We start from the raw sequence: 57,671 nt of genomic DNA on the forward strand, positions 1-57,671 counted from the left end.
ATCCTCCAGTTTGTTTTTTATAACAGTATACTGGAGGAAGGAGTGATTGGATAGATACCTTGTTATTGGGCAGTTACAAAAGTCCTCTCATTCTGCATTTTTGATGTATCGGAGTAAAATATTCCTGCATAGTAAAAAGCCTCAAAATCATAGATTTTGAAGCTTTCTAGCAACTATTTTAGCTTTAGGGCAAGCAACGTGTGAAGTAATATCACACTTGTCTGTCTTATCTGTTATTTTCCATATATTCGGCCGATAAGTACTAAAAAAGATAGGAAACTAACACACCACTACTCTTAAACTTTTACAGCCGCAACTGATTTTCTACAAAAAATACATCATAAAAAGAGCGATGTGAGACTAAACTTATGCCCAATCCCATTCACTCTTCGACTTATAAAATACAATTTTTCCTAAGTTCACTTATCACGGACGGAACAAGGTCCAATCCCATAGGTCTTAATGTTTCCCAACACGAATACGGTTGATTGCTCGTTGGAGTGCAACTGCAGCCCGTTTTTCCATATCAATATTCCGAGCGTTCTGAGCTTCTTCTAATTCACGCTCCGCTCTCAATTTGGCCCGTTCTGCTCGACTAATATCAATGTCTCGTTCCCTCTCAGCAGAATCAGAGACAATTGTTATCAAATCTTTGTTGATTTCGATGATACCACCATTGACTGCAATCCAATCCACGTGGTTATCATCATCAACACGTCGTACTTTCATCTCATCAATTTCTAAAACAGCAATCAATTCTAAGTGACCTGGATAAATCCCCAATTCTCCCTCTTTGGTCTTAACCAAAACAAAGGCTGCATGGTGATCATATTTTATTCCATCTGGTGTCACTACTTGAACAGTCATATGTGCCATATGCCACCTCTAGTATTTCATTTTAGCAGCTTTAGCGACTACATCCTCAATTGAACCAACATTTCGGAAAGCATCTTCAGGCAAATGATCATGTTTACCATCTAAAATTTCCTTAAAACCTTTAACGGTTTCTGCAACAGGAACGTAGGAACCTGGCATACCTGTAAATTGTTCAGCAACGTTAAAGTTTTGAGACAAGAAGAATTGAATCCGACGTGCACGACCAACTAAAGTCTTTTCCTCATCAGACAATTCATCCATACCGAGAATGGCAATAATATCTTGCAATTCTTGGTAACGTTGAAGAACACGTTTTACTTCCATCGCTACAGCATAGTGCTCCTCACCTACAACTTCAGGAGCCAAGGCACGAGAAGATGATGCTAATGGATCAACCGCTGGATAAATACCTAATTGAGTCAACTTACGCTCCAAGTTGGTTGTAGAATCCAAATGGGCAAACGCTGTTGCTGGAGCAGGGTCAGTATAGTCATCCGCAGGAACATAAATCGCCTGAATAGAAGTTACAGAACCCTTCTTAGTTGAAGTAATCCGTTCTTGCAATTGTCCCATCTCAGTAGCAAGGGTTGGCTGATAACCAACGGCTGAAGGCATACGACCCAAGAGGGCTGACACTTCTGAACCTGCTTGAGTGAAACGGAAAATATTATCAATAAATAAGAGAACGTCTTGACCTTCAACATCACGGAAATATTCAGCTATCGTCAAACCAGTAAGGGCAACACGCATACGTGCACCTGGTGGCTCATTCATCTGACCAAAGACCATGGCTGTTTTTTCAATAACACCAGACTCTTTCATTTCCCAGTAAAGGTCGTTCCCTTCACGAGTACGCTCACCAACACCAGTAAATACAGAAATACCACCATGTTCTTGAGCGATGTTATGAATCAATTCTTGGATAAGAACTGTCTTACCAACACCGGCACCACCGAAAAGTCCAACTTTACCACCTTTAAGATAAGGAGCTAAAAGGTCAATAACTTTAATACCTGTTTCCAAAATTTCATTTGAAGTCGATAATTCATCAAAAGAAGGAGCCTTTTTGTGAATCGGTTCACGATCAAAATCTGACGGAAACGGTTCCTCAAGGTCAATTGTATCCCCTAAAACGTTAAAGACACGACCCAGCGTCTCTTTACCAACAGGAACTGAAATCGGACGACCTGTGTCAAGCACTTCCATTCCACGAGTCAATCCGTCAGTTGATTCCATAGCAATTGTCCGAACAACCCCGTCACCAAGCTCCAGTGCAACTTCTAGCACAACTTTTTGTTTAGAATCATCATTTTTATATACAACAAGTGCATTGTTAATCTCAGGAAGTTTATCTTCTGCTGCAAACGCGACGTCTACAACAGGACCAACAACCTGAGTAATTTTACCTGAACTCATTCTATTTCCTCTTTTCCTAACCTACTCAAGAGCTGATGCGCCGGCAACAATCTCAGTGATTTCCTGAGTAATAGCAGCCTGACGCGCCCTATTGTATTGAATTGTTAAATCCGAAATAACATTCTTCGCATTATCTGTCGCAGTCTGCATCGCAGTCATACCAGCAGCATTTTCAGCAGTCTTAGCATCCAAAAGCGCCCCGTAAATGGTTGATTCTGCGTATTGAGTCAACAATTGGTCCAATATCATTTCACGATTTGGTTCCAATTCAAATGTCGCCGTATAGCCATCTACTTCATTATGGTCTAAATCTTCAACAGGAAGCATTTGCTGTACACGTACTTGGCTAGTCAAACTATTTACATGATGATTGTAACAAACATAAAGTTCATCAAACAGCTCATTTTTATACATTTCTACAGATTTAGAAATGATTTTTTGGACTTCTTCAAAGCTAGGATTATCAGCAATTCCACGCAATTCAAACACAGGGTTGATACCACGTGCGCGGAAAAAATCAGCACCCATCCCCCCAATAGCAATAATCTCAAACTCTCCATTTGACTGATGGTCCTGATTAATCATTTCCATAACAGCTTTTAAAATACTAGAATTATAAGAACCTTTTAAGCCACTATCTGAGGTGATGACAATATAACCCACTTTTTGAATAGGACGTCGAATGAGCATCGGATTACTAGTATCTGATGTCATTAGTTCACCACGTAACAAATCCGTCGTAATCGCCCGAACTTTACTAGCATAAATCTGAAATGATTTCGACAACTGCTCTGATTTCGCCAACTTTGATGCAGAAACCATCTGCATGGCACCTGTGATTTGACTGGTTTTCTTGGTTGATGCTATTCTTAATTTGATTTCATTAAGAGAACCTGCCATCCTATACTCCTTTATTTAAAGATTGATTGGTCTTTGAATGTTTGAATAGCAGTATTCAACTCATCCGTATCTGGAAGATCTTTCGTTGTACGAATGACATCCAAAAGATTATCATAGTGCAAATCAAAGTATGCATACAACTCTTCTTCAAATGCTAAAATATCATCAATCGGAACTGAATCCAAATATCCATTTGTCAAAGCATACAAAATCAAAACCTGTTTTTCAACTGGAAGTGGTTTGTGCAATGGTTGTTTCAAAACTTCCACTGTACGTCGACCACGATTGAGTTTTGCTTGTGTTGCTGCATCCAAATCAGACCCAAATTGCGTAAATGCTTCCAATTCACGATAAGAAGCCAAATCGATACGAAGGGTACCAGCAACCTTTTTCATGGCCTTAATTTGGGCGGAACCACCAACACGTGATACAGAAGATCCGGGATCAATCGCTGGACGAATACCAGAGTTAAACAAATCGTCTTTTAAGAAAATTTGTCCATCTGTAATGGAAATCACGTTGGTTGCAATATAAGCAGAGATATCACCAGCTTGTGTTTCAATAAATGGCAAGGCTGTAATGGAACCTCCGCCCAATTCATCAGAAACTTTTGCGGAACGTTCCAATAAACGACTGTGCAAGTAGAATACATCCCCTGGATATGCTTCACGACCTGGAGGACGGCGAAGCAAGAGAGACAATTCTCGATATGCTACCGCTTGTTTTGATAAATCATCGTAGACAATCAAAACATGTTTGCCTTCATACATAAATTCTTCCGCCATTGCAACCCCAGCATAAGGTGCTAAGAAAAGTAATGGGGATGGTTGTGAAGCAGATGCTGTCACAACTATAGTATAATCTAACGCGCCATATTGACGAAGTGTTTCTACTTGAGTACGAACTGTAGATTCTTTTTGACCGATTGCTACATAGATACAAATCATATCTTGACCTTTTTGGTTCAAGATAGCATCAATAGCTACAGAAGTTTTACCTGTTTGACGGTCACCGATAATCAATTCACGTTGTCCACGACCAATTGGTACCAAGGCATCAATCGCTTTCAGACCAGTTTGAAGGGGTTCATTTACTGATTTACGCTGCATAACACCTGGTGCTGGGTATTCAATCGGACGAGTTTTGCTTGTGCGAATTTCGCCCAATCCATCGACTGGTTGCCCCAAAGGATTAATGACACGACCAATCAATCCAGACCCAACTGGTACTTCCATGATTTTTCCTGTACGACGAACAACTGAACCCTCACGAATATCTGTAAATCCGCCAAGAATAATGATACCGACGTCATTTGTCTCCAAGTTCTGAGCCATACCAATGGTGCCATTTTCAAAGATTAACAGCTCTCCACTCATGGCATTATCAAGACCTTGCGCACGTGCAATACCATCACCAATGTAGGTAACTACACCAGTCTCTGTATAATCAAAGTTAGGTTGAAACTCTTCGATTTGTTGTTTTAGTAAAGCGCTAATTTCTTGTGCATTTATCAAAAGAACACCACTTTCTATAGTTTTTTTCTAACATCCTTTAATTGTGTACGAACACTTGCGTCAATTACTTTATGGTTAATTGTCAAAACAAAACCACCTAATAATGAAGCATCCAGTTCTTCAACAATATTATGAACACGCAAACCAAACCGTTCCTCGACTAATTGACGTAAACGAGATTTTTGTTGTTCCGTTAATGGATAAACTGATGCAATATGTGTATCAAACTCATTTTTTAATTTACTGATTTGAAGTTGAGCGCGTTCAAGAGTTTCCAGAAGTAAATCTGCATGTCCATCTCGAATCACATCTTCAATTAAATCATTGATTTGCCAATAACTAGATTGACGAACAGTGCGTACAAAAGCTGCTTTTTCTTCTCTTGAAACTGTAGCCGACAATAAGAGACGGTTCAATTTACTATCATGAATGATAGTTATCAACTCAGAAATCTGATCATACATGTTCCAAATTTCTGAACTGTCACTGACTTTTTCAACAAATGATAGAGCATACTTTTGCACGAGGGCATTTTCTCTAGCGTTCATCTACTTGACTCCTAATTTGTCCAAATACCGATCAATCAAATTGCTGTGTGCCTGTTGATCCAAATCTTCAAAAATAATTTTTCCTGCAATATCGACTGCCAAATTAGCAACTTGAACGCGAAGTGTTTCTTGAACCTCACGTTTTTCAGATTCAATTTCCATTTGTGCTTTTGTTTTCAAGCCTTGCACTTCAACTTCAGCCTGTTCAAGAATTCGCTTTTTCTCCAATTTAGCACGCTCTACTGCGTCTTGAATGATTTTTTGTCCTTCAATACGACCTTGCACTAATTCATCTTCTCGTTGTTTCACAAGGGCAGTTGCAACTGCTAATTTTTCTTCAGCCGCATCAATATCACCTGCAATCTTCTTTTCACGTTCTTCAAAAATTCCAGTAATTTTATTCCAAGCGAATACACGAATTAAAATAATTAAAACTGCAAAAGATGCTGTAGCGAGGATAAAATTTCCTAGTACAGTACTTGACTGCATTGTAATTTGTGTCGTCATTATTTATCCCTCTATTACTCACTCTCTCCATTTATTTTCTTATTCAGATACATAGATACCAACATAACAAATACATAACTCTGTAAGCATGAAATAAATACAGAGAAACCTGTCCAAACAATGTTTAGAACAAAGGCTATTGGGTATGCAAATGCATTTTGTTGAGATAATTGTAGAAGAAGAGAAACAAGCACTTCACCGGCATAAATATTACCATATAAACGAAGAGCAAGCGACACAAGATTGGTCACTTCTTCCAAAATATTCATTGGAGCCATTGCCCAAGGTGTAACAAAAGCTTTAAAGTATTCTTTAAAGCCACGACGGCGAATCCCTTCAAAATGACAAAAAAGTATTGCTATACCAGCAAGACCAAAGTCGTAAGCCATATTAGCCGTTGGAGAAGTCCACAAATTTTGTCCCTCTGGTGTTTCCAACTTCGTCATTAATCCCAAATTATTGGCAAGCAAAAGAAAAGTGAAAACTGTAAAGAAAAACAAAGAATAGCGCTTTGCTTCCTCATCACCAAGGTTTCCTTTTGTAAAGTTGATCGTTAGTTCGTAAACATATTCCAAAACATTTTGTTTTCCTTTTGGCTTAAGTTCCATCCGACGACTAGCCCAAAACACAAGTAAGAAAATAACCGAAATGATAATGACTGAAACCAATACCATGGTCAGGTCAAAGGTTACGGGACCAAGGGTAAGGGTTGGACTTAAAGTTTCTTCCAATTGAGGTTCCCCCCTTTTCTATTTCTCTATTTTCTACTATTTCAAGACGAATGTCATAGCCAAAGTGACGAAGAAAGTTCCCTCGATAAAGGCAACACCCAAGAAAACACCAGACATCAATTTACTTTGCATTTCTGGTTGACGTGCAGACGAACTAATATAAGAAGATACCAAAAGTCCCTCACCGATACTTACACCAAGACAGGCCAAACCAAGGGCCAATGCGCCTAAATTCATAACGAATTCTCCTTTTAAAATTTAATACCATGTAAGGATACTCCTAAAACACCTATTTGTCAAGAAAATATCGCTGTTGGAAGCGTTTAATTCGCATTTTTAAAAGAAAAAGAAAAGACTTTTCATCTTTTCTACCTATTTAATAGTTTCATCTTTAATAGTTTCATCCATATGATCAGATTCTTCAATAAATCGTTTAGCCATTTTTTCTCGATTGATTTGATCCATATCGAGTGTGATGGCATCATCTGATACAAGGTCTGTGTCTGCAAAGAATTCAATATGATTTGCTAAATTCTTCAGTTCAACAGGCGCTTCTCCTCCAAACTCACCATCCAAATTAATCATCAGTCTGTTAGTAGATTGAAGGTTTTCTATTGTCAAACTCTTAGTCTTAATGTACTCAATTAATTTACTGCCGATATGTTTTCCACCATCTAAAACCTGACGAATTAAATGCAAAATTTCAAATAAGTTGCCTGTTTTAACCATCAATAGTGTAAAATTACCATCATCTAATTTTGCATCTGGAACAATTTGTTCAAACCCCCCAATTGAGTTGGTAAGGGCTACAAAAATTAAGGATACAGATCCTTCAAATACCCCTTGATCATGCTTCACTCTAACTGGTGTAAATTGGACTCTTGGTAACAACTCGGCCCCTTTTACCACATATGCCAAATAGCCAAACATAGTCTTAAGCTGACTTGGAACGCTATAAGTAAGCTCAGTTAAGGTTCCAGCAGCTGCAATATTTATAAAATAATGCTCTTGTTGAGTACCATTTTTTTTATTTTTTGCTAAGCCAATGTCCATTAAAATGGTCTGCTTCTTGCCAATTATCTTTGCTGCCTCGACTGGATTTCCTCTTGGAATTTTTAATGCACGCGCGTAGTCATTTGTTGTTCCTGTAGGAATAATAGCCATTTTAGGCCTTTTTTCGAGTGGAGCAATGCCATTAACCACTTCATTGATAGTACCATCACCACCTGCAGCAATGATTAAATCAAATCCATCAAGTGCGGCTCTTTTTGCTTCATTTTTTGCAGAATCTGGCTCAGGAGTAGTTTGAAAAGCAGACGTTTCATATCCATATCCTTCAAAAATGTGCAATACTTCTGCTACATTTTTTTTCATAATTTCCTGACCCGAAGTCGGATTATAAATCAATCGCGCACGTTTTCTTTTTTTCATCGTTCATTCCTTTTAAAGGTTTTCTAGCCAAGCTTCATCTTTTATTTCAATCCCGAGTTCTTGTGCCTTGGCCAGTTTACTACCAGCATCCGTTCCTGCGACAACAAGATTTGTTTTCTTAGAAACTGAGCCAGCTACAGTCGCTCCTAAGGATTCTAATTTAGTCTTAGCCTCATTGCGTTTCATTCTTTCCAATTTGCCCGTTAATACAACTGTCATACCGGATAAGGCAGCATTTTCATCTGCTACCTGTCCAAGATAAGCTAAGTTTACCCCAACTTCCTTAAGTTCGTGTAAAAGTTGTTGAGCTCCTTGACTAGTAAAATAAGTTGTAATTGACTTTGCAATGACTTGTCCTAATCCTTCTAACGAGGAAATAGTATCTTGATCAGCTTTTGCTAACGATTCCAAATCGCCAAATTTTTCCAATAATATTTTACTTGCTTTGCTACCAACATGACGAATTCCCAACCCAAATAAGAGGCGCTCCGCTGAATTTGTTTTGGAACTTTGGATTGCTTGATATAATTTTTCAGCTGATTTTTCCTTAAACCCATCTACAGTCAGTAAATCGTTGACCGTTAATTGATAAATATCTGCAACATCATGAACTAATTGTGACAGGAACAATTTTTCAACGATAGACGTTCCCAATCCTGCAATATTCATGGCATCACGACTAGCAAAATGTTCCAACTTACTCATCAACTGACTTGGACACAAAGGATTGATACAGCGCAGGGCAACTTCATCTTCATAATGTTGTAGGATACCAGCACAACTTGGACAGATAGTTGGGATAGGCATCGGTTCTTGAATGGTACGATACTTGTCCACCACTTTCAGCACTGCTGGAATAATGTCTCCTGCTTTATATACAATAACTGTATCACCAATACGAATATCTTTTTCGGCGATATAGTCTACGTTGTGCAAGGTCGCTCGACTGACCGTCGTCCCCGCTAATTGAACAGGACTGAGGTTTGCAGTTGGAGTTACGACACCCGTACGACCAACAGTCCAATCAACCGACAAGATTTCAGTTTCCTTTTCCTCGGCTGGGAATTTATAGGCAATAGCCCATCGTGGTGCCTTGACCGTAAAACCCAACTCTTCTTGTGCAGATAAATCATTTACTTTAATGACTATGCCATCAATCTCATAGGGGAGATCATCTCGGCGCTCTGCCATTTTTTCAATAAACTCCCACACATCATCAATGGTATTTGCCAAATGATAATCGTGATTTATCGTAAAACCAAGGGTATCTAGCTTATGAAGAACCTCTGATTGACTGACTGCATCAGATGGACTCGCCTCTTGGTAAAAAAAGGTAGCAAGTCCACGTTGAGCAACGACAGCTGTATCTAATTGACGGAGGGTTCCTGCAGCGGCATTTCTAGGGTTAGCAAACTCAGCTTCTCCAGCCTCTTCACGTTGTTTGTTAACACGAGCAAAAGAAGCTTTGGGCATATAACATTCCCCTCGAACGGTAATATCAATCGCCTCGGGCAAGGTCAAAGGAATATCAGCTACACGTTTTAAATTCTCAGTAATATTTTCACCAATACTGCCATCCCCGCGTGTAGCTCCAACAACAAGTTTTCCAGCTTCATAGGTAAGGGAAATGGAAAGGCCATCAATCTTCAGCTCACAAATATAACTTGCCTGTGGAAATTCCTTGCGTACACGCTGATCAAACGTTTCTAATTCTGCACGCGAAAATGCATCCTGCAGACTAAAAAGAGGATAAACATGGCTATATTTCTCAAAACCATCTAATACTTTCCCACCCACTCGATGGGTTGGGCTATCTGGTAAAATCAGTTCTGGATGTGCTGTCTCGAGCTCAACTAACTCACGATAGAGCTTGTCATATTCGGCATCCGATACACTTGGTCGATCCAATTGATAATATTCTTTAGCATACTGATTCAGCAAGCTAACTAATTCTGTTATTCTTGTTTCCATAAGAGTATTATAACATGATTTGAAGTTGCTAAGTATATTTTGGACTTCAAATCAATCAGATTCTTTTAGATATTTTTGGGTAAAAAAGGTATAATGAGCATATATTATTTTTGGAGGTGCCCCATGGCTGTAACATATAAACGACAAGATGATTTAGAAAAAATGCTCGAAGAATTTGCTTCATTTGAAAATCTAGAAGAAATTGAGTATCCAGATCCAAAATCAAAAATAAATTCCGGAAAAAACAACTTGAAGCAGGATGATAAATAGTATGTTTGATTTCAATCAACTTCCTACCTCCGTTCTGCAGGCAGGGGCTATTTTCCTGTCTATTATCATTGAAGCCTTACCCTTTGTATTGATTGGAGCAATGATTTCTGGTTTTATCGATGTGTTTATCACCCCTGAGAAAGTACATAAACTCCTTCCCCAAAACAGGGTTCTCGCCATTCTTTTTGGCACCTTTATTGGTTTTATTTTTCCTTCCTGCGAATGTGGGATTGTTCCAATTGTCAATCGATTATTGGAGAAAAAAGTTCCCCAATACACAGCTATCCCATTCCTAGTTACTGCTCCTGTAATCAATCCCATTGTACTATTTGCAACGTATACTGCATTTGGTAATTCTATGCTTTTTGCCACGTATCGTGCCTTAGGAGCAATCCTTGTTTCAGTCGTACTGGGGATCATTCTAGGTTTCTTTGTAAAAAATCCGATACTGAAAGAAAATAAGTTAAGCCATCACCAACATGATTATTCCAATAAGACAAGCTGGCAAAAAGTCGGTTTTGCACTTATTCATGCTATTGATGAATTTTTTGATACGGGTCGCTATCTGGTTTTCGGTTGCCTTTTTGCTAGTTTGGTTCAGGTTTATATTCCAACTGCTGTCCTGACGACCATTGGTCACAATCCATTATCTGCCATTCTGCTGATGATGTTATTGGCGTTTCTTCTTTCACTTTGCTCAGAGGCAGATGCCTTCATCGCTGCATCTCTTTTATCAAGTTTTGGCTTTGCTCCGGTGATGGCCTTCTTGGTCATCGGACCAATGATTGATGTCAAAAATTTACTCATGATGAAACATTACTTTACAGGTAAATTTATTATTGGATTTATCTCGGTTATAACTCTAGTCATTCTAGGGTATAGTCTCCTACTTGGAGGTGTGGCATGATTCGATTTTTAATTCTTGCAGGCTATTTTGAGATGACCATGTATCTTTATGTCTCTGGAAAATTAAACCAATACATCAACCTACACTATAGTTACTTAGCATTTCTATCCATGGTCTTATCCTTTATATTAGCTATTGTACAATTGTATATTTGGGTAAAAGAGATAGAGACACACAGCCATCTGTCAAAGAAATCAGCCAAGTTTGCCAGTTTAGCCCTCTTATTGATACCACTTTTAGTTGCCTGGCTCTTCCCGACCGTCAGCTTGGATTCAACTACTGTCGCAGCAAAAGGCTACCATTTCCCGTTAGCTGCGGAAAATGATACGACGACTCAGACGCAAGAAGGAACGACGGTTCAGTATCTCAAACCAGACAGTTCTATTTATTTTACAAAATCTGCCTATCAGAGTCAGATGCGTGAAATTGCCAATCACTACATCGCTGAAGATCAGATTATTGTCACTAGTGAAAATTACATGGAGGTGATGGAGGCAATCTATGACTATCCTACGGAATTTTCAGGAAAAACTGTTGAGATGGTAGGTTTTGTCTATAATGATCCTGACAATGTTCATCAACAATTCATCTTTCGCTTCGGAATTATACACTGCATTGCAGACTCAGGGGTATATGGCCTGCTCTCTACTGGGTCTGATACTCCATTTTCAAATAACACCTGGGTTAAAGCCAAAGGCATAATCAGGGTTACTTACCATACCTCATTGAAACAAAATCTTCCAACATTAGAATTGCAATCTATTGTCCAGATTGAACAACCGGACTCTCCATATGTTTACCGTGTTTTCTAACAATTTCGCCTTAAAAGTGAATTTTCTGACAATTTATGCTATAATAGTTTTTATACTCAACAGATAGGAATGAAATTATGTCATCACATGTATTGTTTACTATTTTTGGTGCTAGTGGCGACCTTGCCAAACGCAAACTCTATCCTTCATTATTCCGTCTCTACAAGGCTGGACATATCAGGGAAAACTTTGCCGTTATTGGTACAGCTCGAAGACCTTGGACCAAAGAATTTTTTGAACAAACTGTTATTGAATCACTTGGAGACTTACCAGATACTCCACGCCAAGCCCATGAATTTGCCAGCCATTTCTACTATCAAAGTCATGACGTTAATGATACGGAGCATTATGTAGCATTACGTAAATTGCAGGACGACTTGTGTGAAAAATACGATACTCAGCACAACAAGGTCTTCTTCCTTTCTATGGCGCCGGAATTTTTCGGTACAATTGCCAAACATCTCAAATCTGAGCAGATTGTTGACGGACAAGGTTTTGAACGTTTGATTATTGAAAAACCATTTGGAACAAGTCTTGCAACTGCTACGAAGCTCAATGATGAGTTGGCTGCTGCATTTAATGAAGACCAAATCTATCGTATCGACCATTACTTAGGTAAAGAAATGGTGCAAAATATCTTTGCAGTTCGGTTTGCCAATATTATTTTTGAACATGTCTGGAACCGTGATTATATCGATAATGTCCAAATTACTTTTGCTGAATCAATTGGGGTTGAGGACCGTGGTGCCTACTATGATCATTCTGGTGCACTAAAAGATATGGTACAAAATCACGCACTTCAAGTTCTGTCACTTTTAGCAATGGATAAACCAGCTAGTTTCAAAGAAGAAGATGTTCGAGCTGAGAAAATTAGAGTTTTCCAACACCTTCGCCATCAAACTGATGAAGAATTGAAACAAAACTTTATTCGTGGCCAATATACTGCAGGTTCTATTGATGGGAAAGATTATGTCAGCTACCTAGATGAACCTAATATTGCCGATGGTTCACAGACTGAAACATTTGCTAGCGGTGTCTTCTTTGTCGATACAGACCGTTTCCGCGATGTCCCATTCTTCTTCCGTACAGGTAAACGACTAACCGAGAAAGGGACTCGTGTTACAATTACCTTTAAACATGCGGAAAATATTTTTGGTCAGCCTTCTGAAGCAAATGTATTGACAATCTATATTCAGCCTACTGAAGGCTTTATGTTATCCATAAATGGAAAAGAAGTTGGTCCGCACTTTGCCCTTGCTCCTGCCAAACTCAACTTCCGTCACAATGCTACTGCTCTTGGCAATTCACCTGAAGCCTATGAAAAACTCTTTTTCGATGTCTTAAATGGCGATTCCACTAATTTTAGCCATTGGGAAGAAGTAAAAGCAAGTTGGAGTCTGATTGACCGGGTCATCGATATTTGGTCAAGTAATCAGGTTCCATTGCATACCTATTCTGCTGGGACAATGGGGCCACAGGCCGCATTCGATTTACTAGATCATTACGGATGCAAGTGGGTATGGACGCCGGATGTTTGGTATCGTGAGCGTGGCCTCCTATAATAAATCATGTACAAAACTGGATTACTCCAGTTTTTTTCGGAGAAATATTTTAATGACTGAAATAAAGACAATTCTGAGCCAACTCGAGGAAGCCAGCCATGCTGGGACTCTCAAACGCTATGATGAAATTGGTGAGACAAAGCCATATTATGGTGTACCAATGGGAGCCCTCTCAAAAATCGCAAAGACTTACATGAATCAATCCGATCTCTTTGTACCGCTTTGGCAAACCGGCATTCTTGAAGCTCAATACCTAGCCATTCAAATTGTCAAAAACAAGCCAGACCAACTTGAAGCTTCTGACCTAAAAAGTAGTATTAGTAAACAAGTCTCCCACAATGTTCTAGATAAACTTGCCTCCCTTATTCTTAGTAAACGAAGGGATAGCAAAGACTGGGAAGAATACTTACTCACCCAAGACCAAGCTATTTTTCAACGACTTGGATGGTTCCTTCGGGCCAAATATTTTGCTAGAAAAACCGCTACAGACCAAGAAATTGAACAAACACTTACTTATATCGAAGAGCATTTAAAAACTACGGACCCACTTATCCAGTGGACCATGAACCAGTGCTTGGTAGAAATTGCAGTTACATATCCTGACTATCTAGAAAAAGGGAGGGCAATCGGACAGAAATTAGGAGTATATTCTGAAATGAAAGTTGCCAAAGGTTGTACTTCAGCCTATGCACCTGACTGGATTGAGGCTTTATTGCGGAAAAAATGAAAACACAAAAGTAGCTAACTTTCTCAGTTAACTACTTTTTTTCATTCTATATCAATCCTTCCAAAAGTCCACGCATGAACTCTTCAGATTTGAACTCACCGATATCATCGATTTTCTCACCGAAACCAATCAGTTTAACAGGAATATCCAACTCCTGACGGATAGCAAGGACGACACCACCTTTGGCTGTTCCGTCTAGCTTGGTCAGGACGAGACCTGTTAACGGGGTAATCTTTGCAAATTCCTTTGCCTGACTGAGAGCGTTTTGACCAGTGGAAGCATCCATGGCTAAGAGGGTTTCATGCGGTGCATCAGGAAGAGTCCGTTTGATGATGCGACCAATTTTTTCCAGCTCTGCCATGAGGTTGTCTTTATTCTGCAGGCGACCAGCTGTATCAATCATGAGAATATCTACGCCTTCTGCTACGGCACGTTGGACACCGTCAAAGACCACACTAGCTGGATCTGATTTTTCAGGTCCTGTGACTACAGGCACATCGACACGGCGCCCCCACTCGACCAGCTGGGCTACCGCCCCCGCACGGAAGGTGTCCGCCGCAACCAGCATGACTTTCTTGCCAGCTTGCTTGTATTTGTAGGCCAACTTACCAATTGAAGTCGTCTTCCCAACGCCGTTGACACCCACAAAGAGCATCACTGTCAAATCATCTTGGAAATTGATCTGCTCACTAAACTGACCATCCTTCTCATAAATATCCACCAATTTTTCAATGATGACACGACGGAGTTCCTCTGTCTTCTTGACATTTTGTAACTTGGCTTCATAGCGGAGCTCCTCAGTCAGAGTCGAAGCTACTTGCACGCCAACGTCTGACAAAATCAACAATTCTTCTAACTCCTCGAAAAATTCCTCATCCACTGAACGGAAATTAGCAAAGAATTCATTGAGCCTTGCACCAAATCCAGTTCTTGTTTTCTTCAAAGTCCGCTGGTACTTGTCTTGCTCACTTTCTTGTACTTCTTGTACAATTTCTTGAACTGGCTCTTCTTTTGGTTTTGTCTGAATAGCAGGATCAAAACCTTTCTCTTGCGCCTCTTTCACGCGGGCAGCTGCTGCTTCTTTGGCCGCATAATACTGAGCCATCATATCAAGTGTCCGTTGTTTTTGCGCTTCTTGTTCAGCAGTCAAGAGTACAGCTTCTCCACCTTCTGCTGAACTATCATCAGAATTGGTCGCAACCACAGCCACTTGTTCATTTTCAGCTGTCTGGTGCGTTTCAACTTCTTCACCAACTTCAACTTGTTTTTGTTCCTGCGATTCTTGTCCAAATAATCGATCAAATAATCCCATACTTAGTCCTCATTTAATACATACTGTTGGATAGCCCAGGCAATGCCATCTTCATCGTTTGTTTTTGGTAAAACAAGGTTTGCAGCAGACTTAATTTCGTCTGTTGCATTAGCCATTGCAACGCCTAAACCAGCCCATTCGATCATCGAAAGATCGTTACCTTCATCACCACAGGCCATCACTTCCGATTGATCAATTCCCAAATGCCCAATCAATTTTGCTAATCCATTTGCCTTATGGACTCCTTTTGGACTCCATTCTAGAAGCATGTCACGCGATTTGAAAATTTCAAAACGATCGTACAACTCTCTAGGAATTTTTGGAATTTGTCCATCCAAAAAATCAGCTGCTACAGCTGTCACCGCCTTATTATAGACAAAATCTTCTGGCATCTCCTCATCTGTCACATCAATTTTATTCAGTAAAGGATTGGCCGTTAGATACAGAGATTCATTGACTGCTGGTAATGAGTAAACATCTCCTCCATACAAGACATCCAGAGGTAGGTCCAATTGATTGGTTACTTGTCGAATTGCACGAACATCATCAATGCTGAAGCCAGTTTTATCTAAAATGCGCCCTGTATTTTCTTGTACCAATCCACCATTAAAGGTGATGGAATATTGATTTTCACCTAAGAGGTCTAATTCTTCCAAAAAAGCACCAATAGCTTGTAAAGGCCGCCCTGTTGTTAAGACAACATAAGCACCTTGTTGCCGAGCTGCTAACAAGGCCTGCTTATTGGCTTCTGAAATTCGTTTATCCGACGTCAGAAGAGTTCCATCCAAATCTAGTGCAATCATTTTAATTGCCATATACTTCCTCCTCTAAATAAGCCAGTACAGCTCCATCATTGCAATGACCAATAATCTGATCAGATAGTGCCTTCACTTCTTCTCTTGCATTTTCTGTTGCAATGGCAAGACCGGCAAAGTCCAACATATCTAAATCATTTTGATTATCCCCAAAGGCAACTACATCTCGTCCTGTAATTCCAAAATGACTGCACAAATGATTCAATCCAACTGATTTATTTGAACCATTAGGAATAATATCAATATTGTCAAAACCTGTTGTCATGGCTGTCACACCTTCAAAGGTCTGATTGAGCCACAATCTTGCTTGGTCCATCTCATCTGGGGTGAATTTGGCATTAATCTTTATTATTTTTTCCTGGACATCTTCAAACGAGTCGACCAATTGAAAATGAGCATAATAATTTGTCATTGCTCCTAAAAATTGAGGCTCAGCATTTTTTAACAAATAAAAGTTTTCGAGTCCAGACAATACCATGGAACGACTACTTCCATAAGGACCGGCATCAATTCCAGCAATAATAGGCAAGTAAACTTCTGGACGAATCGGTTCATCCAGAAAAATCATCTGACCTTGATACTCAACAATAGAACCATTTTCAGCAACAAACCCGATTTCATCTGCAAATTCTTCAAAAACTAACTTTAGACTCTGCAAAGATCTCCCGCTTGCCGCCACAAATAAATAGTCTTTTTCCTTAAACTGATCCAGAATCCGTCGGAAACTTTTTTTATCAAAGCTATGATCCTCACGTAAAAACGTACCATCCATATCACTGGCATAAATTTTTTTTATCATAATTTCTCCATATCCTTCAATTTGACAGATACAATCTTTGATACACCAGATTCCTGCATGGTTACCCCATAAATGGCATCCGCTGCAGCCATTGTGCCCTTTCGGTGTGTCACGACAATAAACTGACTTTCCTTATCAAAGCGATTGAGATAGTCTCCGAAGCGTTTGACATTGGCCTCATCCAAGGCTGCCTCCACCTCGTCAAGTATCACAAACGGGATGGTCTTCACTCGGATAATGGAAAATAGTAGAGCGAGGGCCGAAAGTGCCTTTTCGCCACCGGACATGAGGTTGAGAGACTGGATTTTCTTACCCGGAGGCTGAACAGATATTTCAACACCTGCAGTCAAAATATCATTCTCTGTCAAAATCAAATCAGCTGAACCACCGCCAAACATTTGTTTGAAAGTTTGCTTGAAACTTTCACGAATAGCTTCAAATGTGACTTTAAAGCGTTCTTTCACCTCATCATCCATCTCATGAATGGTATCAAGAAGAAGATCACGCGCTGTCAAAATATCAGTCCGTTGCTCATTGAGGAAGGTTAGACGATTATTGACTTCGTCATACTGCTCAATCGCATCCAAATTGACTTGACCCAAAGCTCGAATAGCTCTTTCCAAGTTCTTAAGATTTTGTTCGGCACTAGCAAGGTTTTCAACTGCCTTAGCCTGAGACTGGGCAGCTTCAAAACTTAATTTAAAATGCTCGGTCAAATTACCAAGTAAAGTCCGTAATGTATCGCCCGCTTGCTCACAATCCGCCTCTAACTTAGCCTGCTTACGAATCAAATCATCATTCTTAGTCCGAGCTTGTTGCAATCTTTCTTCCAGGTCTTCAAACTGCCCATCAATATCTTCCAATTCAAATTTTAAACGAATTAGGATCTGATTGGTCTGGCTTTGCTTATCAGATGCTGCCTGCAACTGCTCTTCTAGAAGCTCTATAGTCGTATCTTCTAGAGCCACTACTTTCTGATTGATCAAATCTTCAAGGATAGCAATATCCTTTTCGGTAGTTGTTTTTTCTTCTTGCAAGCGTCTCAGATCTATCTGTTCAAAACGAAGTTGACTGATCGCTTCAGCCTGTACCAAAGTTAGTTGCCCCTTCTGAGTCTGTAGTTTCTGCAAGCTTTCTTGAATACTATCACGATTATCACGGACTTGATTGATTTGTTGTTCCAAGGCAATTTTTTTCTCATTCAAAGCTTGAACGTTTGCTGCTTCCTTAGTAGCTTCTTCATCTAGCTCAGTCAAAATGGTCGGACTAACCTGACTCATTTGCAGGTCATACTGGACTGAAAGCTGAGCCAGTCTATTTTCTGCCTGTTCCAGATGAATCCTTGCGCTCTGCTGGTTCAATCTAGCTTCTTCCCCCTCAGCCTTAATCGTTTCCAAGGCTTCTGTGGTCTGGTCTAAGCTAGTTTTCTTAGCTGCAACCAAGCTTTCTTGCTCCTGCAACTGGCTAGACAGCTCTGCTATTTCTCCTAAAAGAGCATCCAGTTCGGGTTTGATAAAGGTCGTACTGTTATTTCGATTGCTACCACCAGCAAAGGCTCCACCAGGACGGATTTCCGCTCCATCCATGGTCACCATACGTACTTGAAATTTGGTTGCCCGCGCTGCCTTATTAGCATGGTCAATGGTATCAAAAATCGCGATAGTGCCTAGCAAATTTTGGAAAATCACATCTAAATTTGGCTGATAAGTCACCAAATCACTTGCTAAACCCAAAAATCCATCGGAAGATTCTAGTAAAGAGATTTGCTGTCCAGAAAGCTGACGTGGCTTGATAGTTGTCAGAGGTAAGAAGGTTGCTCGTCCTTGCCGTTTTTCTTTCAAAAATGCGATAGCTCGTTTAGCAGTCGCTTCATCTTCAACAATGACATTTTGACTAGCACCACCAAGAGCAATTTCCAAAGCCGTTTGGTAGCGAGTGTCAAAGGTCAATTGTTCACTGACTGCTCCAATAATTCCTCCTAAGCTTGGTGCCTCCTGTAAGACAGCCTTAACCCCCGCGTAAAAATTGGAGTGATTTTTCAAAATGGCTTCCAAACTAGATTGGCGAGCCTGTTTGCCTTTCAACTGATCCAACAAATCAAACAAACGACCTTGTTCAGACTGATAAGTAGCCTGAACTTGATCCAATTCTGATTTTTTGGTCTGATAGCGCTCAAGTAACTGGCGTAACTCGTGATCAGCTTCTTCTAAACTTTTCCGACTCTTATCAAGTTCTTCTTGAGCTGTTTGTTTTTCCGTCTGCAAGCGTGCCAAGTCTTCAGATTTACTCTCAGAAAGACTGATTTGATTGGCAATATCCTGCTGAATCTTGGTCAGACGGTTTGAAGCTTCTGCCTCTTCTTGCATCAGAGCCACGTACTGTTCCCGCAGACGATCTAAAACCTGATCAGGATCTTCTGAAAAGTAGGAAATTTCTATGTTTACCGCAGCAATATCTTCTTTCAAACTAGACAATGAATTCTCTAATTGCTCAAGAACACCCTGCTTTTGTTCAATTTGTTCTTCCAACTGCTCTCGTCTAGTCAACAAGTTTTCCAAACGCGCCTGCGCTTCTTGACGACTTGATTCGTTTTGACTAGATTCCAGTTTATGGACCTCAATTTTTCGCTCTAAATCACTGATTAACTTGGTCACATCCAGTAAAACGGCCTGTTCGCGGTCTAATTGTACTGACAAGCGGTGGCGCTTCTCTTTTAAAGACTGGTTTTCTTGCTCTAGCTCAGAACGCTGTTTGTAGTAACTGGTCAATTCAGTTTTGACAGATTCTAGTTCGGCTTCTTTTTCCGACAACTTTTCCTTACCAAGCGACAACTGAGCCACCAAAACATCTAAGTATAATTCCTTGCGCTGTCCATCTAATTCTAAAAACTTCTTAGCAGTTTGTGCCTGTTTCTCCAATGGCTTGACCTGATTATCTAATTCGTAGATAATATCGTCCAAGCGATCCAAATTGCCTTGAGCCTGAGCCAGCTTATTTTCTGTTTCCTTTTTACGAGTTTTATATTTTAAAACACCTGCAGCCTCTTCAAAAATTGCACGGCGTTCCTCAGGTTTGGAATTGAAAATTGCTTCAACCCGCCCTTGTGAAATGATAGAAAATGAATCCCTCCCTAAGCCAGTATCCATGAAAAGATCATGAATATCTCGCAGACGAACCTTCTGCCCATCAATCAAGTACTCACTATCACCAGATCTATAAATATGGCGCTCGACTTTAATTTCTTTATTTTTATTTACAATAAAGCCTGAGCTATTATCTAGGGTTACCACCACAGAAGCAAAATTGAGTGGATTACGATTTTCCGTTCCTGCAAAGATAACATCAGGCATCTTGCCTCCACGTAGGCTTTTAGCAGATGACTCTCCCAAGGCCCAACGCAGACTTTCAGTGATATTGGACTTTCCAGAACCATTTGGTCCTACAACAGCCGTCACTCCACGGTCAAAGACGACTTTGGTCTTATCCGCAAAGGACTTAAAGCCCTGCATTTCAATCGATTTAAGATACATACTTATGCTCTAGCCTCCACAGCATTTTTTGCGGCGGCTTGTTCAGCTAATTTCTTAGAGCGACCACGACCACGGCCAATCACACGCTGATCCGCAGACACTTCCACTTCAAAAGTCTTATCGTGTGCTGGACCAGTTTCCGCTACAACTTGGTAAGAAATGACAATTTCCCCATTAACCTGTAAGATTTCCTGTAATGCTGTTTTATAGTCCGTTACCCGTTCAAAGTTCCCCTCTTCCAGACGAGGAATCATGACTTGATGGATGAACTCCTCTACGGTCTTTTCTCCCTTGTCCAACAGCAGAGCTCCTAAAAAAGCCTCGAAAGCATCTCCTAAAATGGTATCACGATTCCGTCCTCCAGACTTTTCTTCCCCTTTCCCAAGGCGAAGAAACCGATCAAAGCCACAGGCACGAGAAAAACCAGCCAATGACTCCTCACGAACAAAGGTAGAACGTAATTTAGACATTTCTCCTTCAGGCTTGTTGGGATACTTCTGGTAGAGGTATTTGGAAATCATTAACTGGAGTACAGCGTCTCCTAAAAATTCCAAGCGCTCATTATGTGAAATTTTTAGAAGGCGATGCTCGTTAGCGTAGGAAGTATGGGTAAAAGCCGTTTCTAATAAATTCAAATCTGAAAAATCAATCCCAAAATCAGTCAATAATTTTGCATGTAAATCTTTCATCTATTTGTTCCTTTCTATACAAACTCAAAGCAATTGATAAACAGGAGATTTTTTTCACACTCCGTCCCAATATTATAACATATTTTCGACCACTCTTCCTATCTCAGCCTCATTTCCTACTAAGCTATAGACATTTGAATTAACTTTGATACAACGTTACTTTCGGCATGCCCTACTCCACGAAATCGACTTGTTTCGCACGTCTTATTTCCGACCTAGAACTGAGCTCCTTATACCCTTCGAAAATCAAAAGCAGACCTTGTTGAATTTATTTGATGAGTGTCAAGCTCCAGTGGAGCTTGATAGCCTGCTACCTTAAAGCAGGGGTATATCTGCGAATGGAGAAACGAACTTGGTTCGCTCTATCTCCAACCTCCAAAGATTCCCCAAACCTTTGGAGCTAGTCTTTTTGATTTTCATTGAGTATCAGTTTTTTTCTGAAAGCTCTTCATTCAACTATATTAATAGATATTTAATATTTTCTGCTCAGATTCTTTCTTGACAAGCGAAGCACAGTTTGTTATAGTATTGTTCGGGCACCTCTTTTGAGAGGTCGGAGAAAAGGCTCCCTAGTTTTAGGGAGCTATTTTTTGTTTTTCCCAGAGATTAATACACATTTGGAGGACTTATTGGATGAAGAAAATCGCATTTGATTCAAGTAAGTATTTGAATTTACAACGTGATCATATTTTAGAGCGCATTGCTCAGTTTGAAGGCAAATTGTATATGGAATTTGGTGGGAAAATGTTGGAAGATTTCCATGCAGCTCGTGTACTTCCTGGCTATGAACCTGATAATAAAATCAAACTTCTCCAAGAGTTAAAAGATCAAGTAGAAATCGTCATCGCCATCAATGCTAGCAACATCGAACACTCTAAGGCACGCGGTGACTTGGGTATTTCTTATGACCAAGAAGTCTTCCGCTTGATTGATACATTTAATGATATTGATATTTATGTTGGTTCTGTCGTCATTACCCAATACCGCAACCAACCAGCTGCGGATGCCTTCCGCAAGCAGTTAGAAAAACATGGTATCAAGTCCTATCTCCATTACCCAATCAAGGGCTATCCTTCTGATATTGACCACATCATCTCACCAGAAGGTATGGGCAAAAATGACTACATCGAAACTAGTCGCAATCTCGTCGTTGTCACCGCACCTGGACCTGGTTCAGGTAAATTGGCAACTTGTATCTCCCAACTTTACCACGACCAACTGCATGGCGTAACATCAGGCTATGCTAAGTTTGAAACCTTCCCAGTGTGGAACTTACCACTTCACCATCCCGTAAACTTAGCCTATGAAGCAGCAACTGCCGACCTGGACGACCTCAACATGATTGATCCTTTCCACCTTCAAACTTATGGCAAAACTGCGGTCAACTACAACCGTGACATCGAAGTCTTCCCTGTCCTCAACCGTACCTTTGAACGGATTTTGAGTAAATCACCATACGCATCTCCGACAGATATGGGTGTCAACATGGTAGGTTATTCCATCATCAATGAAGAAGCTGCTATCGAAGCGTCCAAACAGGAAATCATCCGTCGCTACTACCAGTCCTTGGTGGATTTCAAGGCAGAGCGGATTAGCGAACAGGCTGTGAAGAAAATCGAACTCCTCATGAATGAAGTCGGTGTGACACCAGCAGATCGTAAGGTTGTTATCGCTGCGCGCGAAAAAGCAGAGCTGACAACTAGCCCTGCCCTTGCTATTCAGTTGCCAACTGGAGATATTGTAACAGGTAAAACATCCGACCTACTTAAACCAACTGCATCTGTCCTCTTAAATGCCATCAAACAAATTGCGGCAATCGAAGATGAAACCCTCTTAATCGAACCAACCTACATACGCCCAATCCAGGAATTGAAATCAGATTACCTCGATAAAACCAATACAAGACTGGATGCCAGCGAAATACTCAACGCATTGGCGGTTACTGCACAAGGTAGCCCAATTGCGGCGAGTGCCATGAAAGAATTGGGCCAATTAAATGGTAGCGAAGCCCACTCAACCGTTATTCTGTCAGATGAAGACAAGAGTGTCCTACGTAAGCTTGGAATCAATTTAACATTTGATCCAATTTACCAACACAATAAATTTTATCAAGCAAAATAATCGAGAAAAGGAAGTATCCATTAATTGGAAACTTCCTTTTTCTTATTGTATATCAAACACAACAGATTTTAGCTTAGTCATGGCTTCAATACTATATTTAATCCCCTGAACTCCAGCACCAGAGCCTTTGATCCCTAGGAATGGGAAATTATCAGGACCACGTTGCGTTTTAGCATTAATATGCACAGTACCGACCTCCAATTTTGAAGCAAATTCAAAGGCTAATGGGTAGTTTTTCGTAAATATAGATGACTGCAAACCATATTCTGATTGATTACATAACTCAAGTGCTTCTTCAATAGATGATACGCGAATAATTGGAAGCACTGGACCGAACGGCTCTTCCCAAGCAATGTCCATCTCAGGAGTGACTTCGTCTAACAAGGTTGGCCAAATTAGATTTTTCTCACGTTTGTACGGAGTTAACTCTACTGCCCCTTTTGATTGTGCATCCTGTACCAAACCTTCGATAAAGACAGCAGACTGTTCATCAATGACAGGCGTAATATCCTTATTTTCAAATGGATCCCCTACCGTTAATTTTTCAACTTCAGTCTGAAGTTTCTCAGCCAATTGGTCTGCAACTTCATTTACAACTAATACTCGCTTAATAGCAGTACAACGTTGACCAGAATAACTAAAGGCCCCACTAACGATTTCCTTCGCTGCATGATCTAAATCCGCATCGCTTAAAACAACAGCTGCATCCTTTCCACCCAACTCAAGCATAATTGGACGAATACCAGCTAATTTCCCAACTTTTTGACCAATCGGTGTCGAACCTGTGAAATTGATAAAATTCACTTCAGGATGTTCAATAATATAGTCACCAATTTCTGAACCACGACCAGTTATTGTATTGAAAACACCAGCTGGAATGCCTGCATCAGCAAAAGCTTGAGCCAAAAGCAACCCCGAAATCGATCCTTGTGTTGGTGGTTTAAACATCACTACGTTCCCACCGATAAGCGCCGGAGCAATTTTAGAGGCTGATAAGTTGACTGGGTAATTATAAGGTGCAATAGCTAGAACAATACCAACAGGCTCACGACGAATCAACGATATTTTTGTTTTTGCAGCTGGTTCATACGTTCCCCCTTCTAAAGAGGCCCCATAAACACGTAGACCCTCTTCAGCAGCATAGTGTATCAAATGAGCTGACCTATCTACTTCTCCAATCGATGCTTTTATCCCTTTCGCAACTTCTTTCGCTAATATCTCACCAATTCTTTCTTTGCGTTCTTCTAAAATATCCGCAGCTCTGTGCAAATATTGGGCACGTTCGTATGCAGATAAAGCACGCCAAGCTGGCAAAGCCTTTCTTGCTGCTTCCATAGCCTTGTCGACTTCTTCCTGTGACATGGCAGGAACATTCCCCAACTCTTCTTGATTAATCGGCGAATAAATGGTTATTTTCTTTTCGGAATCAACCCATTTCCCATCAATATAATTCTGATACTGCTTCATTCATTCCCTCCTTCTGGATAATGTGAACATTGTAACATAGTCAGATAACATTTGCAAGAATTTTTTGAAAATTTCCAATATTCTTTCGGATTTTGATGCAAAACATAGAAAAAAAGAGCCAATAATCATCTGACAACTCCAAAAATGTCAGATGATTATTACTCTTTTAATGATTAATCGAAATCAACATACTCTTTTTGAAGTTCGAGAACTTCTTCTGCCGTTGCACATTCTGTCAAGGCACGTTGAGCATATTCTTCCATCTTAGCTGTGTCAAGTTTCTTCATAAGGCTACGTGTACGAAGTACAGAAGTTGCGCTCATAGAGAATTCATCCAAGCCCATACCTACAAGAAGCGGAACAGCTTGTTGGTCACCAGCCATCTCACCACACATACCAGCCCATTTGCCTTCTGCATGTGCAGCCTTGATAACGTTGTTGATCAAGCGAAGTATTGATGGGTTATATGGTTGGTAGAGGTATGAAACTTGTTCATTCATACGGTCTGCAGCCATTGTGTATTGGATAAGGTCGTTTGTACCGATTGAGAAGAAGTCAACTTCTTTGGCAAATTGGTCTGCAAGCATTGCTGCTGCAGGAATTTCAATCATGATACCTACTTGGATATCATCTGCAACTGCTACACCTTCAGCCAACAAGTTTGCTTTTTCTTCATCAAGGATTGCTTTTGCTGCACGGAATTCAGTCAACAAAGCAACCATTGGGAACATGATACGAAGTTTACCATGTACTGATGAACGAAGAAGAGCACGTAACTGAGTACGGAACATTTGGTTACCAGTCTCAGAGATAGAGATACGAAGGGCACGGAAACCAAGGAATGGGTTCATTTCGTGTGGTAGATCGAAGTAAGGAAGCTCCTTATCACCACCGATATCCATTGTACGAACCACAACTGGCTTACCATTCATACCTTCAAGTACTGCCTTGTAAGCCTCGTATTGCTCGTCTTCTGTTGGGAAGTCTTGTGAGTCCATGTACAAGAATTCTGTACGGTAAAGACCAACAGCTTCTGCACCATTATCATTTACACCTTCAACGTCTTTTGGTGTACCGATGTTAGCTGCCAACTCGAAGTGTTTGCCATCTGACGTCACTGTTTGAGCGTCTCTTAATAATGCCCATTCAGCTTTTTGCTTAGCATACGCTTCACCAGCTGCTTTGAATTCTGCAATGACATCTTCTGTAGGGTTGATAACAACATCGCCTGTGATACCGTTAACAGCGAGGACATCGCCATCTTTAACAATTTCTGTAATGTTGTTAGTACCTAATACAGCAGCAATTTCAAGTGTACGAGCCATGATAGCTGAGTGACTTGTACGACCACCAATGTTTGTTACAAAGGCTTTTACAAATTGTTTGTTCAATTGAGCTGTATCTGAAGGAGTCAAGTCATGAGCAACCACAATAGATTCTTCATCAATTGTTGCTGGGTTGGGCAAACGAACCCCAAGCAAATGAGCTAAGACACGTTTTGCTACGTCACGAATATCTGCTGCACGCTCTTGCATGTATGGGTTATCTTCCATACCTTCAAAGATAGCGATAAACATATCCGTAACTTCTTTCAAAGCAGTCTCTGCGTTTGTTTTCTTGGCGCGAATCGTTTCTTTGATTTGACCTACCATTTCTGGGTCAGAAAGTACCATTAAATGTGCATCAAATACTGCTGCAGCTTCTTCTCCAAGGCTCGCTACTGCATTCTCACGAATAACAGAAAGCTCGTTCTGTGATGCTGTAAGAGCGGCATCTAAACGAGCTTCTTCTGCATTTGTGTCCTCAACTGTAATCGTTTCGAAGGACAAATCGGGTTGAACGAGTAGATATGCCTTAGCAACGGCAACACCATCAGATGCTGCAATTCCTTTAAGCATTACTGTCATCTTTTTATGCCAATCCTTCTTTTTCCATTGTTTCAGTGATAGCTGCAATTGCATCGTCAGCATCTGCACCTTCAGCTGAAATAGTTACATCAGCGCCTTGACCAACACCAAGACTCATTACACCCATGATTGATTTAAGGTTTACAGATTTGTCTTTGTAGTTCAAAGTGATGTCTGAAGCGAATTTGCTAGCTGTTTGCACAAGCAAAGTAGCTGGACGTGCGTGGATACCTGTTTCTGCCACAATGTGGAAGTCTTTTGAAGCCATAGTTGGTTTCTCCTTTATTTTTACAATTATTTCGAGTCAATGTGATAACCCTTACAAAGAACATTATATCATTTTTTGAAATCATTTTCAAGAATTTTTTATTATTCTTTCAGTATTTCAAGCCGAAAAACCCACCGAATGGTGAGTTCCTTTCTATTCTATTAAAAACGAGCGATAAGTGCTTCAGCAAATTGGCTAGTTGACAGGCTTTCAACACCTAATGCACTGGCAAAATCAATCGTCACTTGTTGATGTAAAATAGCCTGTTCTAGAGCGACAATAATTTTGTCAGCAGCTTCATTCCATCCCATAAACTCTAACATCATACAAGCAGACAGGAGTACTGAGCTAGGATTTGCCTTATTTTGACCTGCAATATCTGGAGCAGTTCCATGTGTCGCTTCAAAAATTGCATGACCAGTCTGATAATTAATGTTAGCTCCAGGAGAAATGCCGATCCCTCCAACCTGAGCAGCTAAAGCATCTGATGCATAGTCTCCATTCAGGTTGGTCAAGGCCACAACATCAAATTTTTCAGGTGCCAATAAAATCTGTTGTAAGAAGTTATCCGCAATAATATCATTGATAACCAATGAACCATTTTCTAGCTCATTCGAAAATTCCTCTTGAGCTAATTCATAACCCCATTTTCGGAATCCGCCTTCTGTAAATTTTTGAATATTCCCTTTGTGTACCAAAGTTACTGTTTTTAATTGGTGTTTTAGTGCATATTCAATAGCAGAACGAATGAGGCGTTTACTTCCCTCTTCAGAAATGGGCTTTATACCGATACTTGATGACTCTGGAAAACGGATTTTAGCCACTCCCATCTTCTCCTGAAGAAATGAAATGACAGTTGCAACTTCTTCTGTACCAGCATCCCATTCGATTCCTGCATAGATATCTTCTGTGTTTTCACGGAAAATAGTAATATCGGTTTTTTCTGGATGTTTTAATGGACTTGGAACCCCTTGAAAATACCGAACTGGACGAACACAAGCAAACAAATCTAGTTCCTGACGCAATGCGACGTTCAGTGACCGGTGGCCTTTTCCAACAGGTGTACCCAAAGGTCCCTTGATGGCCAACAAATGCTCACGAATCGTTTTCAACGTCTCATCAGGTAAAGACGTCCCGGTTAAAGCATAAGCTTTCTCACCCGCCAGAACTTCTTTCCACTGAATAGAACGCTGACCATTGTATGCTTTTTCAATTGCTGCATCGATGACTTTTTGAGCTTCTGGCCAAATATCTTGCCCTACCCCATCCCCCTCAATATAGGGGATAATTGGTTGGTCAGGCACTAAAAGCCTTCCATTTTCCAATCTAATCTTCTCTGTCATACTTACCTCTTTCCAATAGGAATATATTTTAGATTTCTGCTACCAATATAGGAAGAACGCGGACGGATTAACTTATTATTCTTCCGTTGCTCTTGAACATGAGCAATCCATCCTGCCATTCTACTCATTGCAAAAATGAGAGTAAAAATGTCACTATCAATTCCTAATACATGGTAAACAGTTGCAGAGTAAAAGTCGACATTGGGAATCAACCCTTTTTTGTGTTTAATAAAATTCTCTACTTCCTCTGACAACTGATAAAATGCTTCATCGTCAGTTCCGAGTGTCAAATCACGCGCCATTTCTTTCAAATACTGTTGGCGAGGGTCCACAGTTTTATAAACACGGTGACCAAATCCCATGATTTTCTCTTTCGAATCCAACTTTTCCTGCAAGTATCCTTCCGTATCACCGCTTTCACGAATCGCTAGTAGCATGTCAAATACACGCTCGTTTGCACCACCATGCAAAGAACCTTTTAAAGTCCCAATCGCAGTTGTGACACAAGAATACAAATCCGTTAAAGTTGATGCAGTGACACGCGCAGCAAAGGTTGATGCATTCAATTCGTGATCAGCATGCAAAACTAGTGCTTTACTAAATGCTTTCACTTGCAATTCAGAAGGTTCTTCACCATTTAACATATAAAGGAAATTTGCGGCAAATCCCAAGTCTGAACGCGGTTCAATTGGAACCAATCCTCTTCTCAAACGAGCAAATGTTGCAATGATAGTTGGAACCTTTGCCATAATTTGAATAGATTGATCATACAAAGCCTCTAAGGAATTTTCTTCAGCATGCACATTATAAACACCTAAGAGGGACACAGTTGAACGTAGAACACTCATCGGATGCAAGTGCTGACGAGATTGAATCAGAATACATTGTTCGACAGCATCAGAAATTGCATACTCCTCACGCAACTTTTTCTCAAAATAATTTAATTCAATTTGAGTTGGTAAATGCAAATTCCACAGTAGATAAATGACCTCCTCAAAGGAAACATTATTATCCATTAACTCTGCGATATCGTATCCTGCATAAGACAAGCGGTCATCTTCAATTGCGCTGATTCGCGTATCGCAAGCAATCGCATCTTTTAACCCATTCGTTTCTGTCATACGTTTCCCCCCAGTTTTTTTCTTACCACCATTGGTAAAATACCACCATGGCGGTAATAACGAATATCCGCTTCTGCGTCGAAACGCACAAGGGCTTGAAATTCTTTTGAACCTTTTTCAGAATTTGCATGGACGGTAACAACTTGTCCAACTTTTACATCTTCTGGTAAATCAATCGTATAGTGTTCATGTCCAGTTAAACCCAGACTTTCCGCTGTTTCACCATCCAAAAATTGAAGAGGTAGAACGCCCATCATGACCAAGTTTGAACGGTGAATTCGCTCAAATGATTCAGCAAGTACAACTTTCACACCAAGCAAGTTTGTACCTTTCGCTGCCCAGTCGCGGCTAGAACCCATTCCATAATCCTTACCAGCAATGACGATAGTACCGATACCAGCGGCCTTATATTTCATGGCTGCATCATAGATAGGAAGGATTTCTCCCTCATACGTGGTCCATCCACCAATTTTCCCATTTGCGAGTTCATTTTTTATACGAATATTTGCAAACGTACCACGCATCATGACCTCATGGTTACCACGACGACTTCCGTAAGAGTTGAAATCCACATAAGAAATTCCATTCTCCTCTAGGTATCGTGCAGCAGGACTTAGACGGGCAATATTCCCGGCTGGCGAAATATGGTCTGTTGTTACTGTATCTCCAAATTTAGCCAAAACAGATAAGTTTTCCAGTGGTTTTATAGATAAATCTTCCTGCATGTTGTCAAAATATGGCGGATTTTGAATGTAGGTAGAAGATGGATTCCAAGCATAATTCTTATCTGTCTTTGTTTCAATCGCATTCCATGCTTGACTATCTGTAAAAACTTGCTGATATTCTTGTTTAAAGAGATCGCGCGTAACGTATTGGTCAATATATGCGTCAACTTCTTCACGACTTGGCATAATATCTGCAAGATAGACTGGCTGATCATCCTTATCATATCCCAGTGGGTCTCTTGTCAAATCAACATTCATATTACCCGCAATAGCATAGGCAACAACTAGTGGTGGACTCGCTAAGAAATTGGCTTTCACAAGTGGGTTGATCCGTCCTTCAAAGTTACGATTCCCAGATAATACTGCTGAAACTAATAAGTCTTCATTTTTAATGGCTTCTGCTACTTCAGGTTGTAAATCACCTGAGTTACCAATACAAGTTGTACAGCCATAGCCCACCAAATTGAACCCTAAGGCATCCAAATAGGTCTGTAAACCTGAATTTTTCAAATAGCCTGTTACAACTTTCGAACCTGGCGCCAAGGACGTTTTGACAGTCTTCGCAACAGTCAAACCTTTTTCAACTGCATTTTTAGCTAATAAACCAGCCGCCAATAGAACATAGGGGTTCGAAGTATTGGTACATGAGGTAATCGCTGCAATCGCAACATGTCCTGTTTGAATCAGTTCGTCGCCGTCTGCATATTTAACCGTGGCTGTCTTATCTAATTCTTCTTTCTCCAAACCAAATCCACGAACACCAACTTCACGTGTTACACTTGCTTGGAACTCATTTTTAGCATTAGACAATTCAATCAAATCTTGTGGTCTTTTCGGACCAGAAATGGATGGAACAATCGTAGACAAATCCAATTCAAGTACCTTAGTATAGGTTGGAATAGCTGTGCTGTCATAGAATAAGTGATTTGCCTTTGCATATGCTTCTGTTAACTCAATTTGCTCCTCTGTACGGTTGGTCAATCTCATGTAATTGAGGGTTTCAGAATCAATTGGGAAATATCCACAGGTTGCACCATATTCAGGAGCCATATTTGAGACTGTCGCACGATCTGCAAGAGCAAGGGAGGATAAGCCAGGTCCAAAAAATTCCACAAATTTTCCAACTACATTTTCTTGACGAAGCAGCTGTGTCACTTTCAAAGCCAAGTCCGTCGCAGTAGCTACTTTCGGTAACTGTCCAGTTAAATGAACTCCAATCACCTCTGGAATTGGAAAATAAGATGCTTCACCCAACATTGCTGCTTCCGCCTCAATACCACCGACACCCCAACCAAGTACACCAATACCATTGATCATAGTTGTGTGGCTATCAGTACCAAACATAGAGTCTGGATAAAGCAAACCATCCTTATTAATGATAACGTCACTTAGAAATTCAATATTTACCTGATGAATAATCCCAGTTGCAGGCGGTACAGCACGGTAGTTTTCAAATGAATTTTCTGCCCACTTAAGAAACTCATAGCGCTCATTATTTCGTTTAAATTCTAAGGCGATATTTTGCTCAAGCGCCTGATCTGTCCCGAAAAAGTCAACCTGAACAGAATGGTCAATGACCAAATCAACAGGAATTTCTGGATTTATCAAGTCTGGGCTTCCACCAGCTTTGACAACAGCGTCGCGCATGGATGCAAGGTCAACCACTACAGGTACACCAGTAAAGTCTTGTAAAATGACACGACTAGGTTTAAAAGGGACTTCTCCAGATGGTGAAGAAGCCTGATAATGTAATAAATCTAAAATGTGATTTTTAGTAACATCAACTCCGTCTTCCTTACGAAGAAGACTTTCCAATAAAATTCGGATGGTATATGGAAGTGTATGAATATCCACACCATTTTCGGTTGCAACCGAATTCAATGCATAGTAAGAGTATTCATTCTCATTATGAAGTAAGCGTTTTTTATACGATAGACTCATCTGCTCTGCCCTCTTTCAACATTATTATTTAGTATAGTATAGATTGTAATATTTATTCAATCAATACCTAACCAAACATGTTATATCATATGACATATTGAGTACTATTTAATAATCATATCAACCGTATCTGATTCTAATATACTCTTTATTTTTTGTCCTGCACCTACTATTGTACATCAAGCGTAACCATTGAAAACCCTACCAAAAATTAACGATAGAAATAGGTTTTGGCCTGCCCGCATACTATATTTGGTGTTGTCGATAAATTGATTGCACAATATTTAGTGATTTATTCAAACAAGCTCCTTGACTTTAACTTCAAAATTTTGTATCCTAGATTAGTAACAAAAATGGGATATTTTTATCCTTGAGAGACAAAGGAGAAACTGAATGGTAACTATCTATTCAAAAAATGATTGTGTTCAATGTAAAATGACCAAGAAATTCTTGGACCAACACAATGTAGAATATAATGAAATCAATCTAGATGAACAACCTGAATTCATCGATCATGTAAAAGGACTCGGTTTCTCAGCAGCACCTGTTATTGAAACGGAAAATGATGTCTTTTCTGGTTTCCAACCAGGTAAACTAAAAGCCTTGGTTTAATTCCTAATCTACCCTACTATAATTAAGAAAGAGATTGCAACTATGAGTTTAAAAGAGCTAGGCGATGTGTCCTACTTCCGTTTAAATAACGAAATCAACCGTCCTGTCAATGGGCAAATCCCACTCCACAAGGACCAAGAAGCGGTTAAGGCCTTCTTTAAAGAAAACGTCCTCCCAAATACCAAGCAATTTGATAATATTTTAGATAAGATTGCTTATCTAGTAGAAGAAAATTACCTTGAAAAAGAGTTTTTGGACCAATACAGTCCAGAATTTATCATCAAGATTGATCAATTCCTGAAAGACCAAAATTTCCGCTTCAAGTCTTTCATGGCTGCCTACAAGTTCTACAATCAGTATGCCCTCAAAACAAACGATGGCGCCTATTACTTGGAAAGCATGGAAGATCGCGTTCTCTTCAACGCCTTGTATTTTGCTGAGGGCAACGAAGAATTGGCATTAAACCTAGCCAATGAAATGATTCACCTTCGTTACCAGCCAGCAACACCTTCTTTCCTAAACGCAGGTCGTGCTCGCCGTGGTGAGTTAGTATCTTGTTTCTTGATTCAAGTCACTGACGATATGAACTCGATCGGACGTTCTATCAACTCTGCTCTACAATTGTCCCGTATCGGTGGAGGTGTCGGTATCTCTCTTAGTAACTTGCGTGAGGCTGGTGCACCAATCAAGGGCTATGAGGGGGCGGCTTCTGGGGTTGTTCCTGTTATGAAACTCTTCGAAGACAGCTTCTCCTATTCTAACCAGCTTGGACAACGCCAAGGGGCTGGTGTCGTTTATCTTGATGTTTTCCACCCAGATATTATTTCCTTCCTTTCGACTAAGAAAGAAAATGCCGATGAGAAAGTTCGCGTGAAGACCTTATCACTCGGTATCACCGTTCCTGATAAATTCTACGAATTAGCACGTAAAAACGAAGACATGTACCTCTTCAGCCCATACTCAGTTGAGTTGGAATACGGTGTCCCTTACAACTACCTAGATATTACTGAAAAATACGATGAATTGGTGGCGAACCCTCGCATTCGTAAGACAAAAATCAAGGCACGTGACTTGGAAACAGAAATTTCCAAACTCCAGCAAGAGTCTGGCTATCCATATGTTATCAACATCGATACAGCTAACCGTAGCAACCCTGTTGACGGCAAGATTATCATGTCCAACCTCTGTTCAGAAATCCTTCAAGTTCAGACACCAAGCGTTATCAACGACTCTCAGGAATACTTGACTATGGGTACAGACGTTTCATGTAACCTTGGTTCAACTAATATCGTTAACTTAATGAAGTCACCTGATTTTGGACGTTCTGTTCGTACAATGACACGCGCTTTGACTTATGTCACAGATCATTCACACATCTCTGCTGTACCATCTATTGAAGCAGGAAACAGTCAGGCGCATTCAATCGGTCTTGGAGCTATGGGACTTCATTCTTACTTGGCTCAGAACTTGATTGATTACGGTTCAAAAACTGCCGTAGAATTTACCAACATCTACTTCATGCTCCTTAACTATTGGACTTTGGTAGAATCAAATAATATCGCTCGGGAACGAAAAGAAACCTTCCATAACTTTGAAAAATCAAAATACGCAGACGGCACTTATTTCGACAAGTATGTGACGGGTGATTACCAACCACAATCTGACCGTGTTAAAGAACTCTTTGAAGGAATTTTCATTCCAAGTGGACAAGATTGGGCTGACCTCCGTGAAAAAGTAAAAGCTGACGGCCTCTATCACCAAAACCGTCTAGCTGTTGCACCAAACGGATCTATCAGCTATATCAACGATGTTTCTGCTTCTATTCACCCAATCACACAGCGGATTGAGGAACGCCAAGAGAAAAAAATCGGTAAAATCTACTATCCAGCAGCCGGCTTGTCAACAGAAACCATTCCATTCTACAAGTCTGCCTACGATATGGATATGCGTAAGGTCATTGATGTCTACGCTGCCGCAACAGAGCACGTCGACCAAGGTTTGTCCCTCACCCTCTTCCTCCGCAGTGAGCTTCCAAAAGAACTCTACGAATGGAAAACGGAGAACAAACAAACCACCCGTGACCTTTCAATCCTCCGTAACTACGCCTTCAACAAGGGCGTCAAGTCAATCTACTACGTCCGCACCTTTACAGATGACGGCGAAGAAGTCGGAGCAAACCAATGTGAAAGTTGTGTGATCTGACGTAGCAAGATTAGCTGTTGGCAAGCCAACTAGCTAATCTACGCTAACCGCTATCGGCGGATTAGCTAGCTACCTTACGACACTGTCGCGTTCATGATGTGAAGCGACTATTGAGCGCTCGATTAAAAATCCCTTGTGGGGGATTTTTTTACAGGCTACTATCTACTTGTGATATACTATTAGAAATACAAGAAAAAGAAAGAGAACATGATGGAAACCTACTACAAAGCCATAAACTGGAACGCCATTGAGGACGTAATCGACAAGTCTACATGGGAGAAATTGACTGAGCAATTCTGGCTCGATACGCGGATTCCCTTATCAAATGACTTGGATGATTGGCGTAAACTCACAGCGGAAGAAAAAGACTTGGTTGGTAAAGTCTTCGGTGGATTGACCCTCTTGGACACCCTTCAATCTGAAACAGGTGTTCAAGCTCTCCGCAACGATATTCGCACACCGCACGAGGAAGCAGTCTACAACAACATCCAATTCATGGAGTCTGTTCATGCGAAATCCTACTCTTCTATCTTCTCAACCTTGAATACCAAAACTGAGATTGAGGAAATTTTTGAATGGACAGATAGCAACGAATTCTTACAACGCAAGGCAAAAATCATTAACGAAATTTATGAAAATGGTACGGCGCTTGAAAAGAAAGTTGCCAGCGTATTTCTAGAAACTTTCCTATTCTATTCTGGTTTCTTTACACCGCTCTACTATCTTGGTAACAACAAACTGGCCAACGTTGCAGAAATTATCAAACTAATCATTCGTGATGAGTCTGTTCATGGAACTTATATTGGTTACAAATTCCAACTTGGTTTCAATGAATTGTCCGACGAAGAACAAGACAAACTCCGCGACTGGATGTATGACCTTCTTTACCAACTTTATGAGAATGAAGAGGACTATACACGTTCACTCTATGATGCAGTTGGGTGGACTGAGGAAGTCTTAACCTTCCTTCGTTACAATGCCAATAAAGCCCTCATGAATTTGGGACAAGATCCACTCTTCCCTGATTCAGCAGATGATGTAAACCCAATCATCATGAACGGTATCTCAACCGGTACATCTAACCACGACTTCTTCTCACAAGTCGGTAATGGCTACTTGCTCGGCGAAGTGGAAGCCATGACAGATGATGATTATCTATATGGGTTATAAAAAGATACATAAAAAAAGCAGTTCATCTGAGCTGCTTATTTTTTATACCAAAAATAGTATCATCAAATAGGAAATTCCATTATTTATCATATGTAGCGCCATTGGATAACGAATATCTCGTCTAATTAGATAAAGCCAACCAAGATTAAGACCCATAGTGAAATAAATCAAAAACTGTGGAATGGTTGCTGGAACATGCACCAAACTAAACAAACATCCTGTTACAATCAGATACAAGCTCACAGTTTTCATATCAGCCATTTTGGGGAAGAAATAGGTTGCCAACAAACCTCTAAAAATCAACTCCTCTAATATTGGTGCAAAGACTACGACTGCTAAAAACGCAACCAAAGGGTAGGCAGATACAAATTGGATGACCAAAGTTTGATTCTGACTTTCAGATACTGGCACTAAAAGTTGGACGATGAAGAATACAATATAAAGTAAAATTGGCCAATAAATCTTATGAAACCATGATGAAGATACACTATAGTCAATGGTCTGCCGAGAAAACACAAATTTCCATAATACAATTGTAAATGCAATTCCGAGTACGATACCAATAATCGCACAAACCCAAATCATATTCTCAATCAATTGAGCTGGAAATTCTGGAATTGCTTGTAATGTCGGACCTACCATCAAAAATCCAGTAATAATTTGATAAGCAACAAAAAATAAAAACAATAATGCAGTGTTTTTGATAAATTTTAACATGACACCTTTTCCCTTCTTTTTTTCTTAGCTAGAATGTCAGATCGACTATATTATCTACTCGAACCAACTTGGTTTCAATCTTTCCTTCCGCAAATTCACGAGAAATTTTAACCCATTCCTCGTCAACTGCTAAAATAGTGTATTCATACATAGTTAGAAACTCTTCATCAAAGCGGATTTTGGCTTTTCTTCCGACCAATTCTTTCAATAAAACAGACATCTGATTTTCTCCTTTGGTATTTTTCTGCAACTTTTTTACCCTAACTTGCAACTGCTTCACTTTTTTTCTATCTGACAGGTAGCTTAATAATAAATAAACAAAGGCTATCCACAAAAATACTTCCATCTTTCCTCCTAAATCAAGCCAATACTTTGCATTAGCAACATAAACAAAAATCCAATAAAATTGTTGAGACTATGTAGGATGAGTGCATTGGTATACTTGCCAGAAATTTGATAGGCGAGCCCTAGTACTAGGCCCATACCACTTATAAATAAACCAAGATCCGATATTAGTCGGTACATGAATAAGACCAAATAGAAAACTTCATCGCAACAGACCAACAATAGAATCTTTACCAAAGACTTTTCCCATATCAATTCCTCTGAAAAGCAGTTCCACCAAAACAGGAGCAAATAATCCTGTAAAGATAAATAAAAGTAAGGTCGGCAAACATGAACGATTGAGGACTTCCTGATTGGCAGTCGTTTGACCATAACCCTCTTCTAGCATTATCAATTACCAGCCAATCATTTTCAGACCAAACATAACGATAAAAGTAAGTACAACAAAACCAATATTCGCAACTATTCCCCACTTCTGCTCACCCTTCCATAGGCCTAATTTGCCCGTTAAGATTAGACCAAGAACAACAGCAACCAGCAACAAAGATGCGACAATCAGTAAATTATCCCCATCAAAATTTGGTAAGGCGTACATCGCCATCTGACTCAAAACATTTAATGCAACGACAGCCAGTCCCACTAAGAGAAACCTCCAATTTTTACCACATTCCAGTATCTCACATTTCCAAGTCTATTCATAGCAATCTCCTTAATATAAACAATTATTTTTCGTTTGTTGAAAGATAAAGTCTTTTAGTTTACTTTTAGTACAAGGCAACTAGCCACAGGCATAACTTGAGTTAGGCAAGGTGAGTTCAAACAATCCAGTGGAGTGTTTGAAGTTGGAAATAAGGAAACGGAGTTTCCACTTACGTCGAAGTAATAAAAGAGAAAACTAAATGACAATAGCAGAGCTGGCAAGCCCAAAACCACTGGTAAGAGGATATTCAGGTTTGACAAATCAATCTGCCCAGTAGCTAGCCATTCTCCGAAAATATTGCCTAAGTTGAGAAAAACAAAACTGATAGGAAACAGATATTTACTCACTTAAAAAGTTTCCCGAGTCATTTATTCTTTTCACATCAACGGATTTGATGTTTAATTATTTAAAGTAACGACGGATCATGCGAACCTGCATCACATTGATGTAAATATGTAAAAATGCAACAACTAGAAAGGCCATAATTTGTTGCTCCTGCAATAGCATGCTAACTACAAATAGGAATAGATACAAACCTGGTAACACAATTTGATTCAGAGTAAAAACGATTTGAAAACTCATTTCGTAGTTAGCTTGTTTTTCTCCCTCATCCATAGCCTCCATAAATTCCTTCACCTCTTTTACCGTTGCAAAAGCAGAAAGCTTATAGTCACGAATTTTCTGAGTTAGTTTCACAATAAAAACCTGAGAGATGAGAAGGATAACATAGAAAACTACGTCAAGAATGGACCCGTACATAACTGCACTCTCTTCTAAGAAAGTGACCCCGAATCCTAAAACCAAATTTAACAATGTCAATGATACAGCAACATTGAATGAAATGGTCGCGTACTCTAGGTTACGATACATTTTCTTATATAGTTTATCAACACGTTCTTCATCCTCATCTGAAATGGAATGATAAAGTTTATAATTTTGATTAGCTTTAACACCAAAATATACGGTTCCAGCGAAAATTACAAATGTAATAATCCTCAAAAAAATTAGAAAATTATCCAAATTGAGATAAGAAGGTAGGCTGAACTTAAAGATTAATACTCCAAAGAAACCGATAAAGCCACCCAAAATTGCTGAAATCAGCATATACGCTGAATATCTCATCCATCTTTGTTTTGTTGAAATTTGTTTTCCTTGTTTCATTTTTCTACCTCCACTAATTGAAAGACATTCTCCACATTTTCATTAAAAATCTGTGCTATACGCATGGCAATGACCACCGAGGGCGTGTACTCGCCCCGCTCAATCAAGCTAATGGTCTGCCGCGATACTTCTGCTAACTTTGCTAGCTCTGTCTGATTGAGACCATCTCTGGCTCGCAATTCCTTGAGCCGATTTTTTAAGACATATTCCATGATATTTCCTTTCTAAGCTTGATAGATAATCAAGCCTGTTTCTGTGTCTTCGACAGCTATATTTCCCTTGGCAAACTTAACCAATAAAAGATAGGTATAGTAGAAATCGCCTGCACAAGAGGCAGCGTGAATGGTTGCTAACATGAAGTAAAGAAAGGTATTCATCATCCCAAAACCTGCTACCATAGTCAAGACCAAACTAATCACAACAAAGGGAGCCAGGCTGATTACTAGCATTTGCATTCGATTGTAGAGTGAGCCTGGACTGGTCGCATAGGCCATGCCAGATTTCCATTTAAAACCAAATTTAACAGGATTTTCAGGACAAAAAACTTTGAAGAAGATTCCGTGGATAGCCTCATGCACAGCTATTAAAAGAAAATACAGTAGCAAACCTAACCATAATTCAAGTAAGTCCATTTCAAGATTTTGTGCACCGTCAACGAGCAGCAAAGATCCTATCTTTCCAAATATGTACGCAAATGGAAAGATGAGTGCCACAGCAAGAATATTCAATCCCCAAACAAACTTCTTATTTTCCTTGATATTGACTTCAAATAATTTCTTTTTAGCTTCCATTTTTCTTCTCCCTTTCTTTGCAAATAGCTAAGTCTAACTTCAACAAAAACACGTCATTATTAAAAGAGGCACCATAGGCATTTCATAACCGAATATGAGCTTCCGAATGAAAGAATAGAGTATAGCGAATAAGAAAGGCAAACTGGATTCACCTTGTAAAACTTGTAACTGCGACAAGAGTTTTTTTCTTATTATTGATATTCATATCTACCTTCCCAGACATTATCTAGTTGTTTTGGAATTTTTTCTCTAAACCAAAACCTACCTTTATAAAAAACGGAATAATAAGGAATCCAACAGCGATAGAAAGGTATAGTTGGAAGTCAACTTGATAAGATGGCTCCTTCATCAACCAATAGAAATCATTCAGGAGGAAGATAAACAACCCAATTACTAATAAACCAAAATAGACACCCTTACAAAATTCTTTCCATTTCTCCATATTACTGTTCTCCTGATACATTTCTATTTCTTTTGCTCTTTTTTTCAAAAATATCAGTTGTCATTACAATTAGACAAATGGCAAGGGTCACTTGAATATGATCCAATTGTTGCCACTTCATAATATCTGATAGTATGACAAAAACTAAATAGGCAACTGCAGATACATGTACAAATTTAGCCATGGGAATAGTATTGATCTTTTTCATAATATTCTCTTTCTTTATTTTTTTGATTGATGAATTCGTTTCCATCACTTCATCTCGATATCATTGTAACACTTCTTTTACTTTTTGACAACTATCTTTGTCAAAAAGTTTATGATGATAGTCATAATGTAATAAAACCTTGTCATCGTTCTATCTAGTTATTCGTAAAAAATAAAAAAAGAGGCTATCTTGCCTCATTCTCCTATATTCGTTAAATGCTCTTTTAATTCTTTATACTGTATTTCTTCAAGATGGACGCCCTCCTGAGATACGATATAGCTAGAGACAAGATTGGCAAATTTCAAGCCTTGTTTTAGGTTTTTTCCGATTGCCAGTGCAGCCATCAAAGCTCCAACATGACTATCACCTGCTCCGATCGTATCTTTTACAGTTGCTGGAAAACTAGCCACTTTATGCCAGCCCCCATCAAAAGCAATCGCCCCATTTTTTCCTCTGGTCACAATCACTGCTCGGCCAGTCCGATTGAATAGCTGTATTGTAGCCTTCTCCACATCTACCTCATGAGTTAAATCAATTGATTCCTGCTCATTTACATGCAAGATTGGAGACAAATCCAGTAACTGTTGCATTCTTTCTGAAGGAATTTTATTTCCCCGCGGTCCAGGCGCAAAGATAATGGGAATCGGACAATCTGTCAAACTATCGACCAATAGCTGCCCCGTTTCCTCTTCCAATTCTAATCCACAGACATAGATATATTCATAAGAGGATAAATCAAGTCCTTCCAACCAAGAGGGATCAAAACGATATTCTACTCCATGATGCGATAAAAATGTTCGTTCACCATCTGACTCTACAAAACAGTAGCAACAGCCATTTTCTCCATCTAAAGCAATTGACGTTTCAATACCTAGTTTCTTTAATTCACTTTTAACGAATGTTCCATAAAGACCTGAGCCAACCGGTGAAATAAAATCATAATCTACCCCGAGGTGGTGGAGAATAGTAACAACATTGAAAGCACAACCACCGAGAGACATAACTTGTTTTCTTATGTGCGTATCTCCTTGACGACCCGGTAGTTGATCCAAATATATCATTACATCACAGACTGTTGATCCTATGACCAAACATTTTCCCATAATTCTCTCCCGCATCTAAAATCATTCATCCAGAATAAAGTCATTTTAATTATATTTATTTAATTCAACGTAAGAGAAGAGGCTGGGCTCAAGACCAGAACCACTTCTCGGAGTTCATATCAACACTTCAACGCAGTGGGTGATTGGCTTCAACAGTCAGGGGGAGTGAAACCGTTCAGTTAACTGTTTCAGCCTGACTTGCGCCTTGCTATTCCCGCTTGTCTAATTCAACAAATTTCTAGGTTTAACCAATTCAAATTTAGGAGAGAGTTTCTTCAAACTTACGTGCCAAACTGGAAATAAATTTGTAAAGAGCAGAGTAACGTCCTAAATAATTTTGATTCCATGGCTTATCTCGACCAGCAAAATGTAAGAAAACTGTCTGGTCAATCACCCAATTCAAATTCCACTTTCCCTGACTTTTTATTTGATAAATCAAACTGTAGCGTGCATCATAGTTGTACACTTCATCTGGAATCGGGATCACCTTGTCAGCATAAAGACCATTAAGTACATCCTGATCAGGTAAAATCAATCGATTACGATTATTTTTGATAAAGTTTAAAATATCCTCTCGTTTCACATGGGAACGAATAGCTTTTAAGTTCATCAAGAGAACACCTGAATTGAAGTAAGAAGAATCCATTTCAAAATTTTTCAGTCGAAGTTTATTAATATAATCTAAAAGCTTACCATCTTCATTATGACTAGCAGCCACATAGTACTGCTCCCCCATCTCCATCTCATAAAGCTCCCCAAAACCATTTAGGCAAATCAAATCCGCATCTAAATAAAGGACTTTATCCACTTCTTCTGGTAAAAATTCATGTGCAAGAAGACGGTAATAAATGGTTTGAGGATAACGGTCTGTTGTAGGAGCACTTGCAAAAGTATCCTCTCCGACCACGATTGGATGATAAGTCATTCCCAGATTCTCCACAAAACGCTTGATTTCAGAGTGCTTTTTCAAAAGAACCTGCTGCATTAAGAACACCTGAAATGCCTGTTTTGGCATCTGTTGAACGATGGAGTATAAGACTACTTTAACCTGTTCAACATAAGCATCATCAATTACAAATAATAAATTCATATCTTTTCCCTTTTGCTGATGGATTTCCTTCATTGTATCACAAGCCATAGAAAAAACCAAACTCCCAATGGAGTTTGGAATAAGATATTATAAGTTTTCTGCTACACTGTTTAAGAGTGTTTGGATTGCAGAAGCATCACTACCACCTGCCATGGCCATGTCTGGCTTACCACCACCACGACCTGCTACGATAGGCGCAAGAACTTTGATAAGATTACCAGCATGTACATTACTTGATTTGCTAGCTACAAGGACATTGACCTTGTCACCGATAGAAGCGACTAGCACCAATACATCTGAGTAGTCTTTTTGTTTCCAGTTGTCCGCAAAAGTACGGAGAGCACCTGCATCCGAAACTTGAACTTGGCTGGCAATAAAGCGAACTCCGTTAGCTTCTTTCACATCTTTGAATACATCACCAGCTGCCGCTGCGGCTGCTTTTTCTTTCAGAGAAGCATTTTCTTTTTGCAATTCACGAACTTGTTCTTGAAGACTTGCAACCTTGTTTGGTACTTCCTTGATTTGTGGGGATTTGATAGTCACCGCTACTTCTTTCAAAGCATCTTCTTGGTCACGATAGGCAAAGAAGGCTTCACGGCCAGTCACTGCGATGATACGGCGAGTACCTGATCCAATACCCTCTTCTTTTAAAATCTTGAAGATACCGATTTCAGACGTATTGCTTACATGTGTACCACCACAAAGTTCGATAGAATAATCACCAATTGTAACAACTCGAACTTCTTTACCATATTTTTCCCCAAAGAGTGCCATAGCTCCCATTTCTTTAGCAGTATCAATATCAGTCTCTACTGTCACAACAGGAATAGCATTCCAGATTTGTTCATTGACTTCTTCTTCAATGCGACGAAGTTCTTCTGCCGTAACCGCTTCAAAGTGAGTGAAGTCAAAGCGTAGGAAGTCTTGCTCATTCAAGGAACCAGCCTGTGTTGCGTGTTCACCAATGATGTTGTGAAGAGCTGCATGGAGCAGGTGAGTTGCAGTATGGTTCTTCTCTACACCATTGCGACGTTTTGTATCAAGCTCAAGCGTATACACCTGACCAAGTGAAATGCTAGCATGTAGCTCAACCTTATGCAATGGTTGCCCGTTTGGTGCTTTTTGAACATCAAGGACAGTCGCTACAATATCGCCAGTGGCATTTTTAACAACACCATGATCGGCAACCTGACCACCCATCTCTGCATAAAATGGCGTTTGATTGAATACTAATAACGCTTGACCTTCTGAAACTGCTTCTGTACGCTCATTTTCTGCAATGATTACAGATAATGTCGCGTCAAGCTTGGTTTGCCCGTATACAAAAGTTGAAGATTCTGTAATTCCAGCCAATGTTTCATTTTGCATTCCCATTGAACCACCTTTGACAACTGCTGCACGCGCACGATCTTGTTGCTCTTTCATCGCAGCTTTAAAACCTTCGTGGTCAATTTTATATCCTGCATCTTCAGCCAATTCTTCAGTTAACTCCACTGGGAAACCATAAGTATCATACAGTTTAAAGATATCCTTACCTTCAAGTGTATCCTTCCCTGCCTCTTTTAACTGAGCCAATAATTGATCTAAGTGACCACTACCAGCATCAATAGTACGGGCAAAAGTCTCTTCCTCGCGTTTTACAATCTTTTCAATAAAATCACGTTTTTCAAGTACTTCAGGATAGTAGCTCTCCATAATGTGACCCACAATTTCAACTAACTTATATAAAAATGGTCCAGAAATCCCCAAACGTTGACCATGCATTGAAGCACGACGGAGAAGACGACGGAGAACGTAGCCACGTCCCTCATTACCAGGGAGAGCCCCATCTCCAATGGCAAATGAAAGAGCGCGAATATGGTCCGCAATTACTTTGAAACTCATGTTATCACCATCTGGATCGTATGTTTTACCAGATAGTTTTTCAACTTCACGAATAATAGGCAAGAAGAGGTCAGTCTCAAAGTTTGTTTTAGCTCCTTGGAAAATAGCTGCTAAACGTTCTAAACCTGCACCCGTATCAATATTTTTATTAGGTAATTCTTTATATTCTGAACGAGGAACTGCTGGATCAGCGTTAAATTGTGAAAGTACAATATTCCAAATCTCGATGTAACGGTCGTTTTCAATATCTTCTTCCAAAAGACGAATACCGATATTCTCAGGGTCAAATTCAGTACCACGATCAAAGAAGATTTCTGTATCTGGACCAGAAGGGCCAGCACCAATTTCCCAGAAATTGTCTTCCAGTGGAATCAAGTGATTTGGTTCCACACCAAGTGAAATCCAACGATTATATGAATCTTTATCGTCTGGATAATATGTCATGTACAATTTTTCTTTAGGGAAACCAAACCATTCCGGGCTAGTTAGCAATTCAAAACCCCATTCGATTGCTTCATCACGGAAATAATCTCCAATAGAGAAATTCCCAAGCATTTCAAACATAGTATGGTGACGAGCAGTTTTACCAACATTTTCGATATCGTTGGTACGAATTGATTTTTGAGCATTAGTGATACGTGGGTTATCGGGAATCACAGAACCATCAAAATACTTTTTAAGAGTTGCCACACCAGAGTTAATCCAAAGCAAAGTCGGATCATTCACCGGAACAAGATTTGCAGAAGGCTCAACTGCGTGCCCCTTAGATTTCCAGAAATCCAACCACATTTGACGGATTTGAGCAGAAGATAATTGATGCATAATTAAAATACCAAGAGCGTTAAGAAAGCGAGAAGAAAATAGGAGACCAACGCTGTGCGCCAGCGCACTAGTCGGTCTATCTTTTTTCTCGACGCTTTTAGCTCGGGTTCAATTCAGAAAATTATCTAAATTGAACCTTTCCTTTCATATAGTAATAATTGAGGGGAAAGTCCGTAGCCCGAGTTCATTTCATAATAAACTCGATACCCTTTCCTTTCGTTTAGATATTTTGAGAAGTCAGCAATTGAAAGAAGCAACCCTTCCGGGCGGGTTCAATTTAACTAACTAGCTGAACTGAACGTTTTCTTTCATTTGTTTTTAGGTTGGCTTTTATTCGAAAATATCCTAACCAAACCATTCCTTTGTTAAAAATTTCAATTTGTTTTCAAAACACATATGGTTCCAGGGAACAGGAACCAACACCAATAGATTGCTTGTTTTTAGAAAAACTTTCAGTGATAAACTATTAAGAACTAGATGCAGCTTCCATCATTTCCACATAGTCAATGGCAACTACTAAAGAAATAACTAAATCAGCATAACCATCATCTACAACCGTTACAGAATAATGGGAAGTTAAATGAAAAAGTTCTTTGGAAATTTCAGCAACTAGTTGACCATCCGGAGTTCTCAAACGAAAATCAAGGTCCCAAAGATTGCCTTCTAAAAGCAAACCTAAATTTTCGACCGTATACCGGTCTTTAAAAAATGTTAATTTCTTTTGTAAATAGAAAGAATGGCCATTAGCCATAACAATTGTAAACTGAGGCAGGAAAGAAAACACTTTTTTCGTAATCTGACAAATTTCAATACCTTGGTCATTGGTAACAGTAAAGCGTTTCGGAATTTCTAAAAAACTTCCTTTAACTTGATAGGCCAATTGTCCAAAATTATCTTGGATGTCAAATTTTTCACCGCCAAACGTAAACCGTTGTTTCACTAGAAATTGTTTCATAATCACCTCAAAAAAATAACAAGAAATCAAACGAAGGGCGAAGAACCGCGGTACCACCTTCATTCAATGACTTGTCATTCTCATTTAAGAACCAGTATTCAGTAGTAAAGCATTTCTTATGAAAGATAGATCGGCTAAACTGTGAATCCAGGTTCCACTATTCAATTGTAGTATTAAGTAGCAAAATACTTGGCTTAGATGGCTCGCAACAACCGCCAATTTTCTGAACTAAGGTGTCAAGTATCTAATCTTAATATATGTTGCTCATTATTCACCAGATGAACTAGATTCAGTTGTTGATGAAGATGAACTAGAAGATTCAGTAGATGAACTACTTTCTTCAGTTGTGATGTATTGTGACAACAAGTTTTGGAATGCTGAGTCTTTTACTTTCACATTCGCGTCTTGGAGAGCAGTCTTAATGACGTTAGAGACAAAAGTAGAATCTGCTTGTTTTTCAGCAAGAATGATTTCTTTCAATTTGTCTTTGTAATCTTTCCAGTTATCAGATTTCTCAGTCTTAGACTCTAATTTTACAACATAGTAGCTGGTTTTATATGTTGATGTATCCAAAACAGATATAACTGATGCACCGACTTGACCAGCATCCAAGGCGAAGATAGCGGTTTTTACTTCAGTTGGAACAGTAGTAGATGATGAGTCAAATGTAATTTTTCCACCATCATCTTTTGTATCAGTATCAGTAGAATTGTCTTTCGCTAATTGAGCAAAATCTGCGCCCTCTGCTTGTGCAGATGCAAGTACTTCTTTTGCTTTAGTCTCATCATCTAACCTAATAATACGAGCTGTTACTTCTGGTGTATAAGCTTCATAAGCACTCTTATATGCATCATCCGTTAACTCTTTTTCTGCAGCTTTCTTAACTGCATATTCAACCAATTTGTTTGTACGGATTTGATCTTTATATGTCTCCTCAGTCAAACTAGCTGATGCAAGTGCAGATGCAAAAGAGTCACCATACTGCTCTGCCATATCATTATATGCATCATCTACTTCTTGAGCAGAAACTTTATCACCGTATTCTTTTTCGAATACTTCACCAATAATCATAGAAAGCAAAACCTGCTGTGCTTGAGAATTGTATTTTACTTTATCATAAAATTCTGAAACAGAGATGGTGCTACCTTTCATCGTGATGATGTCTTTATCGGCACTTGATGAACATGCTGCTAAAGTTGCAGCAGCCAATAAAGTTACCGCTCCTGCAAGAAATTTTTTAGTTTTCTTCATAGAAAAACTGTCTCCTTTTATTCAATAACCTCTATATTATAACACAAAAGCTTTAATTTTTCTTAAATTTCTTCTATTTCAAGGGTAATAATAGCACTATTCTTACGAATCATCAGTAATCCATCGCTCATTGGAACCAAACTAGCAGTCAGATCTTGATGATTTAAGGTTGCCTGAAACAAGCGTTGTAGACCCCTGTAGATGGTTCGTTGTCCTCTACGCACTTCCTTAATGTCCTTTGCGATATCACCACCCTGAAAAATATCATCAAGAACAATCAAACCACCCACTTTTACCTTTTTTAATACTTCCGGTAAAAAGACAATGTATTTAGACTTAGCAGAGTCCATGAAGACAAAGTCATAGGTATCATCAGGGAGAGTTGGTAACAAATCCATTGCTTCCCCTTCCAGCAATTCAATCTGCTGGCGCTGATCATATTTGGCAAAGTTTTCCTTAGCAAAACCAATCATTTCTTCATTTCGATCGATTGTTGTAACGTGTGATTTGGGACTGTTCTCAGCCATTAATAACGCTGAAAAACCAATAGCTGTTCCAATTTCTAATATTTCTTGAGGCTGCAAGGTTTGCATCAAAATCCGAAAGAAAGCAACTGTTTCATGTGGAATAATTGGAATATTTTCTTGACGAGCGAACTCTTCCAGTTCTTTCAAAAACCCTGTATTTTGCGCCTGACGTGTTCGCATAAAGTCCACAATTTCTTCCTTAACGACAGGACGGCGCATATTGTGATTTGCGTTTTTACTATATGATTCGACCATAGAATCCATTATATCATAAGCCGACAAGATTTTCTTCATCAACACACTAAAAGGTAGGTTTCCCCACCTTTTCTTTACATTTTTTTGGCGTAATCAATCCGATACCCTAAATTTCCAGCTAGTTCTTGAAGTCGAACAAAAGTCGCTTGCTTACTGAAAAAGAGATAGTAATTATCGGTGTCAATATCCACTGCCCCTAGACAAAAATGTTCATCAAGATATTTGCTATCAATGACTCTTGCCCATTCTGAAATAGAGGCAGCTGGATTTAATCCATCCGAATCCAATTTGAGAGAAATCCCTGCATTGCGGACTTGATGAAGACGGTCAAAAAAGTAGATAAAATCTTCAAGATTGTCCTTATAATCACGCACACAGATATAATCAAAATGCTCTAGTAATTTTATCAAGATTATCCAAAGATTTTCCTTTTCAGACTCCCCAACACGGTCCAAGAAATCATCAAATGAATCTGGTTCTAGGATGCGTTCAATAGAGTTTAAAATCTGATTCGGATCACTAGCAAAAACCACATCTCTAAGCTGGAGAAATAGCTCCCTATCACCATTTGACATGAGGTCCGCCAGTTCAAAAATATCCTGTAGCAGTTCTTCCGTTAACATAGTACCTCCACTTTATGAATTTGAAAAGTCCCATTTTATATACGGTGCTACTTGCTCTACAAAATGGTATATATCATTAAAATCTGCACCATCAAGCTTATTCAAATTGACGACTGCAAGTAGTGCTCCCTTATTTCCTACAATTCGCAAACGTTTCGACTGATAGCCACGATAGACAGGAGAAACAAGGTAGCGAATCTCCGCAATCTCATCTAAAGAATGGCGCTGATAGTCTCCTGCTGCTTTGCTTTGATATTCTAAATACTGCTCATTCAAGACAAAGACAGCTCCCTGTTTGCGCAAGAAATAAACATATAATGCTAACGGAATGCTCAGCAATAAATAACACAATCCCGAAACCAATGCTGGTTCCGGCTTTGTCATTAAGCCAATTCCAATCAAAACCAAACCAATACTGACTGCAACTGGTATCACAATCGAACGCTTATAGGAAATCATTTTAGAGATGTAACCCTTTTTCAACAAGCTCTTCCAATTCAGTTAGGCGTGCTTCAAAAACTTTGAAAGCATCGTTAAGATAGTCTTCCTTGGTCATATCTACACCAGCTTTTGCAATGACGTTGAGGGGATAATCTGAGCTACCAGCCTTCAAGTAGTTGAGATAGTTTTCTTTGTCTTCTGGACTACCATTGACAATCTTGTTTGCGAGAGCTGATGCTGCCGCAAAACCTGTCGCATATTGATAGACATAGAAATTGTAATAGAAGTGTGGAATGCGAGCCCACTCAAACTGGATTTCTGGGTTTTCTTCTGCAGAAAGTCCGTAGTATTTTTCGTTAGTCTGACCGTATAATTCATTGAGGAAATCAGCCGTCAAGACTTGACCTTCTTGGTCTGCCTTATAGATAGCCTGTTCAAACTCGGCAAATTGTGTCTGGCGGAAGACTGTACCACGGAAACCATCTAGGTAATGGTTAAGAATAGCAAAGCGTTCCTTGTCATCTTCTACTTCTGCCAATAGTTTTTCAGTCAGAAGGTTTTCGTTGGTAGTTGAAGCAATTTCAGCTAAGAAAAGTGAATAATGGCCATAGACATAGGGTTGAGTCTTACGAGTCAACATGGAATGAAGAGAATGTCCTGTTTCATGGATAAGGGTGTACATGTTATCCAAGTTATCTTGCCAGTTGAGAAGCATGAAGGCGTTTGTGTCGTAGGCACCACCTGAATATGCTCCTGATCGTTTTCCTTCATTGACATGGACGTCAATCCAACGATTCTCATAGGCTTCTTTTACAATAGCCGAATAATCCTCACCGAAGATTTCCAAGGTTTCTTGGCATTTTTTGAGTGCATCTTCATAGGAAATCTTGGTGCTAAAATCTGACAATGGCGTGTACATATCGTACATCTTCAAGTCGTCAATACCCAAGAGTTTCTTTCGCAAATTGATATAACGGTGCAAGAGCGGGAGGTGCTTGTTGACTGCCTCAACTAATGTATCGTAGACAGATTCTGGAATAAAATTGGCTGCAAGAGATGCGTGACGGGCTGAGTCGTACTTCCGCAAACGTGCTTTCAGGTTATTGACCTTAACGTTTGACTGCAGAGTCTTAGCGTAGGTATGCTGAAACTGCTCATAGGTTCCGTACATAGCCTCATATGCTTCTTGACGGACGTCGCGGTTTTTAGACTCCATAAAGTGGATGTAGTTACCGTGAGAAAGTGGTACCAAATGTCCCTCTTCATCCGCAATTTCAGGGAATAGGATACTTGCATTATCCAAAACAGAGAAAGTTTCAGCTGGAGATTCGAAAATCTCACTCGTAGCAGCCAATACTTCTTCAATTTCTTGTGACAAAACATGGTCCTTAGCTGCTAAGAGTTTTTCAAATTGATGGCTGTACTGCACCAAAGTTGGCTCTTCATCCATGAATGCTTTCAACTGTTCCTCAGTAATAGCCATAAATTCAGGTTCATAGAATGCAAAAGCCTGTGAAAAGGCCGAATACAAGCCCATGGCTTTAGCCTGAAATTCCTGGTATTTACCTTCACGAGTATCTTGATCGTTCTTCATAGACGCATAGACATAGAGTTTTTCAATGCGACGCATGAGACCGAGTTGTGTCTCACTAATATCTAAGAGACTTTTAGCCGAATCAAGCAAGTGGCCAGCAAAATCCTTTGCCGTTTCAGTTTCTGCTTGTAATGAAGCTAATTCTTCTTCCCAAGCTTCATCGGTTGGAAAAATAGTGGTCAAATCCCACTGGTATTTTTCTTCAATTTCATGACGTTGTTTAGACATAATAAATCCTCCGTATTCCATATTTTAACATAAAAATGCCCCACTTTCCAACGGGAGGTGAGAACGATTGCATTATTTTTTAAGGTAAATAACCGGTGGATAAAGGACTTGATTCCTCTTGTCTTTAACCCTAGCATAATAGCCATCAAAGTCCTGGTAAACCGAGTTCAAATTTACCTGTATCTGGGCAAAGCCAATGGCTGAGCGGGGCAGTCGGATGTGGGGAAACCAGTCAAATACTGTCTTGGTCAGTAGATTTTCTCCACGTCCATAAGCCTCCGCTTGCAGAGCGAGCCATTTGGGGGATTTGTAATAAAGCTGTTGAGCAATGTAGCGAGGCAAATCCTCATCCATAGGACAAGTCATGCTAGATAGGATTTGCTTGGCAAAGGGCTGACGCAAGATTTCCAATAAATTTCCCTCGCCAAATGGAAAAACCTTTGTCAGACAGTGGACCTTACCTCGTAAGTCTTCATGAATAAGGTAACGGAGCCGCAATTCTTTTTTCTCGTCATCCAATTCCCAGAGGTGAAAACCCATATTCATACTAAAAGAGAGAAATTGCTTGTGCAAATTGGTCAGTCGTTCCTTGAGCCACAAATCCTTGCCAAGCAACCAAAGAACCAGATAACCAGCCTCACGATAGGCTTGCGTCCTCAGCTGCAAACGAGAAATCGGCAGACTGGAACATTGGACTTCCATGACTAAACAATCATTGACAAATAAGTCCGCTATCTGACCTAACTCCTGCAGGCATTTTTCAAGTTCAACTCGTTCGGTATTGACTAACCACCTGTACAGACAAGACTTGAGGGACAGATGTTGGGTGGACTCATTCTCGGAAAAATAGTGGCAGTCCCGCAGGGTGACGTGGGCAAAGTGCGAACGCAGAACTTTTCCGGATTTGTATCGGACTAAGCCTCCACAACCTGGACAAAAATATCGACCTTGTGGCGCAGGATTTTCCAAGACATTAAAAAATTGCCCATCTTCATCAAGTGCAATTAACATAGAACCTCCTTTCTATATTAATTCGCAAAAAAAACACCCAGATTTACTGAGTGTTTGAGTTATCTTACCCAATCTGACTGCCGTTTGGCACAGATGGATCGACAGTTAAGAGTGTTAAATTGTCACCATGTTCGGCTGAGAGGATCATGCCCTGGCTGAGCAAGCCCATCATCTTACGCGGCTTGAGGTTGGCAACGATTTGGACTTTCTTACCGACCAACTCCTGCTCATTTGGATAGTATTTGGCGATACCGGACAGGATTTGGCGGTCTTGACCGTCACCTGCGTCCAGACGGAACTTGAGCAACTTGTCAGATCCCTCTACTTTGGCTACTTCTTTGACTTCGGCCACACGGATTTCTATCTTGTCAAAGTCCTCGAACTTGATCGCAGCTTTCTTATTTTTGAGTTCCACGTCAGCTGGGTCCCACTCTTTTTCTTCCTCTTGGGAAATAGCAGAGCTGCCACCCATTTGGGCTTGGATATAGGCGATTTCCTCTTCCATATCCAGTCGTGGGAAGATAGGCGTGCCTTTTGCGACCACTGTCAAACCAGCTGGAAGACCTGCAAAGTCAAGGTTTTCAAGGTCAAATACAGTACCCAAGCCAAGCTGTTCCATAATGGCATTAGACGTCGTCATCATGAATGGTTGAATGAGGTGCGCCACCACACGAAGACCTGCTGTCAAGTGAGCCATAACCGCTGCCAACTTGTCGCGGTCAGCTTCTTCTTTTGCCAATACCCAAGGTGCAGTTTCATCAATGTACTTGTTGGTACGGGAGATGATATTCCAAACAGCTTCCAAAGCGCGTGGATAGTCAATTGCTTCCATATACTTGTGGTATCTTGCCAAGTTGTCAGCTACTACTGCCGCCAAGTCTGCATCAAAATCAGTCACGTCGGCAACAAAAGTTGGCACCTGACCACTAAAATACTTGTTTATCATAGCAACCGTGCGGTTGAGCAAGTTTCCAAGGTCGTTGGCCAGTTCGTAGTTGATACGACCAACATAGTCTTCTGGCGTGAAGGTTCCGTCAGAACCGACTGGTAGACTACGCATGAGGTAGTAACGCAGTGGATCCAAGCCGTAACGCTCGACTAACATTTCTGGGTAAACAACATTTCCCTTAGACTTAGACATCTTGCCATCTTTCATGACAAACCAGCCGTGAGCAACCAAGCGATTTGGCAGCTTCATATCCAACATCATAAGCATGATTGGCCAGTAAATGGAGTGGAAGCGAAGAATGTCCTTTCCAACCATGTGGTAAACAGTTCCATTCCAGAACTTATCATAGTTGGCTGTCTCTTCCTGACCGTAGCCCAAAGCAGTCGCATAGTTAAGCAGAGCATCTATCCATACGTAAACAACGTGTTTTGGATTAGACGGAACAGGTACTCCCCATGTAAAGGATGTACGGGATACCGCCAAATCTTCCAAGCCTGGCTCGATGAAGTTTTTCATGATTTCATTCATTCGACCATCAGGTTGGATAAAGTCTGGGTGAGCATTGAAGAATTCAACCAATTTATCTTGATATTTGCTGAGGCGGAGGAAGTAAGATTCTTCTGATACCCAAGCAACCTCATGTCCACTTGGAGCAATCCCGCCTGTTACCTTACCATTTTCATCACGGAATACCTCTGCCAATTGGCTTTCAGTGAAGAATTCTTCGTCTGATACAGAGTACCAACCAGAATATTCACCCAAGTAAATATCATCTTGAGCCAGCAATTTTTCAAAAACATCTGCCACCACTTGTTCATGGTAATCGTCTGTTGTGCGAATAAACTTATCATATGAAATATCAAGAAGTTTCCAAAGTTCTTTCACACCGACCGCCATGCCGTCTACATAAGCTTGTGGAGTTAATCCAGCATCTTTTGCCTTTTCTTCGATCTTTTGACCGTGCTCATCAAGACCTGTTAAATAATAGACCTCATGCCCCATAAGGCGTTTGTAACGAGCCAATACATCGCAGGCAATGGTCGTGTAAGCTGAACCGATATGAAGTTTTCCAGACGGATAATAAATCGGTGTGGTGATATAAAACGGTGTTTTTGTCATGCTTTTTTTCCTTTCAAATTCAGAGCAAATGAAACTCTGTTATTGACAATACTTCATTTTATCATATTTTCAGCTAAATCACAAAATGGTTCTCATTGTTATTCTTCTTCCATCTATGCTATACTATACTGTAATCACTGTAATCCAAATAGAAAGAGGTATGCTATGTTTACTAAGAAAAATTGTCTTATCCACCTTTTCTTCATTGTTATCGCTGCTGGACTCTATCGTTACGGTATCAAGGCACCTGATTTAACTTGGAATATGTTTTTGGCCTTGGCTTCATTAGATTTTGCCATTCTGACCCATTTTTCTAAAAACGGATTCATCAAATTCATCACCGCTGTCCTTTGGCTTTTCTTTTATCCTAACACATTTTACATGGTGACAGATATTGTTCATATGCACTTTGCCAACACAGTTCTATGGCAAAGAGAAAGTATGATTCTATTTATGCTTTATGTCCCAAGTATTTTCTTTGGGGTCATGAGCGGCGTGGAGAGTTTAAGACTTATCTTCTCCGCTTTTGCCATCAAGTCCTATTGGCTCCGCCTAGTCCTAATTGGTGGCCTGTCCTTTCTCTCTAGCTTTGCAATCCATATTGGTCGCTATGCTCGACTGAATTCCTGGGACATTTTTACACGACCAACTGTCGTTGTCAATGAAATGATCGATGTTATTTCATGGGAAGCTCTGCCATTTATTTTAGGATTTACATTTATCCAAATTATGGTTCTGGTCTTTGCGATTGATGAATAAAGAAAAAACGGAAACAGTTTTGAACAGCTGCTTCCGTTTTACTTTATTCGATATGAAGTTGTGGAAAAATATTGAATCCTTCTAATATATTCCTCTCAAGTTTCTTTAAAAATCCTCCCTACAGAAGATTTTTATAGTCATATTGAGCCATCTTATTATCTAGTAATCTCCTTGAAATCATATATTCTCTGACTTCATCTCGGTTCAAATGTTAGATAGCTTGCTTTTGGAATGACATATAGTTTGTTATAAACTCAATAACATCTTCCAATTAAACTGGTCTGCCTTCAAATAAATCTGGCGAAAGATACATTTTAACCAGTCTCTCAATGACTTCTTCATATAATTGATAATGTGCAGTGTGCTCAGCCAATAATTCTTGATGAATGTCTCTAATCAGAATATTATCAAAAATCAAATTTGTATACTTAATAACTTGAAGATGTAAAGCCAAGAGTTCTTTATCATTATCCAAAAGTCGAATCAATTGGTGTTTATCAGGATCACGGAACTCAACATCATGTGAAAAAGAGTCTATCATTTTCGCTAATTGTGCAATCAAATTCAGTCTTTGTAAATCTGAAAACCCTTGGATAATCCCCGAATTAAAGTCTTCTTTTAAAGAATTCATTTTTGAAATAATTGTATACCCATAATTTAGTCAATCTCTTGAAAGTATCTCATTCGATGAGGAATCATCTAGCATTTCAATCCAACTTGTTGCATTTTCAGCTACCTCATTCAATTCCAAACGGACAGTCTCCAAATTTTTTGCACCGTAAGTAATATGAATTCTATCAATACTTTCCTTGATAAAATCTCTCCTCGTCCCATCTTCATTAAACTCATAGGAATCAGAAAGCATCCCTTTTTTCTCCGAATCTCGCTTTTCAACCTGATATCTAAATTCATCCACGAACAGTATGACGCCTATTTGAACATCTAGTATTCCCATTCCTAAATCTTCAAGAGTAATGACATTAACTTCTGCAGCCAAGTGGTCTAGTTTTTCCAAAATAGCATAGACCTCATTTAGCTTGTCCTAGTGTGATAATTGGTATGGCAAGGTTCATCAAGACCGATTACCCAATCCCTTGCCAAGTAAATGAGCTGATTACCTTCTGAAATATAGGCTGTCAAACTGCGAATTGGAAAAGTTTCCTTTCGAATGACTTTAGTATTCTCACGTTCTGCTGGTGAGCTAGACTGTGGTAATTTTAATTTTTCCTTTTCTTTATTATCATCCTGTTGCAACACTCCAATAATAACCAAAACTGGTAAAGTAATATACCAATATTTAATGAGTAGTATAAAAAATCAATCATATCCTCTCACAATTTCAAGGAGTTTCTCATAGGAATCAACCACATCGTAAATCCGATCGTCCGCAATCAATCCTTTTTCCTTCAAGGCTTTGAAGTGGGCCTTAGCACACTCAATCTTAGCCAACTCTGCCCCCTTCAATTGCAAGGTTGACATAGAACCCTTGGTTTCAGCTACGAAGTAAATATGCTTGACCGAACCTTCTCGGAAGGCAATGGCCCAGTCTGGATTGTAATCACCCAGCGGTGTGGAAATCTTAAACTTGCTTGGCAATTTGGCATAGACCATGACATCGTCGAATCGCTCCAAGTCCTCTTTGAACTTCCTCTCCGTTCCAGAATCAACCTTCACATAATTATAAACGCCCTTCTCAGACTTGAGCATATTGTCATCCGATACCTTACCACTCAAAGGATTGTCTGTAAAAATGGAACTATCAAAGGTTTCCTCTAGGATATTGTAGCGGATATGCTCAATCACCTGACTCGCCTTTTGCTCATTAATCAGGCGGCTTGTTCGCTGGATAAATGACTCAGGGTTATAGGCAAACATGTCAAACTTGCTTGGTGAGATTTGTTTTAAGATATTGGCAACTGTTTGCCGTTTCAACTCCGTGCGACTGGCGATTTCTCCTAGCAAATCATATCGGAGTTGAATAGAAGACTTATCCAGCACAGCCTGACGCTTGCCATTCTTATTAACCTTGAAATCCAAACCTTGTTCTGCCTTCATTTCCTTAGCCTCAGCCTCAGTAATCATATAACTTGGCTTTTTAACAAACAAGGACTCATTCAAGACCTTAACAGACTTTTCAATCAACTCTTCATCGTCAAACTCGACATAGTAGGTGGACTTGTGATGAATACTTTCCCACAACCATTTAAACTCTTGACGATTGTAGTTATCAGGATTGATTTCTCTTGCAAAAACCACTTCTGAATCATTTTCATGCTCAATCGGGTAACGATTGGCATCATAAATCGTTTCTAGAATATCTTTTACAGCCACTTCATAACCTGTCAGATTTTCAGATAGAGTAAACTGACTTGTTTCTTTTTGTTCAAAATAGGTAGCAGTCAGATTCCCCTTGCTGTCAATATAATCTTGCTTAATCAACTGGTATTCGATCTCCTTAGCCACTTCCTTGGTGACAGTCAGTTTTTGACCAGCTTCATTTTC

At 39.7% G+C, this 57,671-nt stretch carries 53 protein-coding genes and 1 pseudogene (1 of these 54 running past the window's edge); 10 read left to right on the forward strand and 44 right to left on the reverse strand.

Annotation, left to right across the window (positions count from 1 at the left end; all coding sequences use genetic code 11):
• Positions 1–459: 459 nt before the first annotated feature.
• The 10 genes from ACPC57_RS05000 to ligA all read right to left on the reverse strand — a co-directional run bounded on the left by ACPC57_RS05000 (position 460) and on the right by ligA (position 9,894).
• On the reverse strand, positions 460–876 hold the full coding sequence (locus ACPC57_RS05000) for a F0F1 ATP synthase subunit epsilon (RefSeq protein WP_277844613.1): 417 nt from the start codon (positions 874–876) through the stop codon (positions 460–462).
• Positions 877–885: 9 nt separating this feature from the next.
• Positions 886–2,292: a F0F1 ATP synthase subunit beta gene (atpD, locus tag ACPC57_RS05005; protein WP_434066429.1), complete on the reverse strand. Its 1,407-nt coding sequence runs from the start codon at positions 2,290–2,292 to the stop codon at positions 886–888.
• A 21-nt stretch (positions 2,293–2,313) separates the two neighbouring features.
• The gene (locus ACPC57_RS05010) at positions 2,314–3,192 is read right to left on the reverse strand and encodes a F0F1 ATP synthase subunit gamma (RefSeq protein ID WP_217373890.1); all 879 of its coding nucleotides are present in this window, start codon (positions 3,190–3,192) and stop codon (positions 2,314–2,316) included.
• Positions 3,193–3,203: 11 nt separating this feature from the next.
• The gene (gene atpA / locus ACPC57_RS05015; RefSeq protein WP_434064953.1) at positions 3,204–4,724 is read right to left on the reverse strand and encodes a F0F1 ATP synthase subunit alpha; all 1,521 of its coding nucleotides are present in this window, start codon (positions 4,722–4,724) and stop codon (positions 3,204–3,206) included.
• Positions 4,721–5,254 (reverse strand): F0F1 ATP synthase subunit delta, encoded by a 534-nt coding sequence (locus ACPC57_RS05020; RefSeq protein WP_434064899.1) that lies wholly within the window; start codon positions 5,252–5,254, stop codon positions 4,721–4,723. Before ACPC57_RS05020 ends, atpA begins: the two co-directional genes overlap by 4 nt.
• Complete coding sequence (gene atpF / locus ACPC57_RS05025; RefSeq protein ID WP_434066430.1) at positions 5,255–5,761, reverse strand: F0F1 ATP synthase subunit B; 507 nt, start codon at positions 5,759–5,761, stop codon at positions 5,255–5,257. It lies immediately after the preceding gene.
• Between the two features lie 14 nt (positions 5,762–5,775).
• On the reverse strand, positions 5,776–6,492 hold the full coding sequence (atpB, locus tag ACPC57_RS05030) for a F0F1 ATP synthase subunit A (RefSeq protein ID WP_434066431.1): 717 nt from the start codon (positions 6,490–6,492) through the stop codon (positions 5,776–5,778).
• 36 nt (positions 6,493–6,528) lie between these two features.
• Positions 6,529–6,729 (reverse strand): F0F1 ATP synthase subunit C, encoded by a 201-nt coding sequence (locus tag ACPC57_RS05035; protein ID WP_171988714.1) that lies wholly within the window; start codon positions 6,727–6,729, stop codon positions 6,529–6,531.
• A 135-nt stretch (positions 6,730–6,864) separates the two neighbouring features.
• Positions 6,865–7,923, reverse strand: coding sequence for a diacylglycerol kinase family lipid kinase (locus ACPC57_RS05040; RefSeq protein ID WP_289648696.1), 1,059 nt, complete (start codon positions 7,921–7,923; stop codon positions 6,865–6,867).
• Between the two features lie 12 nt (positions 7,924–7,935).
• On the reverse strand, positions 7,936–9,894 hold the full coding sequence (ligA, locus tag ACPC57_RS05045; protein ID WP_434066432.1) for an NAD-dependent DNA ligase LigA: 1,959 nt from the start codon (positions 9,892–9,894) through the stop codon (positions 7,936–7,938).
• Positions 9,895–10,017: 123 nt separating this feature from the next.
• Here ligA and ACPC57_RS05050 point away from each other — a divergent pair, with 123 nt between their 5' ends.
• From ACPC57_RS05050 to ACPC57_RS05070, 5 genes are all read left to right on the forward strand, one after another.
• Positions 10,018–10,164 carry an SPJ_0845 family protein gene (locus ACPC57_RS05050; protein WP_172035713.1) on the forward strand — a complete coding sequence of 49 codons (147 nt, stop codon included), beginning with the start codon at positions 10,018–10,020 and terminating at the stop codon, positions 10,162–10,164.
• A gap of 1 nt (position 10,165) precedes the next feature.
• Positions 10,166–11,071, forward strand: coding sequence for a permease (locus ACPC57_RS05055; protein ID WP_434064897.1), 906 nt, complete (start codon positions 10,166–10,168; stop codon positions 11,069–11,071).
• Positions 11,068–11,883, forward strand: a complete 816-nt coding sequence (locus tag ACPC57_RS05060) for a TIGR03943 family putative permease subunit (protein ID WP_434066433.1) — start codon at positions 11,068–11,070, stop codon at positions 11,881–11,883. Before ACPC57_RS05055 ends, ACPC57_RS05060 begins: the two co-directional genes overlap by 4 nt.
• A 77-nt stretch (positions 11,884–11,960) precedes the next feature.
• Positions 11,961–13,445, forward strand: a complete 1,485-nt coding sequence (gene zwf / locus ACPC57_RS05065) for a glucose-6-phosphate dehydrogenase (protein ID WP_277837009.1) — start codon at positions 11,961–11,963, stop codon at positions 13,443–13,445.
• A gap of 52 nt (positions 13,446–13,497) precedes the next feature.
• The gene (locus ACPC57_RS05070) at positions 13,498–14,172 is read left to right on the forward strand and encodes a DNA alkylation repair protein (protein WP_434066434.1); all 675 of its coding nucleotides are present in this window, start codon (positions 13,498–13,500) and stop codon (positions 14,170–14,172) included.
• A gap of 46 nt (positions 14,173–14,218) precedes the next feature.
• Here the strand turns inward: ACPC57_RS05070 and ftsY are convergent, their stop codons facing one another.
• The 5 genes from ftsY to rnc are packed head-to-tail and all read right to left on the reverse strand — an operon-like array spanning position 14,219 to position 21,317.
• Positions 14,219–15,484, reverse strand: a complete 1,266-nt coding sequence (ftsY, locus tag ACPC57_RS05075) for a signal recognition particle-docking protein FtsY (RefSeq protein WP_434066435.1) — start codon at positions 15,482–15,484, stop codon at positions 14,219–14,221.
• A gap of 2 nt (positions 15,485–15,486) precedes the next feature.
• The gene (locus ACPC57_RS05080) at positions 15,487–16,299 is read right to left on the reverse strand and encodes a Cof-type HAD-IIB family hydrolase (RefSeq protein ID WP_217373902.1); all 813 of its coding nucleotides are present in this window, start codon (positions 16,297–16,299) and stop codon (positions 15,487–15,489) included.
• Positions 16,289–17,098 (reverse strand): Cof-type HAD-IIB family hydrolase, encoded by an 810-nt coding sequence (locus ACPC57_RS05085; protein ID WP_434066436.1) that lies wholly within the window; start codon positions 17,096–17,098, stop codon positions 16,289–16,291. The genes ACPC57_RS05080 and ACPC57_RS05085 overlap by 11 nt, the downstream gene beginning before the upstream one ends.
• Positions 17,095–20,628, reverse strand: a complete 3,534-nt coding sequence (gene smc, locus ACPC57_RS05090; RefSeq protein WP_434066437.1) for a chromosome segregation protein SMC — start codon at positions 20,626–20,628, stop codon at positions 17,095–17,097. The genes ACPC57_RS05085 and smc overlap by 4 nt, the downstream gene beginning before the upstream one ends.
• A gap of 2 nt (positions 20,629–20,630) precedes the next feature.
• Positions 20,631–21,317, reverse strand: a complete 687-nt coding sequence (rnc, locus tag ACPC57_RS05095; RefSeq protein WP_277837013.1) for a ribonuclease III — start codon at positions 21,315–21,317, stop codon at positions 20,631–20,633.
• Between the two features lie 633 nt (positions 21,318–21,950).
• Between rnc and ACPC57_RS05100 the strand changes: the two genes are divergently transcribed.
• The gene (locus ACPC57_RS05100; RefSeq protein ID WP_434066438.1) at positions 21,951–23,438 is read left to right on the forward strand and encodes a DUF1846 domain-containing protein; all 1,488 of its coding nucleotides are present in this window, start codon (positions 21,951–21,953) and stop codon (positions 23,436–23,438) included.
• Between the two features lie 42 nt (positions 23,439–23,480).
• Here ACPC57_RS05100 and ACPC57_RS05105 read toward each other — a convergent pair whose 3' ends face one another.
• From ACPC57_RS05105 to acnA, 6 genes are all read right to left on the reverse strand, one after another.
• A complete protein-coding gene (locus ACPC57_RS05105) occupies positions 23,481–24,905 on the reverse strand; it encodes an NADP-dependent glyceraldehyde-3-phosphate dehydrogenase (protein WP_434066439.1) in 1,425 nt (474 codons plus the stop codon).
• A gap of 173 nt (positions 24,906–25,078) precedes the next feature.
• Positions 25,079–26,812: a phosphoenolpyruvate--protein phosphotransferase gene (gene ptsP / locus ACPC57_RS05110; RefSeq protein ID WP_217373908.1), complete on the reverse strand. Its 1,734-nt coding sequence runs from the start codon at positions 26,810–26,812 to the stop codon at positions 25,079–25,081.
• A gap of 4 nt (positions 26,813–26,816) precedes the next feature.
• Positions 26,817–27,080 carry a phosphocarrier protein HPr gene (locus tag ACPC57_RS05115; RefSeq protein WP_024378446.1) on the reverse strand — a complete coding sequence of 88 codons (264 nt, stop codon included), beginning with the start codon at positions 27,078–27,080 and terminating at the stop codon, positions 26,817–26,819.
• 161 nt (positions 27,081–27,241) lie between these two features.
• Positions 27,242–28,423: an NADP-dependent isocitrate dehydrogenase gene (icd, locus tag ACPC57_RS05120; RefSeq protein ID WP_277844638.1), complete on the reverse strand. Its 1,182-nt coding sequence runs from the start codon at positions 28,421–28,423 to the stop codon at positions 27,242–27,244.
• A 2-nt stretch (positions 28,424–28,425) separates the two neighbouring features.
• Positions 28,426–29,544: a citrate synthase gene (locus ACPC57_RS05125; protein ID WP_217373910.1), complete on the reverse strand. Its 1,119-nt coding sequence runs from the start codon at positions 29,542–29,544 to the stop codon at positions 28,426–28,428.
• The gene (acnA, locus tag ACPC57_RS05130) at positions 29,541–32,210 is read right to left on the reverse strand and encodes an aconitate hydratase AcnA (protein WP_434066440.1); all 2,670 of its coding nucleotides are present in this window, start codon (positions 32,208–32,210) and stop codon (positions 29,541–29,543) included. Before acnA ends, ACPC57_RS05125 begins: the two co-directional genes overlap by 4 nt.
• A gap of 393 nt (positions 32,211–32,603) precedes the next feature.
• On the opposite strand from acnA, the gene nrdH reads away from it, so the two are divergent.
• From nrdH to nrdF, 3 genes are all read left to right on the forward strand, one after another.
• A complete protein-coding gene (gene nrdH / locus ACPC57_RS05135; RefSeq protein WP_277837020.1) occupies positions 32,604–32,822 on the forward strand; it encodes a glutaredoxin-like protein NrdH in 219 nt (72 codons plus the stop codon).
• Positions 32,823–32,864: 42 nt separating this feature from the next.
• Positions 32,865–35,024, forward strand: coding sequence for a class 1b ribonucleoside-diphosphate reductase subunit alpha (gene nrdE / locus ACPC57_RS05140; protein WP_277837021.1), 2,160 nt, complete (start codon positions 32,865–32,867; stop codon positions 35,022–35,024).
• A gap of 210 nt (positions 35,025–35,234) precedes the next feature.
• Complete coding sequence (gene nrdF, locus ACPC57_RS05145; protein ID WP_217375170.1) at positions 35,235–36,194, forward strand: class 1b ribonucleoside-diphosphate reductase subunit beta; 960 nt, start codon at positions 35,235–35,237, stop codon at positions 36,192–36,194.
• Between the two features lie 42 nt (positions 36,195–36,236).
• Here the strand turns inward: nrdF and ACPC57_RS05150 are convergent, their stop codons facing one another.
• The 19 genes and pseudogenes from ACPC57_RS05150 to metG form a co-directional block, all read right to left on the reverse strand.
• The gene (locus ACPC57_RS05150; RefSeq protein ID WP_434064887.1) at positions 36,237–36,911 is read right to left on the reverse strand and encodes a lysostaphin resistance A-like protein; all 675 of its coding nucleotides are present in this window, start codon (positions 36,909–36,911) and stop codon (positions 36,237–36,239) included.
• A gap of 28 nt (positions 36,912–36,939) precedes the next feature.
• Positions 36,940–37,257 carry a hypothetical protein gene (locus tag ACPC57_RS05155; RefSeq protein WP_318150386.1) on the reverse strand — a complete coding sequence of 106 codons (318 nt, stop codon included), beginning with the start codon at positions 37,255–37,257 and terminating at the stop codon, positions 36,940–36,942.
• An 8-nt stretch (positions 37,258–37,265) separates the two neighbouring features.
• Positions 37,266–37,955: pseudogene (locus ACPC57_RS05160) on the reverse strand (lysostaphin resistance A-like protein).
• Between the two features lie 403 nt (positions 37,956–38,358).
• Positions 38,359–39,117 carry a DUF3169 family protein gene (locus ACPC57_RS05165; protein WP_274504005.1) on the reverse strand — a complete coding sequence of 253 codons (759 nt, stop codon included), beginning with the start codon at positions 39,115–39,117 and terminating at the stop codon, positions 38,359–38,361.
• The gene (locus tag ACPC57_RS05170) at positions 39,114–39,329 is read right to left on the reverse strand and encodes a helix-turn-helix transcriptional regulator (RefSeq protein WP_024418001.1); all 216 of its coding nucleotides are present in this window, start codon (positions 39,327–39,329) and stop codon (positions 39,114–39,116) included. The genes ACPC57_RS05165 and ACPC57_RS05170 overlap by 4 nt, the downstream gene beginning before the upstream one ends.
• 12 nt (positions 39,330–39,341) lie before the next feature.
• On the reverse strand, positions 39,342–39,908 hold the full coding sequence (locus ACPC57_RS05175) for a DUF3267 domain-containing protein (RefSeq protein WP_434066441.1): 567 nt from the start codon (positions 39,906–39,908) through the stop codon (positions 39,342–39,344).
• A 226-nt stretch (positions 39,909–40,134) separates the two neighbouring features.
• Entirely contained in the window at positions 40,135–40,350 is a 216-nt protein-coding gene (locus ACPC57_RS05180; RefSeq protein WP_434066442.1) for a hypothetical protein, read from the reverse strand.
• 1 nt (position 40,351) lies between these two features.
• The gene (locus ACPC57_RS05185) at positions 40,352–40,558 is read right to left on the reverse strand and encodes a hypothetical protein (protein WP_217373917.1); all 207 of its coding nucleotides are present in this window, start codon (positions 40,556–40,558) and stop codon (positions 40,352–40,354) included.
• A gap of 194 nt (positions 40,559–40,752) precedes the next feature.
• Positions 40,753–41,661, reverse strand: coding sequence for a carbohydrate kinase family protein (locus ACPC57_RS05190; RefSeq protein ID WP_434066443.1), 909 nt, complete (start codon positions 41,659–41,661; stop codon positions 40,753–40,755).
• Between the two features lie 259 nt (positions 41,662–41,920).
• Entirely contained in the window at positions 41,921–42,751 is an 831-nt protein-coding gene (locus tag ACPC57_RS05195; RefSeq protein WP_217373919.1) for a glycosyltransferase family 8 protein, read from the reverse strand.
• 87 nt (positions 42,752–42,838) lie between these two features.
• A complete protein-coding gene (gene alaS, locus ACPC57_RS05200) occupies positions 42,839–45,457 on the reverse strand; it encodes an alanine--tRNA ligase (RefSeq protein ID WP_434066444.1) in 2,619 nt (872 codons plus the stop codon).
• Positions 45,458–45,923: 466 nt separating this feature from the next.
• Complete coding sequence (locus ACPC57_RS05205; protein WP_217373921.1) at positions 45,924–46,412, reverse strand: LURP-one-related/scramblase family protein; 489 nt, start codon at positions 46,410–46,412, stop codon at positions 45,924–45,926.
• 267 nt (positions 46,413–46,679) lie between these two features.
• Positions 46,680–47,663, reverse strand: coding sequence for a peptidylprolyl isomerase PrsA (gene prsA, locus ACPC57_RS05210; RefSeq protein WP_434066445.1), 984 nt, complete (start codon positions 47,661–47,663; stop codon positions 46,680–46,682).
• Between the two features lie 62 nt (positions 47,664–47,725).
• The gene (locus ACPC57_RS05215) at positions 47,726–48,445 is read right to left on the reverse strand and encodes an O-methyltransferase (RefSeq protein WP_277844666.1); all 720 of its coding nucleotides are present in this window, start codon (positions 48,443–48,445) and stop codon (positions 47,726–47,728) included.
• Between the two features lie 74 nt (positions 48,446–48,519).
• Positions 48,520–49,068 carry a DUF6630 family protein gene (locus ACPC57_RS05220; protein WP_277837029.1) on the reverse strand — a complete coding sequence of 183 codons (549 nt, stop codon included), beginning with the start codon at positions 49,066–49,068 and terminating at the stop codon, positions 48,520–48,522.
• A 12-nt stretch (positions 49,069–49,080) separates the two neighbouring features.
• On the reverse strand, positions 49,081–49,527 hold the full coding sequence (locus tag ACPC57_RS05225) for a hypothetical protein (protein WP_434066454.1): 447 nt from the start codon (positions 49,525–49,527) through the stop codon (positions 49,081–49,083).
• Position 49,528: 1 nt separating this feature from the next.
• Entirely contained in the window at positions 49,529–51,331 is a 1,803-nt protein-coding gene (gene pepF, locus ACPC57_RS05230) for an oligoendopeptidase F (protein WP_434066446.1), read from the reverse strand.
• A gap of 72 nt (positions 51,332–51,403) precedes the next feature.
• Positions 51,404–52,342: a competence protein CoiA gene (locus ACPC57_RS05235; RefSeq protein ID WP_434066447.1), complete on the reverse strand. Its 939-nt coding sequence runs from the start codon at positions 52,340–52,342 to the stop codon at positions 51,404–51,406.
• 64 nt (positions 52,343–52,406) lie between these two features.
• Positions 52,407–54,410 carry a methionine--tRNA ligase gene (metG, locus tag ACPC57_RS05240; RefSeq protein WP_434066448.1) on the reverse strand — a complete coding sequence of 668 codons (2,004 nt, stop codon included), beginning with the start codon at positions 54,408–54,410 and terminating at the stop codon, positions 52,407–52,409.
• Positions 54,411–54,575: 165 nt separating this feature from the next.
• Here metG and ACPC57_RS05245 point away from each other — a divergent pair, with 165 nt between their 5' ends.
• A complete protein-coding gene (locus ACPC57_RS05245) occupies positions 54,576–55,169 on the forward strand; it encodes a DUF1361 domain-containing protein (RefSeq protein WP_434066449.1) in 594 nt (197 codons plus the stop codon).
• A gap of 271 nt (positions 55,170–55,440) precedes the next feature.
• On the opposite strand, the gene ACPC57_RS05250 is transcribed toward ACPC57_RS05245, so the two are convergent.
• The 4 genes from ACPC57_RS05250 to ACPC57_RS05265 form a co-directional block, all read right to left on the reverse strand.
• On the reverse strand, positions 55,441–55,800 hold the full coding sequence (locus tag ACPC57_RS05250; RefSeq protein ID WP_334116478.1) for a hypothetical protein: 360 nt from the start codon (positions 55,798–55,800) through the stop codon (positions 55,441–55,443).
• A gap of 30 nt (positions 55,801–55,830) precedes the next feature.
• Complete coding sequence (locus ACPC57_RS05255; protein ID WP_434066450.1) at positions 55,831–56,184, reverse strand: hypothetical protein; 354 nt, start codon at positions 56,182–56,184, stop codon at positions 55,831–55,833.
• 17 nt (positions 56,185–56,201) lie between these two features.
• A complete protein-coding gene (locus tag ACPC57_RS05260; protein ID WP_216806629.1) occupies positions 56,202–56,423 on the reverse strand; it encodes a hypothetical protein in 222 nt (73 codons plus the stop codon).
• A gap of 63 nt (positions 56,424–56,486) precedes the next feature.
• Positions 56,487–57,671 carry the end of a type III restriction-modification system endonuclease gene (locus tag ACPC57_RS05265; RefSeq protein WP_434066451.1) on the reverse strand. 1,920 nt of this gene lie beyond the right edge of the window, so 1,185 of the gene's 3,105 nt are visible here — the last part of the coding sequence; its start codon lies beyond the right edge, outside the window; the stop codon is at positions 56,487–56,489.

The organism is Streptococcus sp. VTCC 12886 (assembly GCF_049893425.1).
GTDB lineage: Bacteria > Bacillota > Bacilli > Lactobacillales > Streptococcaceae > Streptococcus > Streptococcus suis_AA.

Coding starts and splice junctions, on each gene's coding strand:
- rnc (WP_277837013.1), bottom strand. CDS start 21,317: ATGAAAGATTTACATGCAAAATTATTGACTGATTTTGGGATTGATTTT.
- ACPC57_RS05190 (WP_434066443.1), bottom strand. CDS start 41,661: ATGGGAAAATGTTTGGTCATAGGATCAACAGTCTGTGATGTAATGATA.
- ACPC57_RS05225 (WP_434066454.1), bottom strand. CDS start 49,527: ATGATTTCCTATAAGCGTTCGATTGTGATACCAGTTGCAGTCAGTATT.
- ACPC57_RS05050 (WP_172035713.1), top strand. CDS start 10,018: ATGGCTGTAACATATAAACGACAAGATGATTTAGAAAAAATGCTCGAA.
- ftsY (WP_434066435.1), bottom strand. CDS start 15,484: ATGGGATTATTTGATCGATTATTTGGACAAGAATCGCAGGAACAAAAA.
- zwf (WP_277837009.1), top strand. CDS start 11,961: ATGTCATCACATGTATTGTTTACTATTTTTGGTGCTAGTGGCGACCTT.
- ligA (WP_434066432.1), bottom strand. CDS start 9,894: ATGGAAACAAGAATAACAGAATTAGTTAGCTTGCTGAATCAGTATGCT.
- ACPC57_RS05085 (WP_434066436.1), bottom strand. CDS start 17,098: ATGATAAAAAAAATTTATGCCAGTGATATGGATGGTACGTTTTTACGT.
- ptsP (WP_217373908.1), bottom strand. CDS start 26,812: ATGACAGTAATGCTTAAAGGAATTGCAGCATCTGATGGTGTTGCCGTT.
- ACPC57_RS05115 (WP_024378446.1), bottom strand. CDS start 27,080: ATGGCTTCAAAAGACTTCCACATTGTGGCAGAAACAGGTATCCACGCA.
- ACPC57_RS05245 (WP_434066449.1), top strand. CDS start 54,576: ATGTTTACTAAGAAAAATTGTCTTATCCACCTTTTCTTCATTGTTATC.
- metG (WP_434066448.1), bottom strand. CDS start 54,410: ATGACAAAAACACCGTTTTATATCACCACACCGATTTATTATCCGTCT.
- ACPC57_RS05180 (WP_434066442.1), bottom strand. CDS start 40,350: ATGGAGAAATGGAAAGAATTTTGTAAGGGTGTCTATTTTGGTTTATTA.
- ACPC57_RS05175 (WP_434066441.1), bottom strand. CDS start 39,908: ATGGAAGCTAAAAAGAAATTATTTGAAGTCAATATCAAGGAAAATAAG.
- ACPC57_RS05080 (WP_217373902.1), bottom strand. CDS start 16,299: ATGGCAATTAAAATGATTGCACTAGATTTGGATGGAACTCTTCTGACG.
- smc (WP_434066437.1), bottom strand. CDS start 20,628: ATGTATCTTAAATCGATTGAAATGCAGGGCTTTAAGTCCTTTGCGGAT.
- atpD (WP_434066429.1), bottom strand. CDS start 2,292: ATGAGTTCAGGTAAAATTACTCAGGTTGTTGGTCCTGTTGTAGACGTC.
- icd (WP_277844638.1), bottom strand. CDS start 28,423: ATGACAGAGAAGATTAGATTGGAAAATGGAAGGCTTTTAGTGCCTGAC.
- nrdH (WP_277837020.1), top strand. CDS start 32,604: ATGGTAACTATCTATTCAAAAAATGATTGTGTTCAATGTAAAATGACC.
- ACPC57_RS05020 (WP_434064899.1), bottom strand. CDS start 5,254: ATGAACGCTAGAGAAAATGCCCTCGTGCAAAAGTATGCTCTATCATTT.
- ACPC57_RS05165 (WP_274504005.1), bottom strand. CDS start 39,117: ATGAAACAAGGAAAACAAATTTCAACAAAACAAAGATGGATGAGATAT.
- ACPC57_RS05150 (WP_434064887.1), bottom strand. CDS start 36,911: ATGTTAAAATTTATCAAAAACACTGCATTATTGTTTTTATTTTTTGTT.
- ACPC57_RS05000 (WP_277844613.1), bottom strand. CDS start 876: ATGGCACATATGACTGTTCAAGTAGTGACACCAGATGGAATAAAATAT.
- nrdE (WP_277837021.1), top strand. CDS start 32,865: ATGAGTTTAAAAGAGCTAGGCGATGTGTCCTACTTCCGTTTAAATAAC.
- acnA (WP_434066440.1), bottom strand. CDS start 32,210: ATGAGTCTATCGTATAAAAAACGCTTACTTCATAATGAGAATGAATAC.
- ACPC57_RS05170 (WP_024418001.1), bottom strand. CDS start 39,329: ATGGAATATGTCTTAAAAAATCGGCTCAAGGAATTGCGAGCCAGAGAT.
- ACPC57_RS05040 (WP_289648696.1), bottom strand. CDS start 7,923: ATGAAAAAAAGAAAACGTGCGCGATTGATTTATAATCCGACTTCGGGT.
- ACPC57_RS05185 (WP_217373917.1), bottom strand. CDS start 40,558: ATGAAAAAGATCAATACTATTCCCATGGCTAAATTTGTACATGTATCT.
- atpF (WP_434066430.1), bottom strand. CDS start 5,761: ATGACGACACAAATTACAATGCAGTCAAGTACTGTACTAGGAAATTTT.
- ACPC57_RS05060 (WP_434066433.1), top strand. CDS start 11,068: ATGATTCGATTTTTAATTCTTGCAGGCTATTTTGAGATGACCATGTAT.
- ACPC57_RS05055 (WP_434064897.1), top strand. CDS start 10,166: ATGTTTGATTTCAATCAACTTCCTACCTCCGTTCTGCAGGCAGGGGCT.
- ACPC57_RS05105 (WP_434066439.1), bottom strand. CDS start 24,905: ATGAAGCAGTATCAGAATTATATTGATGGGAAATGGGTTGATTCCGAA.
- alaS (WP_434066444.1), bottom strand. CDS start 45,457: ATGCATCAATTATCTTCTGCTCAAATCCGTCAAATGTGGTTGGATTTC.
- ACPC57_RS05155 (WP_318150386.1), bottom strand. CDS start 37,257: ATGGAAGTATTTTTGTGGATAGCCTTTGTTTATTTATTATTAAGCTAC.
- ACPC57_RS05070 (WP_434066434.1), top strand. CDS start 13,498: ATGACTGAAATAAAGACAATTCTGAGCCAACTCGAGGAAGCCAGCCAT.
- ACPC57_RS05195 (WP_217373919.1), bottom strand. CDS start 42,751: ATGAATTTATTATTTGTAATTGATGATGCTTATGTTGAACAGGTTAAA.
- ACPC57_RS05205 (WP_217373921.1), bottom strand. CDS start 46,412: ATGAAACAATTTCTAGTGAAACAACGGTTTACGTTTGGCGGTGAAAAA.
- ACPC57_RS05215 (WP_277844666.1), bottom strand. CDS start 48,445: ATGGTCGAATCATATAGTAAAAACGCAAATCACAATATGCGCCGTCCT.
- ACPC57_RS05235 (WP_434066447.1), bottom strand. CDS start 52,342: ATGTTAATTGCACTTGATGAAGATGGGCAATTTTTTAATGTCTTGGAA.
- nrdF (WP_217375170.1), top strand. CDS start 35,235: ATGGAAACCTACTACAAAGCCATAAACTGGAACGCCATTGAGGACGTA.
- pepF (WP_434066446.1), bottom strand. CDS start 51,331: ATGTCTAAACAACGTCATGAAATTGAAGAAAAATACCAGTGGGATTTG.
- ACPC57_RS05035 (WP_171988714.1), bottom strand. CDS start 6,729: ATGAATTTAGGCGCATTGGCCCTTGGTTTGGCCTGTCTTGGTGTAAGT.
- ACPC57_RS05250 (WP_334116478.1), bottom strand. CDS start 55,800: ATGAATTCTTTAAAAGAAGACTTTAATTCGGGGATTATCCAAGGGTTT.
- ACPC57_RS05220 (WP_277837029.1), bottom strand. CDS start 49,068: ATGTTAACGGAAGAACTGCTACAGGATATTTTTGAACTGGCGGACCTC.
- ACPC57_RS05010 (WP_217373890.1), bottom strand. CDS start 3,192: ATGGCAGGTTCTCTTAATGAAATCAAATTAAGAATAGCATCAACCAAG.
- ACPC57_RS05100 (WP_434066438.1), top strand. CDS start 21,951: ATGAAGAAAATCGCATTTGATTCAAGTAAGTATTTGAATTTACAACGT.
- ACPC57_RS05125 (WP_217373910.1), bottom strand. CDS start 29,544: ATGACAGAAACGAATGGGTTAAAAGATGCGATTGCTTGCGATACGCGA.
- prsA (WP_434066445.1), bottom strand. CDS start 47,663: ATGAAGAAAACTAAAAAATTTCTTGCAGGAGCGGTAACTTTATTGGCT.